Here is a 57,671-nt window from a genome sequence, read left to right as displayed (position 1 = left end):
TCAGGCCTACACGAATACATACGGCCCTTTGGAAGTTCTCGAAAAGGCATTTACCCAGGCTTTGACAGATCCGGAGGTGAAGGTGCTTTCCATTGCTACCCGTCCGGACTGTCTCTCTGTGGAAATTCTTGACCTCCTGGAGCGGCTCTCCCTGATCAAACCGGTCTGGATTGAGCTTGGCCTTCAGACGATTCATGAATCCACAGCCGAGTTTATCCGGAGAGGTTATCCTCTTCCGGTTTTTGAGGAGGCGTTGAAAAAACTCCGTGCCCTTGGTCTTTCTGTGATCGTCCATACGATTTTATATCTGCCCGGTGAATCCGAGGCTGATATGCTGGAAACAATAGAGTATCTGAACAGACAGGATATCCAGGGGATCAAGCTTCAGCTGCTCCACGTACTCAAGGATACCGATCTGTACGACTATTATCTGGAGCACCCATTTTTTCTTCCAACCATGGAAGAATATCTGGAATTTCTGGGGACCTGCCTGTGCTGTCTCAGACCTGATATTGTTATCCACCGTCTGACCGGGGACGGTCCGAAATCGTTGCTTGCCGCTCCCCTCTGGACCGGAAACAAGCGGCTGGTTCTCAATCAGATGGAAAAATCTTTCAGAGAAAGAGATATCTGGCAGGGCAAACACTATCACGCTCTTTAGAAAGGAGTATGCACTATGGCAGAAACATTCACACTCTATAAACTGATCATTTTGTACATGCTCAGCAAGGTGGATTTTCCTCTTGCAAACGCTCAGATTTCCGATTTTGTTCTTGGAAAAGGGTATACGACTTACTTTACCCTCCAAAAAGCGCTCTCCGAACTTACCGAGTCCGGTCTGATCCGGGAGGAGACAACACACAACCGTACGATGTACCATCTGACCGAGGAAGGAGCCGAATCAATCTGCTTTTTCGAGAATAAAATTTCAGATGCAATTAAAAAGGATATTGAAGACTTTTTTATCGAGAAGAAATTTTCGCTGAAAAATGAAGTGTCTGTGAAATCCGATTACTATCGGAACACAAATGGAGAATTCTCCGTACACTGCCAGGTGATCGAACACTCCATGCCTCTGATCGATCTGACAGTTACGGTCCCTTCTCACGAGGAGGCTGAAACCATGGCGGCGAACTGGGCCGCAAAGAATCAGGAAATCTACGCCTACATTATGACACATCTGCTGTAATTTGTATTGAAAAGAATAACCCCCGTGAGATTCCGGTTTGCAGCTCCAGAATTCTCACGGGGTTCTTTTTTGCATATAATATTCCGGATGAGGACATTCGCTTCTTTACTGTTTCCTGATATAGGAAAGCCAGTCTTTTAATTCTTTTTCTTTTCCCAGATCTCCCGGATGGTAGAATACACTTTCCTTGATTTCATCCGGAAGATACTGCTGGTCAACGTAGTGGTTCGGATAATCGTGTGCGTACCGGTAACCGATTCCATGTCCCAGCTGCTCGTGCCCTCCATAATGGGCATCCTGAAGATGCGCAGGAACCGTTGTCTTTTTGCTTTTCACACTTTCCATTGCCTCGGAAACCGCCCGCACTGCAGCGTTGCTCTTCGGGGCCGAAGCCACGTAAAGCACGGCCTGGGACAGAATAATCTGTGCCTCCGGCATCCCGATCCGCTCTACCGCCTGGGCTGCCGATACCGCCACGGTCAGTGCCATCGGGTCTGCGTTTCCCACATCCTCCGATGCGCAGATCATGATTCTGCGGGCAATAAACCGGATATCCTCTCCGGCATAAAGCATCTTTGCCAGATAGTACACCGCAGCGTCCGGGTCGGATCCCCGCATGCTTTTGATAAAGGCGGATATGGTATCATAATGGTTGTCCCCGTCCTTATCGTAACGGACTACTCTTTTCTGGATGCATTCTGATACAACATCCAGTGTCAGATGAATGAACCCGTCACTGCTTCTTTCGGTAGTCAAAACGGCAAGCTCCACCGCATTGAGCGCCAGTCTGGCATCGCCACCCGACATATCTGCCAGAAATGCGCTTGCATCCGGATCGATCCTGGCGTGATAGCTTCCCATTCCCTTCTTCTCATCGTAGACAGCCCGGTGAATCAGGCTTTCCACATCCTCCTTGGACAACGGCTTTAATTCAAAGACGGTGGACCGGGAAATCAGCGCCCGGTTTACTTCAAAATACGGATTCTCCGTCGTCGCCCCGATCAGAATCACCGTACCATCCTCCACAAACGGCAGGAGGTAATCCTGCTGTCCTTTGTTAAACCGGTGGATCTCATCGATAAACAGAATCGTCTTCTGCTGGTACATTCCCCTTGCCTTTTTTGCCTCTTCCACCACCGCTTCCATATCTTTTTTCCCTGCAACTGTCGCGTTGATCTGGCAGAATCTTGCGCTTGTTGCATTGGCGATGACTTTGGCAAGCGTCGTTTTTCCGGTCCCCGGCGGGCCGTAAAAAATGACGGAACTTAGCTTGTCCGCCTTGATTGCACGGTAAAGCAGCTTGTCCTTTCCGATGATATGCTGCTGTCCTGCCACTTCTTCCAGTGTCTCCGGCCTGAGCCTTGACGCAAGCGGCGACTCTGTCTCTTTTTGCTTTTCCCTTGCATATTCAAATAAATCCATCTCTATCTGTCTCCCTCCCGGTATCCGCTCAAATTACGGATCACTTCTCCGGCGATCATCAGCCCGGCCACAGGCGGAACAAAAGAAATACTGCCCGGAAGCGATCTTCTGGCCCCCTTTTCCTCTTCTGTCACCCGGTCGGAAATATCCACCGGCTTTTCTTTGGAATACAGTACCTTAAGGCTCTCCACATTCCTCTTTTTCAGCTCTTTTCGCATCACGCGGCACAGCGGGCATACGGATGTATTTCGGATATCATCAATCTCAAACATCTCCGGATGCAGCTTGTTTCCGGTTCCCATACTGCTGATCAGCGGAATCTGATGCTCTTTGGCATACTCTGCCACCGCAAGCTTTGCCGTCACGGTATCGATAGCATCCACAATATAATCCGGGCGGATTTCAAACACCTGTTCCAGATTTTCTTCCAGTACAAACTCCTCGTAAGTCATCACCTGAATCTCCGGTGAAATGTCGGCAATCTTTGCTTTCATGACTTTCGTTTTATACTGTCCGACCGTACTGTGAAGGGCAATGGACTGCCTGTTGATATTTGTCAGAGATACCTTGTCATGGTCCACGAGAATCAAATGTCCCACACCGCTTCTGGCCAGTGCCTCGATACAGTGAGACCCGACACCTCCTACCCCAAGCACGGTAACGCAGGAGTGTCTCAGCCTGTCCATTCCTTCTGTTCCTAATAATAATTCTGTCCTCGAAAATTCATGCAGCATCTTATTTCACTTTCCTTAATCCATAATCAGTTCATCGACTGTCACAAACCGGTATCCTTCCTCCTGCAGGGTATCTATGATCTGAAGTCCCGCCTCCACGGAAGTCCCGTAACAGTCATGTAATAAAATAATACCATTTTCTTCTGCCTGCGTCACTACCTTTCTTACGATTTCCCCGGTACTTTTCGTGCACCAGTCAAGAGGATCAATATCCCATTTTACCGGAATCAGATCGATTTCTTCCAAAGTTTCTTCTCTCCACGAGCCGTACGGAGGCCGGATAAAAGCAACCGTTTCCCCCGTGATATTTTCAATTACTTCATTTGTCTTTTCAATCTCCTTTCTTTCCGTCTCCTGATCTACTTTCGTCAGTTCCACATGATGGTACGTATGATTCCCGATCAGGTGTCCTTCTTTTTGCATCCTCCGGATCAGATCCGGATGTTCCTCCGCCTCCTGACCGATCACAAAAAAGCTTGCTCTGACTCCCCTCTCTTTCAAACCGTCCAGAAGTACAGGAGTAGATATACCGTCCGGGCCATCATCAAATGTAATGGCAATCCTCTTTTCCTCCTCTTTTTTCTTCACATCGCTGATGCTTTCGATCGTTTTCTTTGTGTTCTGCCACATTCCCGCCATGCAGACTGCCGCAATCAGGATGATCTCCGCTGTAAGTCTCCACTGTTTTCCGAATTCCTTCACGCTGTGCCCGCCTCATTCTTCTCTCCTGTAACTTTATTCACCGGGAGATACAGATAGAACCCGGAATCTGGAACAAATTTTTCCAGCCTCCGGGTTCTTCCCTTTTTTTGCAAAGTTTATTTTCTTTTTTTCTTTTTCTTCTTTTTCACACTGAACCCGAAAGTTCCGAGCTGCTTCCCAAGAGTTAAATACTCCCCATGGGAATAGGCAATCAGCCCTGTCTTGTTCAACTCGAACTTTCCATTTTCATTCATGTACTCACTGCTCACCTGAACGCCCGTTACATCCGCCAGAAACATATCATGTGTTCCAAGACGTATAATCTCTCTGACTTTACACTCAATATTCACCGGACATTCCTCAATTGCAGGCGCATACTGAAGGGACTCTGTCTTTTTTCTTGTGAGTTTCATCTCGTTCCATTTATCGACGTCTTTTCCGGAACGCACACCGCAGTAATCGGCCGCCTTTGCAAGCTGTTCCGTCGTAAGGTTGACAACAAACTCTCCGGTTTCCTCGATCATATGGTGGGAAAACCGGTTCGGCCGGACAGAAATATAGAGAATCGGCGGATCTGAACAGACCGTTCCCGTCCACGCCACCGTCAGGATATTGTCTGTTCCGTCTTTCCCTGCACAGCTTACCATCACTGCCGGGAGCGGGTACAGCATATTGCCTGGTTTAAAAATCACCTTGTCTGTCATATACTTCCTCCTACTGCTGCAGTTCGCTCACCAGTGTCGGGATCAACTGTTTCTTTCTGGATACGACACCGTTTAATACGATCTGATCTGTATCTTCCGGAAGCTCAAAAGCATCGATCACGGTCTGCTTTGCACTTCCTCCACAGCAGAGAAGCTCTGTAGACTGGTCTACAATATTCGTAAGCATAAAGAATACCATATCCAGTCCGCTTTCTTTCAGCACATCCGGCAGTTCCGGACATACCTTTTCCCGGATCTCCTGCAGTTCCTCGCTGCTCATGGAATTGATCTGTCCCACTCCGAACGTCAGCTCATTGACATGGAACTCCTTGAAATCCTGGAAACAGATCTCGGAAACAGATTTATTCGCAAGATTGCTTCCTGCTTTGAACATCTCTTTTGCGAACTCATCGATATTTATTCCAGCAATCTGAGCAAGCGTTCTCGCAGTCGCTTCATCCATCGGAGTGCAGGTCGGCGACTGGAACAACAGGGTATCGGAAATAATCGCTGCACAGAGAAGACCTGCTGTCTCTCTGGACGGAGTAATCTGGTTTTCCTGATACATCTGATAGATAATGGTCGCAGTACAGCCAAGCGGTTGGTTTCTAAAATAAACCGGACCCATCGTCTCCAGATTTCCGATTCTGTGGTGATCGATGATCTCAAGAATTTCCGCCTCTTCAATTCCGTCTACCGCCTGCGTCTTTTCGTTATGATCGACAAGAACGACCTGTTTGCGCCTCGGCTTTAACAGTCTCCGTCTGGAAATAAATCCGGTGAACCGTCCCTTTTTGTCAATAACCGGAAAATCACGGTATCTTTTCTTGGACATGACATCCCGTACTTCCTCCAGGTAATCATTCATATGGAACGTGCTCAAATGTTCTTTAGTCATAAAATATTTGACCGGAATACTTTGATTGATCAGACGGGCGGTCGTAAAGGTGTCATGCGGCGTACTGATAATCACTACATCTCTCTCGGATGCCAGCTTCCGGATCGTCTTCGATACTTCCGCTCCCTGGCAGATGACAAGGCAGCTTGCATCCATTTCTATCGCACAAAGCTGAGACTCGTACCTGTTTCCAACGATGACAAGATCGTCTTCATCGATAAAATTCTCCATCATATCCGGAGAGGAGGCTGCGATAACAACCTTTCCTTTCACGAAATATGCATGCTCGTTCCCTGTGACGATCTTCCCGTCCAGTGTATTCATAATGCTTCTGTACTGTGTCCGTGCGTCGGACAACAGATAACTGTCATAGAGCTCCATATAGGAATTGGCAATATCTCCAATCGTGATAATTCCTTCCAGCTTCTGCTCATTCAGAACCGGCAGCGTCCGAATACTGTTTTCCCGCATCATCGCCCAGGCCTCTTTGATCGACGCCTGGCTGGAAACTCCGTCAATCTTCCGGATATCCACATCTTTTAACTGCTGAAATACATTCTGAAGGAGCGCCGGCTCTTCCACATGAAAATAGTCAAGAACATATCTGGTCTCCTCCGAGACCTCTCCGGCTCTTTTTGCCACATAATTTTTTCCTGTAATCTGCTTTTTTAATTCTGCGTATGCAATGGCAGAACAGATGGAATCCGTATCCGGATTTTTATGTCCTACCACATATACCTTTCTGTCTTTCTGATTATCTGACATACTTTTTACATTTCCTCCCATATGCCGTACGTGCCGGCCAATCTTTTACTTGATATAAAAATAGAGTATCATCTTTTTGATTCCGCGCCAACTGTTTTTTCGGTTTTCATAAAAATATTCTTTCACTTTGCTTTCTCTAACAAAAAATCTATGATATACTTTCTAGAGAAAACACAAAAAGGGGTGCATCATCAATGAACGAAGAATTAGAAACAAAAACATCTGCCCTGGAACCGCAGGCAGAGTCCATGAAAGACTATGAAGACCAGTTTGATATCGCCGATCCATGGCATATCGTACAAAACTATATGGACAACCGTACAAACCTTACATTGAAAGTAGAAGGTGTGGTCAACGGCGGCGTGATCGTCAAGGTGGAAGGCCTTCGCGGTTTTGTCCCGGCATCCAGACTTTCTCTTTCCTATATCGAAGATTTGGAAAGCTATCTTCTGAAAGAAATCACCGTCCGCGTCATTGAGGCAGATCTGGAAGAACACCGCCTCATTCTTTCCGCCCGTGAGATTTTAAAAGAAGAAGAAGCCAGAGAGCGTGCCGAACGCATCTCAAAAATCCAGGTTGGAAGTGTTATGGAAGGCACCGTGGAATCCATTCAGTCCTACGGCGCGTTTGTCCGCTTTGACGATGGCCTCTCCGGACTTGTCCATGTATCCCAGATCTGCGAAAAACGGATCAAAACACCGGCCGATGTCCTGAAGACAGGGGACCGTGTCAATGTCAAAGTCATCGGAATCAAAGATGGAAAACTGAGCCTGAGTATCAAAGCTCTTTCCGAAGAAAAAGAAGAAGAGACAGAAGAACTGCATGTAGAGCTTCCAAAATCCGAAGAGATCGGAACAAATCTTGGAGATCTTTTCAAAAATATCAAATTGTAATTCCTCTTCAGACAGTTCTGGTTGAAACAGCCGGGGCGGATTCATGTCCGGACAGTCCGGAAGATATCCGCCCTCTTTCTTTCATCTCTTTCTCTTATAACCGTTCCAGATCCTGAATCCAGACAGCCGCCGAAGCATCGCTTGGCATCCTCCAGTCTCCCCTTGGAGACAGAGCCACCGTACCTACTTTCGGTCCATCCGGAAGGCAGGAACGCTTAAACTGCTGTGAGAAGAATCTCCAGTAGAATTTCTTCAGCCATTTCAGAATCGTCTCATCATCATAGACACTTTTAAATGCATGCTTTGCAATCCGGTAAATTTTGGACGGCTCATATCCAAAACGCAGCACATAATAAAGGTAAAAATCATGAAGCTCATACGGTCCCACCAGATCTTCTGTCTTCTGCGCAATCTGACCGTCCTCCGGCGGCAGAAGCTCCGGACTTACCGGTGTATCCAGCACATCCAGCAGAATCTTCTGAAGCTCTTCATCCCCGCAGGTGTCCGCATAGTACTGTACCAGATGGCGCACCAGCGTTTTCGGTACAGAGGCGTTGACACCGTACATGGACATGTGGTCTCCGTTATACGTCGCCCAGCCAAGAGCAAGCTCTGACATATCCCCCGTTCCGATGACAAGTCCTCCGTCTTTGTTGGCAAGATCCATCAGCACCTGTGTCCGTTCCCTTGCCTGACCGTTTTCATATGTCACACTGTGGTCATTCAGATCATGGCCGATATCGCGGAAATGTACAGTCACCGCTTCCCGGATCGGCACTTCCAGAAGAGAAGCACCAAGTCTGCATGACATCTGGCAGGCGTTTCTGTATGTCCGGTCTGTCGTCCCGAAGCAAGGCATGGTCACCGCCTTGATCCGGGATCTTGGAATTCCAATCATATCAAAAGCCTTTGCCGTCACAAGGAGCGCCAAAGTGGAGTCCAGTCCACCGGAAATGCCGACTACTGCTCCGGAAGCCTTTGTATGAACCAGTCTTTTTTTCAGCCCCATAGCCTGAATAGACAGAATCTCTTCGCATCTTGCGGCACGTTCCTTTTCATCCTGCGGAACGAATGGTGCCGGGGAAAAGGTTCTTGTAAGGGCCGTTTCCTCTTCTTTGACGGAAAACGGAACAACCGGCAGTGTCTTTTTTGCCGCAGAACGGAATGTCGTATTTTTCCGGCGCTCGGACAGCAGCCGCTTGATATCAATTTCGCTGTAGATTGTTTCATTCGCAAACCGCCGGGAAGCTTTCAGTATCGTCCCGTTTTCCGCAATCAGATTGTGTCCGCCGAACACAACATCCGTGGTGGACTCTCCTTCCCCTGCGTTGGCGTAAACATATCCCGCAATCAGTCTGGCTGACTGTCCTTTGATCAATTCCTCCCGGTAACGGTTCTTTCCGATTGTCTCATCACTCGCGGAGCAGTTCACAAGAATCACAGCTCCTTCCAGCGCCGCCTTGATGCTTGGCGGAACCGGGGACCACACATCCTCACAGATCTCCGCTGACAGGATCAGTCCCTCAGTCTCCATGGACTCAAAAAGGATCTGCGGACCGAATGGTATTTCTTCTCCTGCAAACCGGATCATTCTTACCTCTTCCGGTCCCGGAGTGAACTGACGCATTTCATAAAACTCTCCGTAATTCGGAAGGAACGTCTTTGTTGTAAATCCAAGAATCTTTCCCTTATTCAGGGCCGCTGCCGTGTTGTACAGCTCACCGTCCACCGCAAGAGGACATCCGACAAAAACAACCGATTCCAGTTCTTTTGTTTCTTCGGCAATCCTGCAAAGTCCTGCTTTTGCCTGTTCCAGAAGAATATCCTGGGTAAACAGATCACCGCAGGTATATCCGGTGATGCAAAGCTCCGGAAAGACAATGATCTTTGCGCCGTTTCCCGCTGCCTCTTTCATCTTTTTTATAATTTCTTCTGTATTAAATGCCGTATCTGCCACACGGATATCAGGTGTAGCCGCCGCCACTTTGATAAATCCCTGTTTCATGCCCCGTTCCTCTTTTCCTTTTTATTTTTTCTTTGCCTGTTTTAACAGAGCGGAAAGCTCGTCCACACTGAAGCTGTATGCAGTGTTACAGAAATGGCACTTCACTTCAATGTCTTTTCCTTCATCAATCATCTCTTTGATCTCTTTTTCCCCGATACTGATGATTGCCTTTTCAATCTTTGTCTTAGAACAGTCACAGTAGAACTGTGTCGGAAGGGTATCAGTAATCTCAATATCCATTCCTTTTAATACTTCCTGAAGCAGAGATTCCGGTGTATGTCCCTGTTCCAGAAGCGCAGTCACAGAATGGATGTTGCTGATATTTTCCTCCAGCTGTTCCAGCACTTTTTCTTCCACAAACGGCATTACCTGCACGATAAATCCTCCGGCACATTTCACCGTATTGTCTTTTTCCATCAGAACTCCCAGTCCTACCGAGGACGGTACCTGTTCGGAATTTGCAAAGTAATAAGTCAGATCGTCTCCGATTTCACCTGTCTGAAGGATCGTCTGTCCCACATACGGCTCTTTCAATCCCATATCTTTGATGACATTTAAAATGCCAAGTCCCAGTGCGCCACCTACATCCAGCTTGCCGTTCTTAGGCGGAAGCATCACATCCGGATTTTCCACATAGCCTTTGACATTGGCTTTGCTGTCTGCTGTCACAGTCAGCCCCTGGATCGGTCCATCACATTTGATCTGGATGGTCAGGATGTCCGTATCATTTTTCATCATGCTTCCCATCATGGCTCCGGCTGTCAGCAGTCTTCCAAGCGCAGCGGTCGCAACAGGGCTTGTATTGTGGTGCTGTCGTGCTGTCTCTACCATCTCTGTCGATGTCACCGCAAACGCACGGATCTGGCTGCCCGCCGCGGTTGCTCTTACTAAATAATCTTTCATTACTGATTCCTCATTTCTTTCTTTATTCGGCTCTGTTCTTTCCACATTCTCTTGCCACTACACAGATGCGGGTGCTTTCTTCGTCCGGCTGCTCTTTCGTAAAGCCGTCATACATCGCAACAAGTTCCATGCCGGCTTTCCTCAGACAGTCCGTCACTTCCCTGACCGTATAGCCTCTCTGAAAATGGGTTTCTTCAAACTTTCTGTACAGTTCTCCCTCACGTACAAAAATCGTCAGATCATACTCGTTGATCCGCTCCTGAGGGTCATAAAAATTCTCCCAGATAAAACTGCACTCGTCTCTGTTTTCCGCAATCGTTGTATCCCCCAGGATCTCCCTGTATTTATATTCTGTATTAAAATCAAACAAAAACAGTCCGCCCGGATCCAGATAGTTGTTCACCAGTGCAAACGTCTCTGCCAGCTCTTCGGGCTCCGTAATATAATTGACGGAATCACAGGCGCTTATGACTGCGCGGACCGTACCGTAGAGCTCAAACTCCCTCATATCCTGAAGAAGATAAAGGATATCATGTCCGGAAGCCGCTTTCTTCTCCGAAGCAATCTCCAGCATCTCTTCCGAATTATCCACTCCGATCATGTCATAGCCAAGCCCTGCCAGAAGCTCTGTCATGCTTCCGGTGCCGCATCCAAGATCCAGAACGAGCCCGTCCCGGATTCCGTTTTCTTTCAGAATCCCCGCATAATATTCTGTCCATTCTGCATATGGGACATTGTCCATAAATGTATCGTATACTTCCGCAAATCCTGTATATGCATCCATTTGATCATCTCCCGCCGACTATAAATCCGGCTTATTATAGCATGATTTCCATATTTTTTAAAGGGGAAATCAAAATCCCCCGGACATCTTGCCCGGAGGATCTGTTCCATTTTCCTTATTCAATTACATGAATCCATCCTTCCGGAGCCTCGATCCGCCCCATCTGGATTCCTGTCAATGTGTCATAGAGCTGTTTTGTCACCGGTCCCATCTCATCCATGCCGCTTGCAAAACAGATTTCTCTTCCGTGGTCTACAATCTTGCCCACCGGAGAAACAACGGCAGCTGTACCGCACAGTCCGCATTCCGCAAATTCCGGAACTTCTTCCAGAGTCACTTCCCGTTCTTCTGTCTCAAGCCCAAGATACTCTTTTGCCACGTAAAGGAGCGAGCGTCTTGTAATGGACGGAAGGATGGAGGATGATTTCGGTGTTACAACTTTTTTATCTTTTGTGATAAAGATAAAGTTGGCTCCGCCTGTCTCCTCTACCTTTGTTCTTGTAGCGGCGTCGAGATACATGTTTTCCGCATAGCCTTCTTCGTGTGCTGTCACAATTGCATGAAGGCTCATGGCGTAGTTCAGTCCTGCCTTGATATGGCCGGTTCCGTGCGGTGCCGCTCTGTCAAAATCAGAAACCTTGATCGTAATCGGCTTTGCTCCGCCTTTAAAATATGGTCCGACCGGAGTGGTTAAAATGCGGAACTGGTATTCAGCCGCCGGACTCACACCGATCACCGGACTGGAACCGAACATATAAGGCCGGATGTAAAGGGTTGCCCCGGAACCGAATGGAGGTACCCATGCGGCATTTGCTTTTACTGTCTGTGTAACCGCATCGATAAAGCGCTCTTTCGGAAATGCCGGCATTTCCAGTCTCTTTGCCGAATCAATCATTCTCTCAGCATTTAAGTCCGGACGGAATGTTACAATCTTTCCGTCTTCTGTTGTGTATGCCTTTAATCCTTCAAATACGGTCTGTGCATACTGGAACACACCCGCACACTCGTTGAGTACGATACTGGCATCGGATGTCAGACATCCATCGTCCCACGCACCGTCTTTAAAATTGGAAACATATCTTTTATCGGTCTGGATATACTTGAAACCCAGATTTGACCAGTCCAAATTTTTCTTTTCCATTTCCATCCACTCCAATCTTGTTTTCTTATTTTTCTAGTATAAGACTGTTTTGGAAAAAATTCAAGAGTGCGCTCTGTTTTTTTTGAATCCGTATGATTTTCCTGCTACCGCTCTGCCATACTGATTGCTTCAATTCCGACGCTTCCGCCCCGCACGACTTCCACATCCCGGAATTCTTCTTTCAAAAGCTTGACAACCGCATCATTTTTGGTGGCCGTCTGCAAAAATTCAAGCAGCATACTGTCTTTCCCGTAATCGATCACTTCTGCCTTGAAGGTCTCGGCAATCTGGAAAAGCTCTGTCTTTTCCTCCAGACTGCATTTTTTCACTTTGACATACAGGATCTCCTTCATGCAGACTGAAAGATCCGTAAAATCGATGACCTTGATCACTTCCACCATCCGGTTCAGCTGTTTTTTAATCTGTTCAAAAGTCTCCTCATCACAATGCGTTTCGATCGTCATTCTGGAAATCGTCGGGTCTTCTGTCCGTCCCACCGTCAGACTTTCCAGATTATAGCATTTTGCCGAAAACAACCCGGAAATCTTGGAAAGCACACCAATCTGATTTTCCACATAAAGAGAGATCCATCTTTTTTTCAACATTCCATTCATTTCCATTTCCTCCTTCTCTAGCAGTCCATCAGCATCTCATGGAGCGTACCGTTTGGCTTCACCATCGGGTAGACCACTTCTTCCGGATCGATGATGAATTCGATCAGTGTCGGTACCTTCGTCTCTTTTGAGGCTTCCAGAAGTGCCGCCTCGATATCCTCTTTCTTCTCCACACGCATTCCCTTTGCCCCGTAGCTTTCTGCAAGTTTCACAAAGTCCGGTGTATATTCCGGCAGCTTTTCATCCCCGCGGCGCAGAGCAGCCCCTGCAAGAAGATTGGTCATGGCGTAGCGTTTGCCGTAAAACAGCTTCTGCCACTGACGCACCATTCCAAGGTAGGTATTATTCAGAACACAGATAATAATCGGCAGCTCTTCGAGAACCGCTGTGGCAAATTCCTGAATATTCATCTGCATACCTCCATCACCGGAAATAACGATCACCGGTTTATCCGGATTGCCGATCTTTGCTCCGATTCCCCCCGGGAATCCATATCCCATCGTGCCAAGTCCTCCCGACATCAGAAGGCGTTTCTTCGGCGTAATCTCCGCATACTGTGCCGCGAACATCTGATGCTGTCCTACATCCGTTACAATGATTCCTTCATCAAAAACATGATTGATTCCCTCGATAATATCCTGCGGAAGCATGACATTTCCCCTCTTCTTCATCTGAAGCGGGTGTTCCTGCTCCCAGCCCTGAATTTTCTCCATCCACTCTTTTGTATCCTTCTCTTCCGCGTACTCCAGCATCTTTTCGATTGCTTCCTTTGCGTCCGCTACAATCGGCACATCCACATGGATATTCTTGGAGATGGACGCTGTATCAATATCGATATGTACAATCTTTGCGTTCGGCGCAAACGCGTGCAGCTTTCCTGTGATCCGGTCATTGAATCTTGTACCGATGGAAAACAGCACATCGCACTCTTCCACCGCCATATTGGCCGCGTAGGCTCCGTGCATACCAAGGTTTGCCACATAATACGGATGATTCGTCGGAACAGCGCCTCTTCCCATTACCGTTGTGACCACCGGAATTTTCGTCTTTTCCACCAGTCTTGTAAAGGCTTCATTGGCTTCCGCAATATTCACTCCGCCTCCTGCAAGAAACAGCGGTCTCTTCGCGTGGTTTAACAGCTTGACCGCGCGTTTTAACTGGCCGATGTGAACGCTGGTGTTTGGCTTATAGCCGCGGATATTGACCTCTGACGGATATTCCGGAGAGCCAAGCTCACCCATCACGTCTTTCGGAAGATCTACGAGAACAGGTCCCGGTTTCCCGCTTCTTGCGATGTAGAACGCTTCTTTTATAATTCTTCCCAGATCTTCTCTTCTATGTACCGTCACTCCGTATTTGGTGATGCTTCTTGTAATTCCTACAATGTCGACCTCCTGGAATGCGTCATTTCCAATCAGATGCCGCGCCACCTGTCCTGTAAAACATACAAGCGGCACACTGTCATAGTTTGCCGTGGCAAGACCGGTTACCAGGTTCGTCGCTCCGGGTCCGCTTGTTACAAGGCAGACCCCGACCTTGCCCGTTGATCTTGCGTAAGCATCCGCCTCGTGAACCAGCGCCTGCTCGTGTCTTGGGAGAATGATCTTGATATCTCCCTGTTTATAAAGCTCATCGCTGATATCAATCGTACATGCCCCCGGATAACCAAAGAGCGTATCCACACCTTCTTCTTTTAATGCTTTTACAAGAAGCTTGTTTCCACTGATTTTCCTCATGCCGTTTCCTCCTTTTCCTTCTCCTTGTCAAGGCTCTCTATTCTTCCCTGCATCTGTACGGAAATTTTATTCCCCAGGGCATCCGAAAAGACTTCCTGTAGAAAAAAACGCCCTAAGCCTTTGCTTAGGGCGAATAACTCCGTGATACCACCTAACTTCAGAATTTCTCTGCACTCAACCAGTACTTTCATACTGTTTCCCGATAACGCTGGAACAACGTCGGAGCCTAATCACATCTTACTTCCTGCATCGGATAAGACCTTTTCAGTCCGCTGTTCATGGGCCAGTTCCCACCCGCCGTCACGAAGACTTCCACCACCCGCCTTCTCTCTTTGCATCCGGCCGGGAGGTACTCCTCCCACTCACTACATTTCTCTGTCTCGTTAAAGTAATTATTGACATTATACGGGGTGGGGATATCTGTTGTCAAGCTTTTTCTCCGGCATCAGTCTTTTGTAGTTCTTTTTCTGTATCTTGTAAATATGTATTCCAGATCAAAATATGTCTGCTCGTCAGACTCTCCTTCCAGGATCCAGTCTTCCTCTTCATCCAGATTCGGGAAATATGTATCCGCGTCATAGGCATGGTCCGTCTTTGTCACATAAGCCTCGGTACAGTACGGGAGCATCATCCGGTAAACGCTCTCCCCTCCGATCACATAGATACTCTCATCCGGATACTGCTTCAGTTCCTCCAGAAGTTCCTCCAGACTGTGTACTACAACTGCTCCTTTTACCTGAAAATGCGCGTCTCTTGTAAGGACGATATTCGTTCTGTTCTTCAACGGCTGTCCGCCAGGAAAGCTTTCCAGGGTCTTTCTGCCCATAACAACCACGTTTCCTGTTGTTGTCTCCCGGAAAAACTTCATATCTGCCGGGATGCTGACAAGCAGCTTGTTTTTATTCCCGATAGCCCAGTTTTTGTCTACATTCACAATCAGATTCATCTGTGTGCCTCCTCTTCTTTATACCGCAATCGGAATATTTTTAATCTGCGGTCCTGTCGCATAATCATCCAGACGGACGTCATCCGGCGTAAAGTCATAGAAATCTTTTACATCCGGGTTCAGCCAGAATTTAGGCGCTTCGTGCTGCTCTCTTGAAATCAGCTCCTCCACAAGCGGAATGTGACGGTCATAAATGTGCGCGTCCGCGATCACATGAACAAACTCGCCCACCTGCATGTCACAAACCTGCGCCATCATATGCATCAGCACCGCATACTGACAGACATTCCAGTTGTTTGCCGCCAGCACGTCCTGGGAACGCTGGTTCAGGATTCCGTTCAGCACCAGTTTTTCACTGTCCGGACGCTTCGTCACGTTGAAGGTCATGCTGTATGCACACGGATACAGATTCATTTCATGCAGATCCTGATGAACATAGATGTTGGTCAGAATCCGCCTGCTGTACGGATTGTGCTTCAGATCATAGATAACACGGTCTACCTGATCCATCATTCCTTCCTTATACTGATGTTTCACTCCCATCTGATATCCGTACGCCTTTCCGATGGATCCGTCTTCATCTGCCCAGCTGTCCCAGATATGAGGTTTCAGGTCATGGATGTTGTTGGATTTGCGCTGCCAGATCCAGAGCATCTCATCGGTACAGCTCTTGATCCCTGTTTTCCGAAGGGTCAGTGCCGGAAATTCTTTCGCAAGATCATACCGGTTTACAACCGCAAACTTCTTGATCGTATAGGCAGGTGTTCCGTCTTCCCACTTTGGCCGCACCTTTTCTCCTTCTGTACTTGTGCCGTGATCGATAATGTCTCTGCACATGCTGACAAATACCTGATCCGCATAACTCATATTGCTACCTCCGTTTTTCTCCATTTTAATTTGATTTCATCAATGCAAATACTTTTGCTCTGGATAATGTCCGTACTACGAGATAAAACAGCACCGTCTCCACCGGCACCATCACCATCTGTTTCAGAAGTCTTGCCGGAAGCAGCGCCGCAAAGGAACTTCCGTACATGACAGTAAGCCAGTACGTGTTCAGACAGGTGTTGACCAGAACTGCGACAAGTACTTTCGCAAATACAATCCGCCCCACGGAAAGCGGCTTCCGGTACAGAACCATTCCATAGAGGATGCCGCCCGCCACGGCACTGATGGTAAATCCCGGGAAAAAGGCTCCCGTCGGCTTTACCAGATACTTCAGAATATCCGCCGCTCCCGCGACAATACCGCCCACAGACGGTCCAAACAGCATTGCTGCCAGTTCATTTGGCAGGAAGGAAAATCCGATCTTCAGAAAGTCCGTCACCTGCACGGTTCCAAAAAATCCCAGCACCACAGCAAGTGCCAGAAGCATCGCTATGACAACCATGGTATGGCTGTCTTTGAGTTCACGGGCTGATTCCCGGAACATGTCTCGTAGTTTCTTGCATTTTTCCATAAAAATATACCTCCTTTGCAGTAGTCCTTTTGCCACGCACAGCAGGTATATCAGTCTCTGTCTATGTGCAGCAGCGGGATGCGAAATATGTACCGCAAGAAATTTCTTTTCGTCCACCGGCAACTCCCCGTCCGAATGGCACTTAACGCACATATTTCTACTCTGCCTGTTCATTTCGTCTCTGATTATAGCACGAAGTCCTCTGATCGTAAAGAGATTTCTCAGTATGCCATTGCCTCCTCTCTCGTCATCCAGAAATGGATCCCATGAGTGGAGTCTTTCCACCGGTCTTCTGTAAAAGAGTCAGCGTATACCCACTCCCCTTTCCGGTAGACGAAGTTTTCATCCACCAGCGACCATGCCTCATCAAATTCCCTTGTGCCGTCAAAGTTTCTGATTGTCAGTACTTTTGCCTTATCACACCGGCATGTCGGACCTGTGGCCGAGCTCCGCTTTGCATCTGCCGGAACAAGGAGCTGTACAATCCGGTCATACACACATTTCTTGTATGCTACAAACGCTCCTTTCTCCGGGCAGCGCATAGGATACCCCACGGTTGTCTCATCCATGCGCGCCCCGGTCAGGTCTGCATTTTCCAGTGTTGAAAGCCGGATATCCGCACCCCGGAAGTCTGCATTTTTAAGACTGCATCCCCGAAGGTCCGCCCCTTGCAAATCTGCCCCGCAAAATTTTGCTCCTTCCAGATCACAGTCCCGGAATCTTGAATTAGAAAGCCTGCACCCTGTAAAGTCGGCATTCCGGAAACTGACGGCGGTAAAATCTCCCCATTCCAGGATTTTACCACTCAGATCGATTCCGTCCATCCGCCTTTCATTCCATACTGTTTTTGTACTGTTCTGCTCCATTTTGACACCCCCGGTTCTTTGTAAATTCTATTTAAAATTTTTTAAAAAAACATGTTGACATTTCTTTTCTTTTATAGTATCATACATTTTGTTCCGAGTGAACAAAAAACATTAAGCGACAGTGGCTCAGTTGGTAGAGTACGACCTTGCCAAGGTCGGGGTCGCGGGTTCGAGCCCCGTCTGTCGCTCTTCTTTTTTAAAATTTGATATTCATGCGACAGTGGCTCAGTTGGTAGAGTACAACCTTGCCAAGGTTGGGGTCGCGGGTTCGAGCCCCGTCTGTCGCTCTTAAAACACGATTCAAATGAATCGTGTTTTTTCTTTTCTCAGACAGCTGTATCCCCGAAACCTGTATGCCAGATACTCTCAGAACAAAGGACAAAATTTTCTGTTAATTGAAAAGGATGCTGCAGTTTCCCACAACACCCTTTTTCTTCTTTCTCACGAAATTACTCTTCTGTTTCCGCTTCCGCCTCTTCTTTTCTGATGACACCGATTCCCAGCTCTTCCAGCTGTTTTACTGCTACTTCAGACGGTGCCTCCAGCATCATGTCTGATGCATCTTTCACCTTCGGGAATGCAATGACATCACGGATGCTGTCTTCTTTCGCCATGAGCATGACAAGACGGTCCAGTCCGTAGGCAAGTCCTGCATGAGGCGGTACCCCGTACTTGAACGCATTCAGAAGGAATCCGAACTGCTCTTCGGCCTCTTCTTTTGTAAATCCGATCACTTCAAACATCTTTGTCTGGATGTCATTCTGGTGGATTCGGACACTTCCTCCGCCGAGCTCGGTTCCATTTAATACAATATCGTATGCTTTCGCGCGCACTCTTCCCGGATCACTGTCCAGATACTGAAGATCCTCCTCCATCGGCATGGTAAACGGATGGTGCATTGCCACGAAACGGTTCTCGTCTTCATTCCACTCAAGCAGCGGGAACTCTGTTACCCAGAGGAAATTGTACTGGCTCTTGTCCAGAAGATCCAGCTGTCTTGCAATTTCAAGACGGAGATTTCCAAGTACATCCCATACAATCTTATTCTTGTCAGCCGCAAAGAGCAGAAGGTCTCCCGGCTGTCCGTCCATTGCCTGGATCAGGGAAGCCATTTCCTCTTCTGTCATGAATTTTGCAAAGGAGGATTTCACGCTTCCATCTTCCTGAATCGCAATATATGCAAGTCCTTTTGCACCATATCCTTTTGCAAATTCTACAAGCTTATCAATCTTTTTACGCGGCATTGCACCCTGTTCTTTGGCATTGATTCCGCGGACGCTTCCGCCCTGCTCCAGAGCTCCGGTAAAGACGCCGAATCCGCAGTCCTTTACGATCTCGCTGACATTGACAAGCTCCATTCCGAAACGGGTGTCCGGCTTGTCGGAACCGTAGCGGTCCATTGCATCCTGCCATGTCATTCTCTGGATCGGAAGCTTTACATCCACATCCAGAACTTCTTTAAACAAATAAGCAAGGAGACGCTCGTTGACTTCCAGAACATCATCTACATCAACAAAGGAAAGCTCCATGTCGATCTGTGTAAATTCCGGCTGGCGGTCTGCACGGAGATCTTCGTCCCGGTAGCATCTTGCAAGCTGGAAATAGCGGTCGCATCCGGAGCACATCAGCAACTGCTTTAATGTCTGAGGAGACTGCGGCAGCGCATAAAAGCTTCCCGGATGTACACGACTTGGTACCAGATAGTCTCTTGCTCCTTCCGGTGTACTCTTTACCAGTGTTGGTGTCTCGATTTCAAGGAATCCTTCATCTGCCAGGAACTGTCTCGTCAGTGTGGCGATCTGGCTTCTCATGCGGAGATTCCGCTGCATATCCGGTCTTCTTAAGTCCAGGAACCGGTATTTCAGACGCAGTTCTTCCTTTGTCTTGCTGTCTTCCTCAATCGGGAACGGCGGAGTCTCGGACTCGGACAGGATCCGAAGCTCTTTCACACGTATCTCGATGGCCCCTGTAGCAAGATTTTCATTGACAGCTCCGGAACGTGCCTCCACGGTTCCTACTGCCGCAATGACAAACTCGCTTCTGAGCTTTCCTGCTTTTTCAAATCCTTCTTCATCGATACTTCCATTCTCAAATATCAACTGCAGGATCCCGGAGCGGTCTCTTAAGTCAACAAAGATAATACCGCCTTTATTTCTGTTCTTCTGCACCCACCCCATGACGGTGACGGTCTCACCGATATTCGCTGTGCCAAGTTCTGCGCAGCGGTGGGTTCTTTTCAGGCCTTTCATTGATTCTGCCATTTTCTCTTCCTCCATTTATTCTTGCTCTATTCTTCGCTCTTTGGCGCAAATTCCCGTACAAAGCACTCTGTCACATCCGTGTAGCCGTCCTGCGCAAGCTGCTCTTTCTGGAATTTCTTGTTTTTCTTCATATTGGAAACAAGAACCTGACATCCCTTTGCCCGTTCTTCTTTCGCAAGCTCCAGGATTCGGGTAATGCCTTCCGACGGCATTCCTTTTTCAATCAGGAATGCTTTCTTTTCCTTCCTGGTCGGAACCTGATAGCCGCTTTCTAAAAGCAGCAGGACAATCCGCTCGAATCCGATGGAAAATCCACATGCCGGCGTATCCTGTCCCGTAAACTTTCCGATCATCTTGTCGTAGCGTCCGCCTCCGCCTACTGATCCTCCGAACTCATCCATGGAGATCTCAAAAATCGTACCGGTGTAGTAGGACATTCCCCTGACAAGTGTCGGGTCAAAGCTCATCTTGAACTCCGCTTCTTTTACCGCTTCCACGCTGGAAATGATCGTCTCCAGGCCGTCTGCCACTTCCGGATCCAGAAATCCATCAAGCTTCTCTTTCAGGTAACGGATACCTTCCACATCACGTGTCACTTCCTTGAACAGTGTCAGGTAAGTCTCCACAACCTGTGCTTCATATCCCGCTTCTTTTAACTCGCTTTCCACACCTTCCAGACCGATCTTGTCCATCTTGTCCAGAATGATGAATACTTCGTCAAAGCTTTCCGGAGCAAATCCACTGAAAGCAGCCATTGCCTTTAAGATCTGTCTGTCATTGATCCGGATAGTAAAGTTCTTGAAATCCAGTTTTCCGAGGAGTGTACTTGTGGCAAGGATCAGCTCGATCTCCGCAAGATTGGACGGCTCGCCCAGGATGTCGATATCGCACTGCATGAACTGGCGGTATCTTCCTCTCTGCGGACGGTCTGCTCTCCACACATTTCCGATCTGCAGTGCCTTAAACGGAGACGGCAGTTCATTCGCGTGATTTGCATAATATCTGGAAAGCGGCAGTGTCAGATCGTAACGGAGTCCTCCGTCCACCAGATCCGCCTCTGTCTTTGCTGTCTCCAGATTCAGCTTCGCCCCTCTTTTTAAAATTTTGAAGATAAGCTGCTCATTTTCTCCTCCCTGTTTGCTGAGAAGATTATCAATGTGTTCCACACACGGAGTTTCAATCGAAGAAAATCCAAATGTGCGGTATGTCTCTTTGATCATCTGTATCACATAGTCACGGATTTCCATCTCTCTTGGGAGCATATCGTTCATTCCGGTGACCGGTTTTTTCTTTAACGCCATAGCCATTCTCCTTTTCGCTCTATCATCTCGTCAATCCGGGCAATGTACTCGTCCACATTTTTCACATTTTCAATGCGGATCAGATTTGTCATCTTTTTCTTTTTGCTGCCCGGCATCTCTACTTCCTCCGGGAGGACAATCTTCGTGGAAGCACCCGCTCCCGCCGCAATAATCGACTGTTTTTCCTCCATAATTAGTATATTGTAAATTCCCGCTTTGTCAACCTCTGCATATCCGACATTCTCAAAATTTCCGGCCATATTTTTCTGGCGGTACAGATAGTACGGGACAAGCCCCATCTCCTCCGCGCACCGGTACGCCGCATCGATCATGGCCGTCAGGTCTTCTGCCGAAAGCAGATGACCGGTAAAGCCTTCTCCGCTTCTCTGTTCCTGGCGCAGTCTCGATGCCCGCTTGATGGCAAGGGCATGCACCGTCAGACTGTCCGGGTGAAGCTCCCGGATCTGCCGCAGCGTATCTTCCATATCTTCCGGCGCCTCCCCAGGCAGTCCGGCAATCAGATCCATATTGATATTCTCAAAGCCGAGTTCCCTGGCCAGACGAAACGTCTGCACCACATCCTCCACTGTATGCCTTCTTCCTACCAGATCCAGTGTCTTCTGCTGCATGGTCTGAGGATTGACTGAAATCCGGCTGATTCCGTGGTTTCTTAAAACCTCCAGCTTCTCCCTTGTGATGCTGTCCGGCCGCCCGGCCTCCACGGTAAGCTCCAGAAGATGTTCATAGGAAAACTGCTGCTCCAGATGAGTCAGCAGACGGTCAAGCCGGGATGCACTAAGGGATGTCGGCGTCCCGCCTCCCAGATAGATCGTATTGAGTTTTTTCTCTTTGGAAACATCTGCAATATAGGAAAGCTCCCGGCAGAGCGCATCCAGGTAATCGTCCATCCGATCAAGATACTGCGCAATCGGGTAAGAAGTAAAGGAACAATATGCACAGGTTGTCGGGCAGAACGGGATTCCGATATAGAGACTGTATCCATTCTCGTAATCCAGTCTGGACAACAGCTCCTTTTCCCTTTTTGCAATTGCCAGTCCCAGTTCCGCCTTTTCTTCCGAGACAAAGTGCTCCTTTTCAATCCAGTTCAGAATCTCCTGATCCGGCACTCCTTCTTCTAATTTCTGCATGAACATTTTGGTCGGCCGCACCCCGGTGAGACTTCCCCACGGCAGTTTCTTTCCTGCCATTTTACTCAGTTTCTCATAAAGTGCACTTACTACCAGATGCTTTCTCCTGCTTCTGTCCATCTGCCCGATTTCACCTTTCTCTCCGGCCAGGCTGACACAAAAACAAGAATCACGGTCTGTCTCGATCCTGACCTGTGACTCTTGCTCTTCATTAACCTGCTGTTCGATTTCTTCGTCCGGATAAAAAGCTTTCAACAGATGATACGCGTCATATGTGTATAAAGTATCATTACATGTCAGCTTCATCATAGTCTCTCCCGCGTTTTATTTTCTCAAAAACGGATTGTATTTTTTCTCTTCGCCGATGGTGGTCGCATCCATATGACCAGGCAGGACTTTCGTCTCATCCGGAAGACAGAGGAGCTTTTCCTCAATCCCGCGTACCAGATCTGACATGCTTCCTCCCTCAAAATCCGTGCGTCCTACAGAATGGTGGAACAGAGTATCCCCGCTGAAGAGAATTCCCTCATCCGCCAGATAATAGCAGACTCCGCCCGGCGTATGGCCCGGCGTAAAAAACACCTGAATGTCAAAACCGGCGATGTGGAGCATTTCTCCGTCTTTTACATAGACCGCATCGGAAAACGTGTATCCGTTCGTATAGATATCGGACTGATTCCAGTGGGCATCCTGTAAAAGCGCCGCTTCCCTCTCCCCTGCGTAAACCGGCACATCATAGACCTTCCGGAAATCCTGGATTCCCATAATATGGTCAAAATGTCCGTGGGTCAGGAGAACAGCCTTCATGTCAAGGCCCTCCTCCTGAATAAAGTTCATCAGCTTTTTCGGACATGCTGCCGGATCGACCAGCACGGCCTCTTTTGTGTTTTCATCGTATAAAACGTAGGTATTTGTCCCGATAATGCCTGTTACAAATGTCTGAATCTTCATCTTTTTTTGCCCCGGCCTTTCTTTAGCCCGTCGTCCTTTCTATATCAATTACATTTTCAATCTGTCTGAGCTTGCCTACAAGGCGTCCCATCTCTTCTTTTCCTCTTACAACAAATCCCATCTCCACGGTAGATACGCCCTTCTTGCTTGTACGCACATTCATCGTCTTGATATCGATCTCCGCCTCGGTAAAGACTCTGGAAATCTCCATCAGCATACCCGGCTTATCTTCCACAAACATTTTGATTTCCGCAAAATATTTGCCTTCGGAAGTTTCCGCAGCATCGGCCTCCCATTCTACCGGAATGAGTCTTGCTCTCTCTCTCTCTGTCAGATGAAGGACATTGATACAGTCTGTCCTGTGAATCGTAAGACCCCTTCCTCTGGTTACAAATCCTACGATCTCATCGCCCGGAAGCGGATTACAGCATCTGGAAAAGCGCACCGCCATGTCATCGATTCCTTTGACAATGACACCGCTTTTCGATTTTGCGATGTGTACCACGTTCTTCGATGCCTCTGCTACCTTTTCAAGTACAGCCTCATCCGTAATCTCCTGTCTGTGGTCTTTGTTATATTCTTCTGCAAGACGGTTAACAATCTGACCTTCTTTCAGTCCGCCGTGTCCAATTGCCGCAAGGACGGAATCCCAGTCCTTGAAGCCGTATTTCTGCTGCACGATCTGCTGATATTTCGGTTTCATCAGATTACCCTGCTCATAGCCTTTGGCCTTGCAGTAGGAAATCAGCATTTCTTTTCCTTTGACAATATTTTCTTCTTTAAACTGCTTTTTGAACCACTGGTTGATCTTGTTCTTAGCCTGCGTGCTCTTGACAATGTTCAGCCAGTCTCGGCTCGGTCCCTTGGAATTCTGAGAAGTCAGAATCTCGATGCGGTCGCCGTTCTGAATCTTGTAGTCTACTTTGACAAGTTTTCCGTTGACTCTTGCACCGACCATTTTATTTCCAACCGCACTGTGGATCGCGTATGCAAAATCGATCGGCGTGGAACCGTTCGGAAGATTTTTAACATCTCCGTTCGGGGTGAAGCAGTACACATCTTCCGCGAACAGATCCAGGTCTCCTTTGATCAGATTCAAAAACTCCCGGTTATCCGACATGTCTTTCTGCCAGTCGAGGATCTGGCGGAGCCAGCTTAACTTTTCTTCTTCCTGAGCCTTGATATTCTTCTTTCCGTCATTGGACTCTTTGTATTTCCAGTGGGCTGCGATTCCGTATTCGGCCGTCTTGTGCATCTCCTTTGTACGGATCTGAATCTCAAACGGCTGTCCGACGGAACTCATCAGCGTCGTGTGAAGTGACTGATACATATTCGGCTTCGGCATGGCAATGTAATCTTTAAACCTGCCAGGTACCGGTGTATACATCTCATGGATCACGCCGAGGGCCGCGTAACAGTCTTTCACCGTGTCAACAATAATCCGTACTGCAAAAAGATCGTAAATCTGGTCTACCGTCTTATCCTGATTAACCATCTTTTTGTAGATACTGAAGAAATGCTTGACTCTTCCATTGACTTCCGCCCTGATATGGGCATTTTCCATATGCTGTGAGACTTCCCTTACAATCTGAGCCACAAACTCTTCCCGCTCGGTCTTTCTCTCATTAATCTGCTGCACCAGGTCATAGAAAATCTCCGGATGGAGATACTTAAGCGCAAGGTCATCCAGCTCTGTCTTCACTTTGGAAATACCGAGTCTCTGGGCGATCGGAGAATAGATGTCCATCGTCTCTTTCGCTTTTTCCTTCTGCTTCTCCGGCTTCATAAACTGCAGCGTGCGCATATTATGAAGGCGGTCGGCAAGCTTGATAATGATGACACGGATATCCTTTGCCATGGCGAGAAACATCTTTCTTAAATTCTCCGCCTGCATTTCAAGCTTATCCGAAGAGTAGGAAAGCTGTCCCAGCTTTGTAACACCATCCACAAGAAGCGCTACTTCCTCTCCGAATTCTTTTTCAATATCCTCTTTTGTAACCTCGGTATCTTCTACCACATCATGCAGAATGCCGGCCGCAATCGTTTCCTTGTCCATCTCAAGCTGTGCCAGAATAATGCCTACCCAAAGAGGATGAATGATATATGCCTCTCCGGATTTTCGGAACTGATTTGCATGGGCCTTGCTCGCCAGCTGATATGCTTTTTCAATCAGCGAAACATCTGCTGACGGGTGATATTTATGGATATGCCCGATCAGATAACGGTACAGCTCATCCGGGTCCTGATAGTCCTCAGGCTCTTTTACAGCATGGCCGTCCACAATCCGCATCCCCTGGCGGACTTCTGTCGTAACTTCTTCCGGTCTGATTTTTTCTGCCATATCATTCCCCTCCTTTACCTGTTTCTTCACTGCTTTACTCTCAAATATTATGTCGTTTTTTGGAATATATCCTTTAGTATATCATTATTTCCAGAATGTGTAAAGCAGAGCATTCTACAGGTTTTTCGCGTAATCCTGCCTTTTTTCTTATCAGTATTACCGATAATCGAGAATTGTAATCTGAAGCGTCCTTCTTCCCATGTAATCGTTGATTCCCGGATAGTAAGTAACATCCATCAAAATCGGATTTCCTCTTCCATATAAAAGATGGTCTTTTGCATCCGGTCCGTACTTTTGTGACAGACAGGAAAAGAAGGTCTCCAGATCACCAAAAAAGATGGCATCCATAGTGGTGTGGTCCGCATCTTCTACTTCCAGTTTCAACACATTTTGATTCTTTCCGATAACCCGTCCCCGACGAAAAAGCAGCTTTCTCAGGGCAAACACCGGTTTCGTATTTCCTTTTCCAAACGGCTCCAGAAGAGAAAGTTCCTGCACAAAATCCTCGGTAATCTCACACAGAGGAAGCTGCATGTCGATCACAACTTTCTCCGTCAAGTCTTCTTCCGTCATTGTCGTATTTTCGTTCAGTTTTTTCCGAAGAGACAGAATTTTTTCTTCCGGGAGCGAAAGCCCCGCTGCCAGACGATGTCCGCCGAAACGTGTCAGAAGATCTTTGCATCTGCTCAGCTCATCGTACATATGGTAGGTTTCAATCGACCGCCCGGAGCCTTTTGCTCCTTCTTCTGCCTTTGTCAGGACAAACACCGGTTTGTAGTACCGCTCCCGCAGACGTCCTGCCACAATTCCCGCTATGCTTTCATGACATTTTGGCAGATACACCACAAGTACTTTATCCTCCTTTAATCCGGTTGTCTCCACCTGGACCACCGCCTCTTTCACTGCTTCCTCTGTCAGATTCTTCCGGCTGTCATTGAGAGCTTTCAGATCTCCCGCCAGAAGATCCGCTTCTTTTTTTGTCTTTGCGCACAGAAGCTCCAGTGCCCGTCTGGCTGTATCCAGACGCCCCCCGGCATTGATGCACGGTCCGATCACAAAGCCGATATGATAGGCAGACAGTCGGTCCGTATGGACTCCGGTACATTCCATCAGCGCGGCAAGTCCCGGATTTTTCGTTCTCTTCAGCATTTCCAGCCCCTGTTTTACAAAAATCCGGTTTTCGTCGGTCAGATCCATAACGTCTCCTACCGTCGCGATGGCTACATTTTCCATCAGATAATCCACATCTTCCGGATCTCTTCCCATGGCATTGTAAAGTGCCTCGACCAGCTTGTAGGCCACAGCTGCTCCACACAGTCCTTTGAACGGGTACAGGCAGTCCTCTCTTTTGATATCCACCACCGCGTCGGCAGGCGGAATCAGGTAGCCGCGTGTACCGTCTTCGTATTCTTCATACGGCACTTCATGATGGTCTGTTACAACGACAGCCATTCCCATACTTTTCCCATACGCGATCTCTTCGCGCGCTGCGATTCCGTTGTCACATGTCACAATTGTATCAATATTGTCATCCAGCGCACGGTCAATCAGATCAATATTTAACCCGTATCCGTCCCTGACACGATCCGGGATGTCATAATCCACTTCTGCGCCCAGTCCTTTCAACCCCTCCAGAAGAATATATGTAGCATTGACTCCGTCAATGTCATAATCTCCGATAATGCGGATACTCTGTTTCTCCACAATCTTTTCCTTCAGAAGATCCACCGCCTTATCCATATCTTTCATAAGCATTCCATCATACAGATCCGCGATGGTTCCATTCAGATAACGGTCAAAAGCCTCCTCTCCGATAATATCCCGGTTGCGGATCAGCGCCGCTGTTCTCGGCCGGATCCCAAACCGTTTCCCCAGCTCTGTAAAATTTCCTCCCTTTCTAAGCAGTACCCAGTTTTTCATCGATTGTATTCCTCCAAAAAAGCAAAAGGATGCCGCAAGATCCATACTTTCCATCCTGCTGCATCCTTTTCATGTTTTATTTCTTCTTTCCGGTTCTTGTCTTCATAACGTACCAGAGTGCTCCCGTGATACATACGGAAGAATATGCACCGCACACGATACCGACCATCAGAGGCAGTGCAAATTCTCTGACTGATGTGACACCAAAAACAAAGAGCGCAAACACCATAATAAACGTCGTCAGAGAAGTATAGATGCTTCTTGTCAGCGTCATTGTGATACATCTGTTTACAAGTTCGGCAAGTGGTTCTTTCTTCCTCCGCGCTTTCAGCTCCTCCCGGATCCGGTCAAATATTACAATGGTTGCATTGATCGAATATCCTACAATTGTCAGCATGCACGCAATAAAGGTACTTCCGACTGTAATACGGGATACGGCGTAAAAGGCAAGCACGACGAGGACGTCATGAATCAGGGCCGTCACCGCGCTTGTGGCAAACCGGATGTCCTTAAACCGGAACCAGATATAAAGAAGCATGCAGACTGTGGAGATAATCACCGCAACGACCGCATCCTGCCTCATCTCCGCACTGATCGTAGAACTGATGCTGGAATAGGTAATGTCCGAATCCGACACCTGGAACTCATCAGCCAGTGCCTGATTTAATGCCTCCCTCTGGTCAAGATCAAGGGCTTTCGTCCGGATGACAATCTCAGTGCTTCCTTTTACCTTCTGTGTCTGTACTTCCGAGTCTCCGGATGCTTTCTCAACCACCGGAACAATCCGGGATTCAATTTGCGAAATCGAATAATCTTTCTGAAAATCCACTGTCGTGGATGTTCCTCCCCGGAATTCCAGACTGTAGGCCAGCATACCGTTTTCTTTCACATGATGATATCCCATCACGGCAAATCCGGCAAGGATCACAAGCAGGGAAGCAGCAAAGCAGATCTTTCTCTTTCCAAGGAAGTCTACCGGTTTTCTTTCCTTCATTTTCTTTGCATAGAACTTCTCGTTCCGGATTCCCACCGCATAGAACGAATTGATGATCATCCGTGTAATTACCAGCGCGGTAAACATGGAAACGACGATGCCAAGAGCCAGTGTCTGCGCAAATCCTTTGACCGTTCCCGATCCCCGAAACCAGAGTACCGCTGCTGCAATCAGCGTCGTGACATTTCCGTCAATGATTGCGGAAAGTGCCTTGTGAAATCCGCTCTTCAGCGCGTTCTGCACACTCTTTCCGGACGCGATTTCTTCCCTCACCCTTGCAAAGATAATGACGTTTGCATCCACAGCCATTCCAATGGACAAAATGATTCCGGCAATTCCCGGAAGGGAAAGAGTGATGTCAAATGCGTTCAACAGCACCAGCACCAGTCCGGTATAGATCAGAAGTGCAAGCCCTGCAGCAAGTCCCGGAAGCAGATAAACAGCAATCATAAAAAGGATGACTGCCGCAAGTCCGACTGCTCCTGCCAGAAGACTTGTACTGATTGCCTCCCCGCCAAGCTGGGCTCCCTGCACCTGTGAGTTGAGCTCTTCCAGTTCCAGGGAAAGACCGCCGATCCGGATTGCGGAAGCAAGCTCTTCGGCTTCTTCATAACTTGCCATTCCGTCAATATAAGCGGTATCCACAGTAATAGCTTCATTCACAGTCGGGGAGCTGATTACCTCGCCGTCATAGATAATGGAAATTTCCTTTCCGACATTCTTCTCTGTCGCCTCGGTAAACTTTTCTTTTCCCTGCTCATTTAACTGAAGCTCTACCGTATATTCATTTGCTCCTGTTGTCTGGTTCTGACCGCTCATCGCCTTTGCGGTTTTAATGTCGCTTCCTGTCAGAACCGTCTCGCCATCTGCTGTCTGAAATTCCAGCGATCCCGGCTGTCCAAGCTCTTCCAGAATCTCATTGGCATCCGACACTCCCGGAATGGAAATGCTGATACGATTGTCTCCCTCCTGGTATACATTCGCTTCCGTACTGTATGCTTCTACTCTCTTCTGCAGTTTGTAGATGGTGTCCCGCATCTCTTCCGGCGACGGGTTTTCCTCTTTTGCCTGATAGGTAATGCTGACCCCGCCGGCCAGATCCAGCCCGAGTTTGATGTTTTCCATGGCACCGCTTTGGGAACGGCCCCATCCGATGGCTGTCGTATATACCAGCAGTCCGATTATAAGGACTGTCACAATCAATCCTGCGATCCCTCTGCTTTTCTTCACACTTTACATCCCCTTCTCTAAGCTTCTTCGCTCTCTCCGGAGTTGTCCGCCAGCGCCGCTTTGATCATGATGGCGCATTCCACACGTTTTCTTTCCATCTCACATCCGATGTCATATGCATCATTCAGATTTCCCTCAAAATGGTATGCATTCGCCATACATCCGCCGCTGCAGTAGAACTTCGCAAAGCAGTTTTTACATTTTTCTTTTGAGTAGACATTACAGCACCGGAATGCGTCCGCAATCTCAGGCTTTGTAATACCCTCATCTACATTTCCCATCAGGAAATCCTCATCTCCTACAAACTGATGACAAGGATAGAGGTCTCCCCACGGTGTTACAGCCAGATATTCGGTTCCCGAACCGCATCCTGACAACCGTTTCGCAAGGCACGGTCCGCCTTCCAGGTCGATCATAAAATGGAAGAAATTAAATCCATTTCCTTCTTTTTCTCTCTGAATCATATATTTTGCGAGTTTATCATACTCCTCAAAAATCTGAGGCAGGTCTTCCTCCCTGATTGCGTACGGGTCTGTATCATCACCGACAACCGGCTCGATGGACATCTGCTGAAATCCGAGATCTACAAAATGGCGCACATCCTCTGAAAAATCCAGGTTCTGTCTCGTAAATGTACCGCGCACATAGTATTTCTCCTGGTTTCTGCTCTCGGCAAGTTTCTGGAACTTTGGAACAATCAGATCGTAGCTTCCTTTTCCATTCCGGAACGGACGCATCCGGTCATTGACTTCCCTTCTTCCGTCCAGGCTCAGCACGACATTGTCCATCTCCTTGTTGATAAACTCCTGAATTTCATCATTCAGCAGTACGCCGTTCGTCGTAACAGTAAAACGGAAATGTTTATCGTGAATCTTCTCCTGCTCTCTTCCATATGCCACAAGATCTTTGACAACCTGCCAGTTCATCAGCGGCTCCCCGCCGAAGAAGTCTACTTCCAGGTTTCTTCTGCTTCCGGAATTTGCGATCAGGAAATCCAGCGCCTTTTTCCCTACTTCATAGGACATCATCGCACGTCTTCCATGATATTCGCCCTCCTCGGCAAAACAGTATTTGCACGCCAGATTGCAGTCATGGGCAATATGGAGACAGAGCGCCTTTACTACTGTCTTTCTTTTCATGACATCCTGTATACAGGACTCATGAGTATCCGGTGCGAAGAGCTGTCCTGCCTCCGCTAGTTCAGCGAGATCATCGAGCACCTCGTCAATCTCCTGCGGATTATATTTCTCCTGATACTGTTTTTTGATTTTTTCCTTTGTCTCACCCTCCCGGATGGTATCGGCTGTCTGCTCCGGATTCATCGCGGTCAGTGCTGCGATCAGATCGTATCCCATCTGATCTACGACATGAACACATCCGCTGTTAACATCCAGAACGATATTATATCCATTATTCTGGTACTGATGGATCACTTTGTGTACCCCTTTCTCTTTTTTTCTGTAGACATCAAGAGACAGCGACCAAATAGCCGCTGTCCTGTAATTTCACTTATAAGTCCTGTCTGCCTATTTCTTCTGTTCGCAGGTCTGGTTTCCTACTGTGCAGGAAGTCTTGCATGCTGACTGGCAGGATGTCTGGCATTCTCCGCATCCGCCTTTTTTCATTGTGTTGTTTAAAGTCTGTGTATTTAATGTTTTAATGTGTTTCATCCTGATTTCCTCCTTATGCATTTTGCTAGAAATTATTATATCATAGGCGGTTTCTTTTTTAAAGCCTTTTTTTCGTTTACGACAGCATTCCGCCAAGCATTCCTCCTGCCGCGCACAGTATCAGCGTTGTCACAATCTGCATCGTATCGCCCTGAAGGGTGTGATATACACCAACGGACACCAGTACCAGAAGCAGAAAATATAGCATTCCAAGAATCAGTCCCCAGATAAATTTCCGTACTTTCTGCAGCTTCCCGATCAGAAAACCTCCCGCAAACGCGGACACAACATAGATACCGGTAATTCCTGCCGTCACTTTTCCTTTATCCAGATTCAGCTTATAAAGCAGCACCGCCAGCACCAGAAGCAGGATTCCCGTAACGATGTAGGATACCAGAAGTGCCTGAAAGATCCGCATGACCCCCGATTTTTGTCCTTTTACTCTCATCGCATCCCCCTTGTCCCGTTTTTCTAAGACTATTGTATGATGCGGATTTTCTCTTTATGACTACGTTTCCATCTGACTCCCAAGAAATGCAGCCGCGCACTGAGCCAGTTTCTGACAGATTTCTTCGGAAATGCCTTTTTGCCGCTCCGGTCTGACAAAAAGAACTGATCCGATCACATCGCCTCCTGCCAGCACCGGACAGACAAAAATTTCTCCATAGTCCACCATCTTTTCTTTCAGAAAATTGATACCGGATCCCCCGCTGCGGCTTATGGATACCGCTCTCCGTTCTTCCAGAAGACAGACAAACTCCTCTGATACCTCCTGTTCTGCTACATCCTTTCTCCCTGCTCCGGAAGCAGCAATCACCTTTTCCATATCCGTAATGCAGGAAAGCATTCCCGATGCCTGCGCCAGACTCTCTGCATAGTTCTGCGCAAATGTATATATTTCTCCAAGCGGAGAATACTTCTTCAGAATAACCTCGCCGTCCTGGCCCGTAAAGATTTCCAGCGGAGTCCCCTCGCGGATTCCCAGTGTTCTGCGTATTTCTTTTGGAACAACCACCCTTCCAAGATCGTCGATTCTTCGCACAATTCCCGTCGCTTTCATTTCTGTAAAGTTCCCTCCATTTCACAAATCAGCCGCCTTTTTCCGGCTTTCACATAAGGCTAGTATCTGCAAAAGGAAAATTTTTATTCTGTTTGCACTTTTTCTTAAGAGATAGTAAAATAGAGAAAAACGTTTAGGAGGTCCATAAGGCTATGAGTAAAATCGATGATGTAAGAAAAGAAATGGTCGCTGCCATGAAGGCCGGTGACAAGGCAAGAAAAGAAACTCTGTCTTCTCTTCTTGCCGCTCTGAAAAATAAAGCAATCGACAAGCGGGAAGATCTGACTGAGGAAGAGGAAGTACAGGTTGTCTTAAAGGAGATCAAACAGACAAAAGAGACTCTGGATATGACCCCGGAAGACCGTACCGAAATCATTGAAGAATGCCGGGCACGGATCGCGGTTCTTGAAGAATTTGCCCCGAAGATGATGGGGGAAGAGGAGATCAGATCTGTCATCGCCTCTGTTCTCTCTGATATGGGTCTGGATCATCCGACTGCAAAAGACAAGGGAAAGATCATGAAAGAGCTGATGCCGAAGGTCAAAGGAAAAGCCGATGGCAAACTTGTAAACGAACTTGTCAGCACATTTTTTGAATAAAAGACAAAAATGAAGCAGCCTATTCGGCTGCTTCTTCTGTATTATCTGTATTTTCGGAATCAGTGGATTCTCCACTGTCTGTGCTGTCGGAAGTATCTTCTCCCTCTGCACTGTCAGAAGTATCTTCTCCATCTGTGTTTTCTGAAGAGCCTTCTGTACTGCCGCTGTCTTCTGAGCTGTCCTCCGTCTTCAGGGCAACCCCCTGACCGTTAAAGTCGATCTTTTCCCAGACATCCTTGTTTTCCTTGATGTCAGTGTCTTCTTTCCAGCCATCAAGGATCTCATTGTATCGCTCAGACTCACGTTCGGAGATGATCTCCTGTTTCTTGCTGTCCGTTGCGCTCTGATCAAATGTGGATGTCACCTTTGCCACATAGTATCCGGTATCTGTCTCTATCACATCAGTTACCTGGCCTGCTTCCAGTTTGTCCGCCGCCTGAATGAGCTCCTCATTCGGGGATGTCGTACTGGAGTCAAACGTCAGATCCACTGCTGATTTCTCCTGATCCTCTGCGGCCTGACTGAAATCTGTGCCGCTGTTCACCGCGTTCAAAAATGTTTCCGCCTTCGCTTTTGCCTCTTCCTTTGTATCTGAAGTATTTTCGGAATCACTTTCTTCGGATTCCTCCGTATCCGAGTAGGTAAATGCTACATACTGCAGCGCTTTCTGGGCGGCCTCCTCATCGGAAACATTCCGGTCCACATCTTTTAGCATCTCAGTCTGTACTTTCTGCTGGATTGTAAAGAGTTCCAGAACCTTCTGCACCGTCTCCTTGTCGCCGGAAATCACATCCCGGACCTCCGCATCGTTTGCCTCTACAAACTGGTCCGCAGCATCTTCAATCGACTTCTTTTCTTCGTCTGTCAGTGAAACGCTATAATCGCCGGCATGCTCGTTAACCAGATAGAGTTCCTCCAGCGACTGCATGATCGTCTCCTTGGCCGACTCTTCATAAGTCGTTCCTTCCTCAACCTCGGTTGTCCACATGTTTTCTCCCAGCATAGAGCTGTAATAAGTCTCATACATTGCCTGCTGATATCTTGCAAAGAAATTTGCCACATTTCCTTTAATTTCTGTATCTCCCACGGTCGCAACGACATCGCTGTCTTCAATCGTCTGCTGTCCGCAGCCTGTCATTGCTCCTGCTGCCACAGCGGCAGTCAAAAGGACTACTGCCAAACGCTTTTTCATACTGTCAAAAGCCTCCTTCGTATTTCTAACTACCCTATTATATCCGGTTTTTCCTGGACAATCAATGTTTTTATATCATTTAACAGATTTTTCACGACTTCCAGAATATCCGGGTCCTTTTCCTTCCGGTTCCGCTTTTTCTGCTCATAGAGAAAATACGGCGGCGTATCATTCTTAAAAACAAGTTCTCCTTTCCTGCGCTCCAGAAGTTTCGGTATCTCCTCGCCACGTACCTTCGCCCGCTCATACATGGTGATCTTCAGCGTCTGCCCTTTCTGCTCAATCGAAGTCACATACACGGAATGTGCAAAGGCTTTCAGCCTTGCAATCAGGATCAGCTTCTGTACCTTTTTCGGAATGTCTCCGAACCGGTCAATCAGCTCTTCCATCATATCATCCATCTCTTCTTCGGTCTCAATCAGCGCGATCCGTTTGTAGATATCCAGCTTCTGATATTCATCCGGAATATAGGAAGCCGGAATAAAGGCATCCACATTCAGATCCACCGTTGTTGTAAAGCTTGCGGCTTCTTCCTGGGAAGTGCCCTGTTTCATGTTTTTGACCGCTTCATTGAGCATCTTACAGTAGAGGTCATACCCGACTGCCTCCATATGACCGTGCTGTGCTTCTCCAAGCAGATTTCCTGCTCCCCGGATTTCCAGATCCCGCATGGCAATCTTGAATCCAGATCCAAGATCCGTAAACTCCCGGATCGCGGCAAGCCGCTTTTCCGCAACCTCTCTGAGCAGACGGTCTCTCCGGTAGAGAAGAAAGGCATAGGCCATCCGGTTGGAACGCCCGACTCTTCCTCGCAGCTGGTATAGCTGGGAGAGCCCCAGTTTGTCCGCATCATGGATAATCATCGTATTGGCATTGGAAATATCAAGCCCGGTTTCAATAATAGTCGTGGAAACAAGCACATCGATATCCCCGTTGATAAAGTCATACATGATCCGCTCCAGCTGATGTTCCCTCATCTGCCCGTGAGCGTAGGCAACATTTGCCTCCGGAACAAGGCTCTGGACTCTGGCCGTGATCTCCGCAATATCCTTGACTTTATTATAGACATAGTACACCTGCCCCTGTCTGGACAACTCTCTTACAATTGCCTCCCTTACCATCTCATCCTGATATTCCATGACATAGGTCTGGATCGGCATCCGGTCCATCGGAGCCTCTTCCAGCACACTCATATCCCGGATTCCAATCAGGCTCATATGAAGAGTTCTTGGAATCGGAGTAGCTGTCAATGTCAGGACATCCACATTTTCCCGCAGTTTTTTGATCTTTTCCTTGTGCTGCACTCCAAACCTCTGCTCCTCGTCGATCACAAGAAGTCCCAGATCTTTGAAGCAGACGTCCTGACTCAAAATCCGGTGGGTTCCCACCAGAATATCCACCTGACCTTTTTTCAGGTCTTCCAGCGTCTTTTTCTGCTGGGAAGGGGTACGGAAACGGCACATCAGATCCACCCGAACCGGGAAGTCTTTCATCCGCTGAACAAGGGTGTTATAATGCTGCTGCGCCAGAATGGTGGTCGGTACAAGAAATGCCACCTGCTTATTCTCCTGCACCGCTTTAAAGGCCGCCCGGATCGCCACCTCGGTTTTTCCAAAGCCAACATCTCCGCAGATCAGACGGTCCATGATCTTGTGGCTTTCCATATCCTTTTTTGTCTCTTCGATGGCCGCTGCCTGATCGTCTGTCTCCTCAAACGGAAACATCTCCTCAAATTCTTTCTGCCACACCGTATCCGGCTCATAGGCATAGCCTTCCTTTTCCTGCCGTGCGGCATAGAGCTCCACCAGATCTCTCGCGATCACCTGTACCGCTTTACGGACTCTTGTCTTGGTACGCTCCCAGTCCTGTCCGCCCAGACGGTTGAGTTTCGGTTTCTTTGCATCCGCCGATGCGTATTTCTGGATCAGATCCATCTGGGTAGCCGGGATGTAGAGATTTCCGCCTCCTGCATAGGAAATCTTCATGTAATCCTTCTCAATCCGGTCTATCTCAATTTTCTCGATTCCCTGATAAATTCCAAGCCCATGATTCTCATGAACTACATAGTCCCCCGGCTTTAAGTCGGTAAAACTCTGGATCTTTTCCCCTTCGTAAATCCTTCTTCGTTTCTTTTTCTTCTTTTTCCCGAAAATATCGGTCTCCGAAATCACGGTAAACTTCAGCATCGGGTACTCATACCCAACTGCCACATGACCGTAGGACACAAGAATTTCTCCCGGTTTTACCAGTCTTTCGGGATCTTCATCATAAAAACTGTTCAGATCATAGTCCCTGAGATCTTCCGCAAGCCTTCTTGCCCTTGTCCGGGAACCCGAAAGCAGAATCACCCGGTACCCGTTTCGCTTCAGCCTTTTTAAGTCTCTCGTCAGCACCTCAAAACTGCTGTTATACGGGTTCACGTTTTTAGCCAGAATGCTGTATACATCCCGGACCAGAAATTCTTTTACTTTGCCCTCCAGTGCTGTAAATCCGATACTGTGATACTGATTGATCAAACCTGCAATCTCGTGGACCGGAAAGATCCTGATGTCTTTTTCTCCTTCCGGAAGCTTTTCTTCTTCCTCTCTTCGCTCCCTGGCCTGCCGGACTTCCTCCTCGATGACTTCTCCACGTTCGTAGAGTCTTGACGGCTCATCCAGAAACAAAAGCGTCTCTTCCGGACGGAAATAGCGCAGAAAAGAGACCTCCTCCTGCTCATCCGCCTCATCCCAGGCCGGATACACCGTGATCTCCTCCCTGTTTTCTATGGATCTTTGTGTCTGGGCATCGAAGGTACGGATCGAATCAATCTCATCGTCCCAGAATTCAATCCTCACCGGCATCTCCTCTGTCAAAGGAAAGATATCGACAATTCCTCCACGCACCGCAAACTGCCCCGGCCCTTCAATCTGTACTTCCCTGTCATATCCCATTGCGGATAACCTTTGAACAAGTTCTTCCAGATCTGACGTCTCCCCTGTGCGGACAGAAAAAACTTCCTCATCGATCTTCAACGGTGGACGTACCCCGTCCATCAACGCGCCGATCGTTGTAATAACCGTTACATTTTCCTCTTCTTTCAGTGCGCGGAATACTTCCATCCGCTGCTTGACCAGATATTTTCCTCTGATATCCGCCCGATAAAAGAGGAAGTCCTTCGCCGGATAGAACAGGACTTCCCCATCCAGAAACTGATATTCTTCAAGAACTTCCTTTGCCTTTTCTTCATCTGCAAGAATATAAAGAATCCTCCGGCCGTCTCCAGAAAGAGCATACGCAAGATGGCTTTTCTGCGAACCGGTACTTCCGGCAATCTGAATCATCCCTTTTCCCCGGTATTTTGTCTTCTGAATCGTCTCGAATTCCGCAAGCTCCAAAAGAGGTTCCGTAAAAGCCTTCATTGTGTTCTCCTCCTTCCATCAGCCTTTCCGGTTAAACTGATTCATCGCTTCGTCAATTTCTCCAAGTCCGGCCATTCTGACGGCCTGTACTGCCTTTTCATATGCCACTTCCATCTTCTCTTTCTCTTCCTTTGAGAAATGGCCCAGTACATAATCCGCCAGATCATAGCCCTTCGGCTTCTCCCCGACACCGACCTTCACACGCATGAATACATCGTGCCCAAGGTGGGCGATAATATTTTTAATTCCGTTATGTCCGCCGGCGCTCCCCTTTTTCCGGATCCTGAGCTGACCCACATCCAGACTGATATCATCATATATAACAATCAGCTCCGTGGCCTCATCCACCTTATAATAGTCCACCAGCTCCCGGATACTTTCCCCGCTTAGATTCATAAAGGTCTGGGGTTTTGCGAGAATCACTTTTACGCCGTCGATAACCCCTTTTCCGATCAGCGCCCGGTGTTTTCTTGTATCAACTGCTATATGGTATTCTTTCGAAATTCGGTCTATGACATCAAAACCGACGTTGTGCCGTGTGTCTTCATACTTTGATCCCGGATTTCCTAATCCTGCGATAATAAACATGCATCTCTACCTCTCTTTTTCGTATTTTTCTATTCTACCGCAAAAAGCCGCGTTTGGCAACGCCGCATAATTTTTTCCGACGTCACATATATTTATAAAGACATAATCCCGTGGTGCTGCAGGATTCATCATTACTGAAAGGAGGTCTTTTCACTTATGAGTTCCAAAACCAGAATCGTCGTTTTTCACATGAAGGAAATTATCTATACCGCCATTTTTGCAGCCCTTGGCATTCTTCTTGTGCTTCTGCTTCTTTTTATGTTCCTTCCGGATCATTCCGGAAAAAAGCAGACGTCCAAAGAATACACTCCCGGCATCTACACAGCCAGCATGACATTGAATAACACGCCGCTGGAAGTGGAAGTTTCGGTCGACAAAAATCATATCAACTCTATCCGTTTTTCCAATCTGGATGAAAGCGTGGAAACCATGTATCCTCTTGTTCAGCCGGCCATGGAAGAAATTGCCGGACAGATCATCGAAACGCAGTCGGCAGATCAGATCAAATCCGGAGAGGACGATTCCTATACTTCCAACCTGATTCTTGATACCATCCAAAAAGCGCTGAAAAAAGCCGAGGCAGACTGATATGCTGCCCCGGCTTTCCCTTATCCTTCTACAACCAGATACTTCCCTTCCGGAAGCACAAACACTTCGGACGCATCTTCGATTTCCTGCAGTGTCATTCCATCCACATCCGCTCCGGACTCTTCCAGATATTCTTTTACCTCTTCGAGCGAATCCAGCACAACTGCCATGCAGTCCTCGAGGAAAGCTTCCGCCTCTTCCGGTGTCTCAGCGACCGGTTCATCAAAAAGCTGTGACTGATCTCTTAAAAACACTTCGATACATTCTTCACTAAATCCGTTCATTCTTTCCCTCCTCACCTTTGGTATTATTTACGATCACGGTCAGTTCTTCCGGATGATCAATAATCACATCCGCCCCTGTTTCCTTCAGGATTTCTCTTGACCGGAATCCCCAGCTGACACCGACCGTCATTACCCCGGCATTGTTTCCGGTGCACATGTCCACATCGGAATCCCCGATATAGACACATTCTTCCCGGCTGATCCCTGCCATCTCCATAATCGCAAAGACAGCTGCCGGGTCCGGTTTCCTCGGAATCTCTTCCTTTTGTCCCTGTACATAGTCAAATATTGCATCTCCAAAAAAAGTATGGACCACATCCTTTGTCTGTCCGTCCGGCTTATTGGAAAGAACAGCCAGATAAATCCCTCTTTCCTTGAGTGCCTTTAACATCTTTTCAATTCCGTCATACGGCTTTACATGATACGTACAGTTTTCTGCAAATACCCTGCCGTAAATCTCCATGGCTTCCTCAATACGCACAAGATCTTCATCTCCGCACGCCTTTAATGTCCTCTCCATGAGCTTTCTTGCGCCGCTTCCTACAAACTCCCGGCACTGTTCCAGGGTAATCACCGGCAGCCCCATCCGCTCCAGAGTCAGATTTACCGAGCGTGTCATGGACTCCAATGTATCTGTCAATGTTCCATCCAGATCAAAAATACAAGCCTTATACATTTTCTTTGCCTCATTCTTTTCTTAGTACTTTCTACACGTATAGCATAATATATGCCTGCCAAAATTTCAACAAAAAAAGAACGCCCGGCAGGCGTTCTTTTTCCTTAGTCCAGATACTGCCGCATCAGACGGAGCGCATTTTTTTCCAGTCTGCTCACCTGAGCCTGGGAGATATTTACTTCTCTGGCCACCTCCATCTGGGTTTTCCCTTCGAAAAAACGGAGACGGATAATATATTTTTCTCTTTCATTCAGGTGTTCCATCGCCGCCTGCAAAGACAGATCTTCAATCCACCTCTCCTCTTTGTTCTTTTTATCACTGATCTGATCCATCACATACAGTGCATCTCCGCTGTCATTATAAACCGGCTCATTCAAGCTGACCGGAGCCTGGATTGCATCCAGCGCAAATACGATATCCTCTTTTGCAATTCCGATCTCTTCGGAAATCTCCTGAACGGTCGGTTCTCTTAAATTCTTTTTGACATAATTTTCTTTCGCATAGATCGCCTTGTATGCTGTGTCCCGCAGCGACCGGCTGACGCGGATGGAATTGTTGTCCCGCATGTATCTTCGGATTTCTCCGATAATCATCGGCACCGCATAAGTAGAGAACCGGACGTCCAGCTCCGTATTAAAATTATTAACCGCTTTGATCAGGCCGATACAGCCGATCTGAAAGAGATCATCCGGATTTTCATTGCTTCCCGCGAACCTCTTGATCACGCTGAGCACCAGTCTTAAATTTCCCTTGATGTATTTTTCTTTTGCCTCTTCGTCTCCTTCTTTGATCCGGGCAAACAGTTCCTCTTTTTCTTCCTCTTTCAAAAGCGGAAGTTTTGCAGTATTCACTCCGCATATTTCTACTTTGTTCAATGCCATCGTACATCCTCCTGTCACGGCAACTCTGCCTTTCTAACAGAAATCATGCACATCCCGGCATCCTCTTATTCAGTATGGAAAAAAATAAAAAAACTTTTAGTCCTTGACAATTCGGCTCTTCTTAACAGGTACTAATCATTTCTGTCCCATTTGTCAGCAAGATTCAAAATCTGACTTTCCAGCTTCGCGAGATCTTTATTGGAAAGCCCTTCGTTTTTCATAACAACATCCAGCAGATGTTTTGCCGCGGAAACCGCACGGCCAAACACCTGATTTGCGCGGATTCTGGCCGGTTTCTCGGAAGACTTCTTCGGCACTCTGACTCCCTCGCTTAAGATTTCATCCTCTATCAGATCCACACATGCTCCGGAGTACGGCGCAAACGCTTCGTATCCGAGTGTCTCTTTGATGGATGCGGCAAATTCATCCGTCACCTGGTCTTCCCCGTGTACGACAAACACATGCTTCAACGGCGTTTCAAAAGCGGAAAGCCAGTTCAGCAGCCCGTTTTTATCCGCATGCCCGCTGATTCCCTGAAGTGTACAGATTCTGGCATTGACTTCTACATTTTCTCCGAACAGCTTGACACACTCCGCTCCTTCTATCAGTTTGCGTCCCAGCGTTCCCGCTGCCTGATAGCCGACAAAAAGAACCGTGCACTCTTTTCTCCACAGATTATGTTTCAGATGATGCCGGATCCGTCCCGCCTCGCACATACCGGAAGCAGAAAGGATAATCTTCGGCTTTTCGTCAAAGTTGATCTGTTTGGATTCTTCGCTTGTTGTCGTCAGTTTCAATCCGGAAAACCGGAGTGGATTGATTCCTTTATTCACGAGCTCCATTGCTTCTTCATCGAAACATCCCAGCATATTTTTATTAAACACATTGGTTGCCTCAATGGCCAGTGGACTGTCCACGTACACTTCAAAGTCCGGATACTCCGGAAGGAGATTTTTTTCCTTGATCTCCCGGATAAAATAAAGCAGTTCCTGTGTTCTTCCTACCGCAAAGGACGGTACAACAACATTTCCGCCTTTTGCAAATGTTTCCCGTATCACTTTCGTGAAATCGCCCACATAGTCCGGAATTCCCGCACCATGTGTCCGGTTTCCGTATGTAGATTCAATGACCACATAATCTGCTGCTTTAACCGTCGATGGATCCTTGATAATCGGCTGATTGATATTTCCTACATCGCCGGAAAATACGATCTTTCTCGTTTCTCCGTCTTCTGTGATCCACACCTCAATGCATGCGGAGCCGAGAAGATGTCCCACATCGCTGAACCGGACTTCAATCCCGTCACAAAGTACAATCTTCTGTCCGTAGTCACATGGTGAAAACAATGCCGCCGCATCCACCGCGTCCTGCATCGTGTATAGAGGCTCATAGAATGGTGCGCCGCTTCTTCTGGCCTTACGGTTTCTCCATTCCGCCTCGAATTCCTGGATATGCGCACTGTCACGAAGCATAATGCTGCACAGATCCGCAGTCGCAAAGGTCGATACAATATCTCCCTGAAATCCGTTCTTGACAAGGAGTGGCAGATTACCGGAATGGTCAATGTGTGCATGGGTCAGGAGTACATAGTCTATCTCGGACGCCGACACCGGGATTTCCTGATTTTCGTACAGATCCGGCCCCTGTTCCATCCCGCAGTCTACCAGAATATGTTTATTGCACGCTTCCAGAAGATGGCAGCTTCCCGTCACTTCATGTGCCGCACCTATAAATCTTAGTTTCATAACATCGCCCCTTTTCCTGTGGTATCGTATGTAGATATTGTATCACTTTTTATCAGTTTCTTCTCCCTTTTTCTGAATTTTTATTCCAGTTTTGTAATTTCTTTTTTCAGACGTATCATAATCTTTTTTTCCAGTCTGGATATGTAAGACTGTGAGATTCCAAGCACGTCCGCCACTTCTTTTTGTGTCATTTCCTCTCCGTCCGGAGTTCCCAGCCCGAACCGCATATTTACGATTCTGCGCTCTCTGACAGAAAGTCTCCCCACGGCCCGGATCAGCATGTTTTTCTCCGCTTCCGTTTCCATATCCTTGTAGATTGTATCTTCTTCTGTTCCGAGAATATCAGAAAGCAGCAGTTCATTTCCGTCCCAGTCTACATTGAGCGGCTCATCTATGGAAACCTCCAGTCTTGTCTTGCTGTTGCGTCTGAGATACATCAGAATCTCATTCTCAATACATCTGGATGCATACGTCGCAAGCTTGATATTTTTATCCGGATTAAATGTATTGATCGCCTTGATCAGGCCGATTGTACCGATCGAAATCAGATCCTCCACTCCGACTCCTGTATTGTCGAATTTTTTTGCGATATAAACAACAAGCCGCAGATTATGCTCGATGAGCTGCTTTCTTGCGTCCTCATGCTGTTCCGTACAGAGCTGTTCAATCGCCTTTGCCTCTTCTTCCACTTCCAGTGGCGGCGGAAGAATATCTGAACCTCCTATGTAATACACTTCCTGCTTTTCCGGAAAAAGCCATGTCCGGAAAGCCGGAAAAATTTTCTGTCCGAATGTGTTCGGCACCGTAATGTTCATAATCATTTACATCCCCTCCTAAAAATATCCGGATTTACAAGTATCCGGTATGTTCCGTCTGTTGAAATCCTGGTATCCGATATCCCGATCCAGATATCACAGATCTGCTTTTTCTCTTTCCTCGGCAGATATAGACTGTCAAACTGTACCAGAAGCAGTCTGGCATGCTCATTTCCGACAGACCGAAAACCGATATAGCGCCTTTTCTGCGTGCTCTCCATAAGGCTTTCGACCGCCTCTCTTTCCACGATACAGACCGGCTGTCCGGTAAGCGGATCCGTCAGGCTGTTTCCCGTATCAATCAGTCCTTTCAGCCGTACCTTCCTCCCGGACTGTTCCACCAGAAGTTCGCAGGTATATTGATTCTGCCTTTGCATCTGACGCCAGAATGCCCACACCGCCTGCATCAGTTCATAGCTGACAACGGCAAACAGAAAAAAAAGACTTCCTGTACGAATATATTGCCCGAAAAAGCTAAAAATACCGCCCAACAGAAATCCGCCCCCGTAAAGCATAAAAAAAGCTTTCACAAACTCCCTCATGCCGTGTACGGGAATTGCCGCTTTGAGCATAACCGTATTCACCGCTACATGGTATAGCAGCAGTTTCACAAAGCCGGGAACCGGGAGCATTATCGTAAGACAGGTCAGCAAAGAGCCCAGAACCGCTCCCGGAAGCACCCGTCTTCTCCGGAAATCACCGGCCAGCATCCTGCACACCGCTGCTAAAAGCAGATAATCCATCATAAAATTGACGAGGAAGAATACATCCATGTAGATTTCATAATACATGCTTCACCCTCTTTTCTCCTGTCGCTGCTAAATCGATTCAGTATACGAACAAATAGTATTATAAAAAAAAGGAACTTGAAATTTTGTCAGAAACTGACAGAGAAACTTGTTTTCTTTCGACATGCAAACATAGAAAAAAGGTATGGAAACTCTCGCCTCCATACCTTCTGATTATCTTAATTCACTTTTTATTTTTTAAAGAAATCCGGAATCTTGATAGTCTGCTCTTTTACTCTTCCCGTTCCTGCAGAGTAGGATGGTGTGGAAGACTGAGCAGTTGTGCTGCTTTCCGGTGCTGCAGATGTCCTCGGCTGCTGCGGCATTCTTGTCACTCTCCCCATATCTGATTTAAGAGAGGATGTATCCTGAGTCTCGGCAAATACAGATCCTGCCGATCTGGCTGTTCCGATTTTGGATTTCAGCTTGGATGCTGTACTTTCCTTGCTGTTATGTAAACCCGTCGCGATGACCGTCACTGTTGCTTCATCAGACTTGGATTCATCATACATAGCACCGAAGATGATGTTTGCATCTTCTCCTGCAAGCTCCTGAACATGCTCTGCTGCGTCGCTTGCATCCATAAGAGTGATATCACCGGAAATATTGATGATGACATGAGATGCTCCTGAGATTGTTGTCTCAAGCAGCGGACTGGATACAGCCTGTTTTACAGCCTCCAGCGCCTTGTCATCTCCTCTTCCGTGTCCGATTCCGATATGGGCGATACCCTTGTCGATCATAACTGTCTGAATGTCGGCAAAGTCAAGGTTGATCAGGGATGGTACATTGATCAGGTCTGTGATTCCCTGAATACCCTGCTGAAGCACTTCGTCTGCCTTTTTCAGTGCATCCGGCATCGTTGTTCTTCTGTCGACAATCTCAAGAAGCTTATCATTCGGAATGACAATCAGTGTGTCTACATTTTCTTTTAATTTTTCAATGCCGGCAAGTGCATTATTCATACGGGCTCTGGATTCAAAACGGAAAGGCTTTGTAACAACGCCGACTGTCAGGGATCCCTGCTCTTTTGCGATACGTGCTACAACCGGTGTTGCACCTGTACCTGTACCGCCGCCCATTCCGCATGTAACAAATACCATGTCTGCGCCTTTGAGTGCTGCCGCGATCTCATCTGCGCTTTCTTCTGCTGCTTTTTCTCCAACTTCCGGCTTTGCTCCTGCTCCAAGTCCTTTTGTGAGCTTGTCTCCGATCTGCATCAGTGTAGGGGCCTTGCAGAATGAGAGAGCCTGTTTGTCTGTGTTGATGGCGATAAATTCTACTCCAGCAATCTGCTCATCTATCATGCGGTTGACAGCATTATTACCGCCTCCACCTACACCAACGACGATAATTTTTGCTGCTGCTTCTGATTCATTTGTCTTAATTTCTAACAAGAGTGTCTCCTCCTTTGTTATGCTTTATTATTTATACACCCTACTAGTTCATGTATTCTGCCATATATACTATATAATATAGTCTTTCTTTCTAAATTTCAATAGAATTTTTCCTATTTTTCGATTTTTTTACGCCAGATTCCTATGGTACTTTCAGGTATTTGATCCCTCTGTTGTTTCACTTTTTTCAAAGCGGATCGTCTCCGTCAGCTCTCCATAATGTTCCAGATGGAGCGTCCCGCTCTGTCCTTCCAGCTTCTCAAGAATAGCCGGAAGCTGTGCCGCCTTCTCCTGCGGATCCCCGCTTCCAAGTTCCGCGCAGATGTTCCCGAAATACAGTGTCAGATTTTCTCCATCGCATACAATCCGGTCCGGGCTGACCCCGCTTCTTCCAAGAATTTCCTGGATCCGGACAATATATTCAAATACGGAAGAATCCTGAACGGTAAGTTTCTTTCCTTTTTCGGCTTTCGAAACATCAAGCCCCTCTACAAGACTGAGACCGTCTCTCTGGCTATCCGTAACCCCGAGAACCATGCCTTCGTTGTCAAAATAGACATATTCCTCATCCCGTCTGGCATACCCGGCCGGACTTTTTTCCTTCACATCCACCCGGATCGTCCAGGGATTCACCATATGAAATTCCATACTTTCGACAGTCGGCGGCTCCGGATAGTCTCCCAGTTTTGTGCTTAAAAGCAGAACCAGAGAATTCCCATCCCCTCCCTGTTCACGGATGTACCGGCTTACTTCGCTGTCTGTAAGAAAATCGTTCCCCCTCACCCGGATATCTCTGAGCTGGAACAAAAGAAGAAACACGATGATGCCGGCAATGACAGCTGCCCCTGTTCCCAGTCTTGTCAGAATCTGCCTTCGCCTGGTACGCTTGATCCTCTTTCTCTTCTCATCCCTTTGCACAATCTGATCATTCATGGATGTGCCTCCTGTATTTTTCCTATCATTAACGCTTTTATTTTACCAACTGGCAACGCTGAATACAAGCCCCATTTCCACGAGAAGGAAAACAACAGATGTTCCCCCATAACTGATAAAAGGAAGGGTAATTCCGGTATTGGGAATTGTATTAGTTACAACGGCTATATTCAAAATCACCTGAATCATCATATGCCCCATGGCTCCTGCCGCAATCAGTGCCCCGAAAAGATCCGGTGCGTGAGATGCGATCACAAAGAAGCGCCAGATCAAAAGGAAGAACAGCAGAATAACAAGAACCGCTCCCACAAGCCCCAGTTCCTCACATATAATAGAGAAAATCATATCGTTCTGCGCCTCCGGGACAAAACCCAGCTTCTGGATACTGCTTCCAAGTCCTTTCCCGAACAGTCCTCCTGATCCGATGGCGTAAAGCCCCTGAAGGGTCTGATATCCTTTCTCATACTTCTCCGGATTCTGCCAGATCGCGATCCGCTCCAGACGGTAACTTTCCAGGCCGAGAAAGACTGCCATAAAGCCGGTCCCTGTCACCGCCATCCAGATGAACTGGCCATATTTGGGACTGGCCGTAAAAATCAGGATCACGGCGATTCCAAGAATGATTACTGCCGTGCTTAAGTTGCTTGCTCCTACAAGACCCACAACCGGCAGAGCGAAAAGCATGATCCGAAACAAGATGGAAAGCTTTCCGATCTTCTTTGCATTTCTTGTCACAAGCCATGCCAGAAACACGATCAGAGCAACTTTGACGTACTCTGACGGCTGAAAAGAAAATGGTCCCAAAGACAGCCATCTTTTGGAACCATTGTATTCATCGCCAAACAGCATGACGGCGATGCAGAGCACAATCGCCAGAATATATCCTGGTACAGCAAGCTTCGCCCAGACATGATAATCGGTCTTTGCCACTGCGTACATCCCGGCAATGCCAAGCGTTGTAGCAAATATCTGTTTTTTTAAATAATAGAAAGAATCTCCAAATTTTATCCTTCCATTATAGGAACTGGTACTGTACAGGATCACCAATCCCGTTATCACAAGTAAAAAAACGATCACCAGAAGGACTTTGTCAATTCCTCCGGACTCCGGTTTTTCCGCCTGCTTCAATCTATCCTCTCCTTACAGCGATTTTACCAACTCTTTGAATTTCTCTCCACGTTCTTCATAACTTCCGAACATATCCCAGCTTGCACATGCAGGAGATAACAGTACCGCATCTCCCTCTTTTGCCTCACGGCTTGCAAGTGTCACCGCCTCTTCCAGTGTATCCGCAAACATATACGCTGTAAAGCCGCACTTTCTGGCCGTCTCGGCGATCTTCTTTTTTGTTTCGCCGATCAGAATCAGCTTTTTCACTTTTCCGTGGAAACTCTCAATCCACTCATCGTATTCCGACTGCTTATCAAAGCCTCCTCCGATCAGGACCGTAGGACGGTTCATCGCAGTGATTCCCCGGATTGCAGCATCCGGATTCGTTCCCTTGGAATCATTGTAATAAGCTACGCCGTTCTTTTCCGTCACGTACTCGATCCGGTGTTCCACTCCTGAAAATCTTCGGATAACATCCCGGATCGTATCCATCGGGACGCCGTAAAGTGCCGCCATGGCGACAGCTGCCATCACATTTTCATAATTGTGTGTGCCAAGGAGCTGAAGCTCGTTTGTTTTGCACACCCGTACCTCATCCGGATTCCGGAAGATAATCTCCCCGTCCTTTAAGAAAATTCCCGTTTCCAGTTCTCGTTTACTGCTGAAGAAAAATGGAGTCGCATTCGTCTTTTCTCCAAACTCTCTGAGGACTTCATCCTCATAATTCAGTACACAGAACTCTTCTTTTGTCTGATTTTCTGTAATTGCCTCTTTGGCCTTGATGTAGTTTTCCATTGTATGGTGACGGTTCAGATGATCCGGTGTGATATTCAGGATCGCGCTGATTTTCGGAGCAAACCGGTGGATCGTCTCCAGCTGGAAACTGCTGATTTCCGCAACTGTCACACTGGCCGGTGTCATCTTCAATGCTTCCAGCGTATACGGATTTCCTATATTGCCCACAACGAAAACTTCCGGTTTGTATGCTTTCATAATCTCTCCAAGGAGTGTTGTCGTCGTCGTTTTTCCATTCGTTCCGGTAATCGCCAGCACATCTCCTTTTCCAAAGCAGCTTGCAAGTTCCACTTCTCCCCAGACAGGAATTCCGGCCTTTTCCATATCCTGCACAACCGGAAGATCAGTCGGGACTCCCGGGCTCAGCACAAGCATCCCAATCTCATCCACTCTCTCGTACGGAAATGCTCCGATTACAATCTCTGCTCTGCATCCTTCCGGAAGACGGCCTGCCACTTCCTCTCTGCTCAGCTTTTCATTTCCGTCATACAAAATCGTCTCAACACCTTCGTGCTCAAGCAGTGTTACAGCGCCGATTCCGCTTTTTCCCGAGCCAAACACAAGTACCTTTTTTCCATTACCGTCAAACATCTTCTTCCCGTCCTTTCTTATCTTACAGTGCCAGCAACGCAATCAGACATAAAATCGCCGTTATAATTGAGAATACTGCCACAATCCTTGTCTCCGACCACCCGCAAAGTTCAAAATGATGGTGGATCGGGGCCATTTTAAAGATTCTTTTTCCGCCTGTCTTTTTAAAGTATGTGACCTGAATCATGACGGAAGCCACTTCAACAAGATAAATCAGGCCGACAATAATAATGAAAATCGGCATCTGAAGCATATAAGCCGTGGATGCCACAAATCCCCCAAGTGCCAGCGAACCCGTATCTCCCATAAAAACACTGGCCGGATAGACATTAAACAGCAAAAATCCCATCAGAGCTCCTACTACCGCGCAGGTGACCGGTTCGATCCCGCTCTTTGTTCCCACTGCGACAACCGTAAAAAAGGTAGCAACCAGCACCGTCACGCTGGAGGCAAGACCGTCCAGTCCGTCTGTAAAATTGACACCGTTTACCGTACCAATCACCGCTACAAACAAAAGCGGAATGGCAAGCCATCCAATGTTCCAGTATTTTCCCCCGGAAAACGGGATCAAAAGTGTAAGCGGTGTATTGGTGACATTGACAAGATAATAGGCAAATACTGCCGTAACTACAATCTGAAGTGCGAATTTCTGTTTCGGATACAGCCCGTCGGAACGCTTCATCACTACTTTCAAATAATCATCCAGAAAACCGATCAGTCCAAATCCAAGCGTTACAAACAGAATCGGAATGATCTTCGGATAATCTTTCACATAAAAAAGGGATGTAATGACAATCGAAGCCAGTATCATGACTCCTCCCATCGTCGGTGTGCCCGCCTTCTGAAGGTGGGACTCCACTCCCTCCACACGTTCTGTCTGCTTCATCTTCATTTTTCGTAAAATTGGAATCACGATCGGCCCCATAATCACACTCAGCACAAATGATATAAGAACCGGAATTACAAATGTATAATCCATATCTGCACCTCTTCATCCTTTGGTTTCTAAACAGGCCTTATGCCTGCGTTCAATTATAACGTATTTGCCCTGTCTTTGCAAGCTTACCGCCTGCGCTCACTCTTCTTTTTCAATTCCCAGATACGGAAGCACATCATCGAAAATCTCCCTCACGACCGGAGCTGCGATCGTTCCGCCATAATAGATTCCCTGGGGATCGTAAATGACACACATTCCCAGAACCTGCGGATCCTCGGCAGGAGCAAAACCGATAAAGGAAGAGATGTATTTATTGGCACTTCTTGGAAGCGTCTGAGATGTCGCTGTTTTCCCTCCGATGCTGTATCCTTCGATATAGGCATTTTTCCCGGAGCCTTCTGACACGACACTTTCCAGAATTTTCTGCATGGTCTTCGATGTTTCTTCCGAAACAATCCGTTTTCCCTGCTTATCGGAAAATGTCTTGATCGTCCTCCCTCTCTCACCGTCCTGTACCGATACCGCAAAGTGCGGTGTCACACGTTTTCCCCCGTTAATGAGCGAACTGACTGTCGCTGCCATCTGAACCGGCGTTACCTGGAACGACTGGCCAAAAGTCATGGTGGCAAGTTCCACCTCCCCGATATCTTCCAGCCGGTGCATGATTGTTCCTGCCTCTCCCGGGAGATCCACCCCGGTTTTTTCCATCAGGCCGAACTGCTCGAAATAATCGCAGAACCGCTCCGCTCCCAGTCTGAGCCCGATCTCCATAAAAACCGGATTACAGGAATTCTGCACTCCTTCCACGAATGTCTCCGCCCCGTGTCCTCCTACTTTGTGGCACCGGATTCTCCGATCCTCTACAATCTTATATCCAGGGCACACAAATGTATCATCCAGATCGACTACCCCTTCTTCCAGGCAGGCGCTGGAGGTGATGATCTTAAAGGTGGATCCCGGTTCATAGGTATCATTGATACACCCGTTTCTCCACATCTGATTCAGAAGTTCCTGCTTTTCTTCCTCCGAGGAAGCAGATACGCCTTCCGGCAGTTCAAACGGCTCATTCAGATTAAATTCCGGCCAGTTGACCATCGCATAGATCTCCCCGTTTTGCGGGTTCATCAGGATGATGGCCACTTTATCCGCCTGTTTTTCCTCCATCACCTTCTGTGCCATCTGCTGTGCGTATTTCTGGATATTATAATCAATGCTGATCTGAAGCGTATTTCCCGCTGACGGTTCAATCCGGTCTTCCGCTATACCTTCCAGTTCCACTCCTCTGGCATCTGTTGTCGAGAGAATTTTCCCGTTTTCTCCTTTCAGATAGTCTTCATATTTTACTTCCAGCCCGATGATTCCCTGGTTGTCTCCTCCGGTAAATCCAAGCACCTTGCTCGCCAGTTCTTCATATGGATAATACCGTTTAAAGTCTTCATCCACTTTGACCCCCGCCAGGTTCATCTCCCGGATCTTGTCTCCGGTCTCCTTTTCCACATTGGTCTTAATCCGTTCCATGGAGGATACCTTCTCCACCTTTTTCCGCACCTCGCTTTCCTCCAGTTCCAGAGTGCTGCTTAGCGCCCTGATTACTGCCTCGGGTTCTTCAATCTGACTGTGTATCACGGAAACCGTGCAGACAGTCTTGTTGGTAGCCAGCACCTTGCCGTTTCTGTCTACAATTTCCCCTCTTGCCGCTTTGATCTCCCGTTCTCTCTCATGAAGATCTTCCGCCTTTTTCTGATAATATTCCGCGTCCAAAATCATCAGATAGCAGAGCCTCCCGATCAGTCCAAGAATCATGACAGTGGCGGCAAGAAAGACAATCAGTATCTTCTTTTTATTATAGGTTTTGTTTTTCATCAAAAAACCTCACAGAAGTGATTGATATAACTTATTAATCCTTCTGTGAGGTTATTCTTTTTATTCTGTTTTTGTGATATTCAGATATGGAAATGCTTCTTCCATAATATCTGCTGCAAGGCCCGTTGCGAGATAACTTGCTGCCTGCTGCGCAAGATTCGGTTCGTCCACAATTACGTAGATCATGACCTCCGGATTTTCCTGCGGCGCATAGCCGATAAAGGAGTTCAGATTCTTTCCTTCACTTCTTGGCAGTTTTTCCGCTGTTCCCGTCTTTCCACCAATTGCATATCCTTCTACCTGGGCCGATGTTCCGCTTCCTTCCTGCACAACTCCATACATGTAGTCTTTCAGAATGTCACAGGTCTCCTGAGAAACCGTTTTTCTCGCCAGTACCGGTGTTTTTGTCTCCACTACATCTCCGTTGGCATTGCGGATCTCTTTGACAAGATACGGCTCATAATAGTTCCCGCCATTGATCAGTGAACAAAATCCGGCCGCAAGCTGTGTCATTGTCACATTAAAGTTCTGACCAAACGAGTTGGTTCCAAGGTCAATCGGCTGCATGTTGTCAGCCGAATAAAGAAGATTTGATGTATCTCCCTCTCCCGGAAGATCAATTCCGGTATATTCTCCAAACCCGAACAGATGCTGGTACCGGCAGAAATCGTCCGCACCAAGCACTTCAGCAATCTGCATCATACCAACATTGCATGAATTTTCCAAAACCTGCTTTAATGTTTCTGTCCCATGTCCGTTTGTTGCAATACAGGAAACCGGATTTGCCACTCCCTCATAGGAATAAGAGCCGGTACAGACATACGTTTCATTTCCTGTCAGTTTTCCCGTCTCAAATCCTGCCGCCATTGTAAATGGTTTCATTGTAGATCCCGGCTCAAACGTGTCACTGACACAGAAGTTTCTCCAGAGCGCATTCAGAGTATCCAGACGTTCCTCATCCGTCATTGCCTCCTGCTCCTCCGTGGTATAGTACTCTGACAGATCCCTTGGATTATTCAGATCAAAATTCGGGTAACTCGCCTCAGCCAGAATGGCTCCCGTATTCGGATCCATGACGATGACGGCTGTATTTTTTGTCCCTTCTCCTTCATGGTCATTGTCCCGCAGACGCTCGTTCAATGCGAGAATATGTTTTTCGACGATCGCCTGGAGATTGGCGTCAATTGTTGTAACAATCGAATTGCCGTCCGTCGGGCTCTGTATTACACTTTCCGAACTTGATCCGGATGACAGATATCCGGTCCTCTTTCCGTCCGTTCCGTTTAATTCGCTGTTATAATATGCCTCCAGCCCGATCGTCCCAACATTTCCGGATGAGGTAAATCCGATCACATCGCTTGCCAGCGTTCCATAAGGATAAGTTCTTACATACGAATCTTCCAGTGTCACACACACAATATCGGCATTCTGATCCATCTGGCTCTGAAAGTCTCTTCCTGTCTCATAATCCACATTGGATTTCAGTATGACATATCTGCTGTCCGCCTGATCCTGCAGAATCTCCCGGAGCTCCGGCTCATCCAGTCCAAATGCACTTACAAGTGCCTCCACTGTAGCATTGATCCGTTTGTTCTGATATGTCGTTTTTGTTTCCAGAAGCCCTGCCACATCCAGAATCACATTGTAGGAGCGTTCACTTGTCGCAAGCGCCGTACCATTCGTATCCAGAATATCACCCCGTTTAAACGGGATCGTCTGACTTCCGCTTCGCATCTGGCTCATCACCTGTTTTTGGTATTCGTCTCCTTTTGTGAGATTTAAAGCCGCTGCCCTGCCTGTCAAAAAAACAAAAGCCAGTACGATTGCCGTAAACACTCCTACCAGCTTTATCTTCATTTTCTTTGGAAATTTTTTTGGAAAATGTCGGAATTCATTTCTTTTTTTTCTTTTTATCATGTAATTCCCCTTGTCAATATGCTGTTATTTATCCGATGCTTCCCCATCCTCCGGAATACTTTCATACTGTCTGATTTCATGAGTGCCTGCACTCTGATATTTCACGATCTGAGACGAATCCGCGTAGACCATTCCAAGTTCTTCAGCCCTTTCCCGGATTTCCTCCAGATTGACAGAGTTGGCAATATAGTTGTATTCCGATGTATTTTTTTCTTTCAGGCTGGTGATTTCCGTGCGAAGGCTTTCAATCTTTCTTGTCTGCTTATCCAGATCCGCCCGGACTCCCACATAATGGAAACAGACAAATAATGCCGCTGCCACTGCCCCGGCCAGAAATGTCACATATCCAAAGCCGAGTTTCATCGCTCTGCGCTGATTTTTCCTTGTCTGAGGACTCACCTGCTTTTCTTCTTCGTAACCATCTGTATTCTGCTCCGCCTGTGTCTGTCTGACCCGGACAAGATTATCATACATATAGATGTCATTTCCCTGTTTTCTTTTCTTTCCTGCTGCCATACACGTTCCTTCTTTCTGTGTCTGGTATTTCCGTATTCCATCCCGTATCAGACATGTTCAAAAATACGGAGCTTTGCACTTTTTGATCTGCTGTTTTCCTCGGTTTCTGTTTCCCCCGGAAGGATCGGCTTTCTGGTGATGACCTTTCCTTTTGACTTCTTCCCGCATACACATACCGGAAAATGACTTGGACATGTACACGGATTTTCATTCCGTCGGAATGCTTCCTTTACAATCCGGTCTTCCAGTGAGTGGAAAGTGATAATACAGATCCTTCCTCCTGAATTTAATAAATCAATCATCTCATCCAAAGATTCCTTCAAAACTGTCAGTTCCTGATTCAGCTCAATCCGGATCGCCTGAAACGTCCTCTTGGCCGGATGTCCTGACATCTTCTGAAACTTCATTGGAATCGATGCTTTTATAATCTCTGTAAGCTCGCCAGTGGTTGTAATAGGACCTTTTTCCCTCGCCTGAACAATATGCTTTGCAATATTCTTCGCAAATTTGTCTTCTCCATAGTCCCGGATAATCCGAAAAAGGTCCATCTCACTGTATCCATTGACAATATCGGCAGCCGTCTTTGTCTGCCTCGTATCCATCCGCATATCGAGCGGTGCATCTTTTGTGTATGAGAATCCACGCTCTGCCGTATCCAGCTGGTAGGACGATACGCCCAGATCGAGGACAATCCCATCCACCTTGTCAATGCCTAATTCCCGGAGCCGCAGCTTCATATCACAATAATTGCTCCTTACTATTGTAACCTTCTCCCCGAAACTGCGAAGCCTGATTCCTGCCGCTTCAATCGCGGCGGCATCCTGGTCTATTCCGATAAAACTCCCCTTGTCGTTTAACCGCTTACACACTTCAAAAGCATGTCCGCCTCCACCAAGCGTTCCATCTACGTAAATGCCGTCTGGCTTGATGTTCAGACCATTTACGACCTCTTCCAGCAATACTGATTTGTGTTCAAATGCCATGGCGTTCTCCTCCATCATATGATCTTAAATACTAAGGCCCAGATCTTCCATGTCACTTGCGATATCATCGATATCCGCTTCCACTTCTTCACTATGTGCATCCCAGGCTTTCTTGTCCCAGATTTCAATCTTGTCAAGGACACCTGCCAGAACTACTTCCTTTTCCAGTCCGGCATATGCTCTCAGGGCAGAAGAGATAAGTACTCGACCTTGTTTGTCAAGTTCACCATCGACAGCGCTTCCAAGAAAGAAACGTTTGAAGTCTCTGGCTTTTTTGTTTGTAAGTGGTAATTCCCGGAGTTTTTCCTCAAAGGCACTCCATTCGTCGTCCGGATACACAAATAAACAGCCGTCCATTCCCTTTGTTATCACGAAATGTTCTCCCAGACTTTCGCGAAACTTGGAAGGGATGATCAGGCGGCCTTTTGCATCAATACTATGATTGAATTCTCCGTTCAACATACAATCACCTTCTTCCAAAATGGGGATGGCCTCCACCATTTTGTACCACTTCTCTCCACTTTCTACCACTTGAAACCATTGTAAACCACACACCCTGCTTTTTCAAGTGTTTTTTCCAAAATGATTCTTAATAATTTCTTACAGGTTTTCACGTCTGTTAAGAGTCCTGCGGGCTTTTCCCGGAACAAAATAAAAGACAGTATGGATGAAACCATACTGCCTTTTCGCCTTTCATTACATAGGATCTTATTCCGTTTCTTCTGTGCCGCTCAGGCCATTAAGATATTCCTCAAACGCGGAATAATCAGCTGTCACACTTGCTCTCGGTCTGCTCTTTTCAATCTTCTGATATCCGGAAAATCCGATCCAGACAACAATCAGTACAATAATCACTGCCGCCAGAGCCGTCTTCAGACGGAACAGAAGCTTTTTCTTTTTCTCTTCCTTTTTTCTTTTTTCCCTGTTATTTTTATAAGAATCTGCTTTTGTCAGGCTCATATCTGTTACTCCTTTTGCACTCAACTGGTATACATGATAACACATTCACCATGCAAATACAAGTTTTGAATCCTGATTTCACATTTCTTACACAATCTCCGTCTGCATTATACGGCAATGATCACACCGCCATCATTGGCATACATACTGCTGACTCCTCTTGTATCGAGCACAATGACCTCTTTAAGCGGAATCCTCTTCTGGAGCATTTCCTTTACAAGCTCTGCCCGTGCCGGACAGTTGCAATGCGCAATACCGAGAATCTTTTCCTCCGGTTGGACAATCTCCTCCACCACGCGGTCCACCATTTTAACAAGTGCTTTGTTAATGCCTCTGGCCTGCCCATGCTGGATAATGATGCCCTGCTTTGTCGCCCCCATAACAGGCTTGATATTCAGCACCGATGCCGCCAGCGCTTTCAATCCGGTGAGTCTTCCGTTTTTTCTGAGGGTTTCCAGTGACTCCAGAACAAAATACGTATTCTGTCCGTCGATGTATGTCTCTACCGCATCGATAACCTCCTGAAAGGTCATCCCCTGCTCTTCACATTCCATAATCTTTTTTGCTATCAGCGTCTCTCCTACCGATGCAGACCGTGAGTTAAATACATAGATGTCTTTTTCGCCATACTCTTCCAGGAACAGGTTCTTTCCCAGCACAGCACTGTTGAAAGAGCCGCTCAGCTCTGCGGAAAGTGTCACCACATAAACCCGTTCGGCTTCTCCCTGAAATGCTTTCATATAGGACTCCGGAGATGGACAGGATGACTTTGGACATTCACTGCATTTTGCTACCCGCTCCAGAAAATCCGCCTGATCAAATGTCTCATCATCTACGACAAGATGTCCTCCGACATTCAATATCAGCGGAGCTGTAAAAATCTTTCCCGAATTTTTCATCTCAGGTGTCAGTTCTCCGCAGCTGTCTACAATCACTTTATAACTCATTTTTATTCCTCCCACATTCCATGGTGTGATTTTTGCATCTATAATATGTAGTTTTCAATACTACTTTATTCATCATAACACAAACCCGTGGGAAAGAAAAGATATTTTATCTGCGTATTTTAATTTTTCCCGATACATTCAGGACAATCCCCATTTCAATCATCAAAAACAACGCCGAAGTTCCTCCGTAACTGATAAACGGAAGCGTGATGCCGGTCGTTGGAATCACATTCAGAACAACAGCGACATTCAGAATAACCTGAATCGCGATGTGCGCGAACACCCCAGTCACAATAAGAGATCCGTAAAGATCCGGCGCATTCTGTGCAATAAACATCAGCCGGTAAAGAAGCATGCCAAACAATACCAGAACGACAATCAGGCCGAAGACTCCCAGTTCCTCGCAGATGATGGAAAGAATCATATCATTCTGCGGCTCCGGAATGACCATTTTCTGGGCGCTGTTTCCAAGACCTTTTCCAAAAAAGCCTCCGCTTCCGATTGCCAGAAGTCCCTGCATCGTCTGAA

The 57,671-nt window shown here is 47.3% G+C and carries 53 protein-coding genes, 2 tRNA genes, 1 riboswitch and 1 other annotated feature (2 of these 57 cut by a window edge); of the genes, 7 read left to right on the top strand and 48 right to left on the bottom strand.

Annotation, left to right across the window (positions count from 1 at the left end; translation table 11 throughout):
* Both B5G11_RS06460 and B5G11_RS06455 read left to right on the top strand, forming a co-directional pair.
* Positions 1–661 carry the 3' portion of a TIGR01212 family radical SAM protein gene (locus tag B5G11_RS06460; protein WP_087252576.1) on the top strand. The gene continues 278 nt to the left of window position 1, outside the view, so only the last 661 of its 939 coding nucleotides appear in the window; its start codon lies off the left edge, out of view; it ends in the stop codon at positions 659–661.
* A gap of 15 nt (positions 662–676) precedes the next feature.
* On the top strand, positions 677–1,189 hold the full coding sequence (locus tag B5G11_RS06455; protein WP_087168289.1) for a DUF4364 family protein: 513 nt from the start codon (positions 677–679) through the stop codon (positions 1,187–1,189).
* 105 nt (positions 1,190–1,294) lie between these two features.
* Here the strand turns inward: B5G11_RS06455 and B5G11_RS06450 are convergent, their stop codons facing one another.
* The 5 genes from B5G11_RS06450 to B5G11_RS06430 form a co-directional block, all read right to left on the bottom strand.
* Entirely contained in the window at positions 1,295–2,611 is a 1,317-nt protein-coding gene (locus B5G11_RS06450; RefSeq protein WP_087252575.1) for a replication-associated recombination protein A, read from the bottom strand.
* Between the two features lie 2 nt (positions 2,612–2,613).
* Positions 2,614–3,345: a tRNA threonylcarbamoyladenosine dehydratase gene (locus tag B5G11_RS06445; protein WP_087168291.1), complete on the bottom strand. Its 732-nt coding sequence runs from the start codon at positions 3,343–3,345 to the stop codon at positions 2,614–2,616.
* Between the two features lie 15 nt (positions 3,346–3,360).
* Positions 3,361–4,047: a polysaccharide deacetylase family protein gene (locus B5G11_RS06440; protein ID WP_242958952.1), complete on the bottom strand. Its 687-nt coding sequence runs from the start codon at positions 4,045–4,047 to the stop codon at positions 3,361–3,363.
* A gap of 116 nt (positions 4,048–4,163) precedes the next feature.
* The gene (locus B5G11_RS06435; protein WP_087252574.1) at positions 4,164–4,751 is read right to left on the bottom strand and encodes a flavin reductase family protein; all 588 of its coding nucleotides are present in this window, start codon (positions 4,749–4,751) and stop codon (positions 4,164–4,166) included.
* Positions 4,752–4,761: 10 nt separating this feature from the next.
* Positions 4,762–6,414, bottom strand: coding sequence for a putative manganese-dependent inorganic diphosphatase (locus B5G11_RS06430; protein ID WP_087252573.1), 1,653 nt, complete (start codon positions 6,412–6,414; stop codon positions 4,762–4,764).
* Between the two features lie 194 nt (positions 6,415–6,608).
* Between B5G11_RS06430 and B5G11_RS06425 the strand changes: the two genes are divergently transcribed.
* On the top strand, positions 6,609–7,307 hold the full coding sequence (locus B5G11_RS06425; protein WP_087252572.1) for a S1 RNA-binding domain-containing protein: 699 nt from the start codon (positions 6,609–6,611) through the stop codon (positions 7,305–7,307).
* Between the two features lie 94 nt (positions 7,308–7,401).
* On the opposite strand, the gene B5G11_RS06420 is transcribed toward B5G11_RS06425, so the two are convergent.
* The 10 genes from B5G11_RS06420 to B5G11_RS06365 all read right to left on the bottom strand — a co-directional run bounded on the left by B5G11_RS06420 (position 7,402) and on the right by B5G11_RS06365 (position 17,761).
* Positions 7,402–9,312, bottom strand: coding sequence for an NAD(+) synthase (locus B5G11_RS06420; protein WP_087252571.1), 1,911 nt, complete (start codon positions 9,310–9,312; stop codon positions 7,402–7,404).
* 21 nt (positions 9,313–9,333) lie between these two features.
* Positions 9,334–10,215, bottom strand: a complete 882-nt coding sequence (hslO, locus tag B5G11_RS06415) for an Hsp33 family molecular chaperone HslO (RefSeq protein WP_087168296.1) — start codon at positions 10,213–10,215, stop codon at positions 9,334–9,336.
* A 22-nt stretch (positions 10,216–10,237) separates the two neighbouring features.
* Positions 10,238–10,999 (bottom strand): class I SAM-dependent methyltransferase, encoded by a 762-nt coding sequence (locus tag B5G11_RS06410; RefSeq protein ID WP_087252570.1) that lies wholly within the window; start codon positions 10,997–10,999, stop codon positions 10,238–10,240.
* A 115-nt stretch (positions 11,000–11,114) separates the two neighbouring features.
* Positions 11,115–12,155 (bottom strand): branched-chain amino acid aminotransferase, encoded by a 1,041-nt coding sequence (locus tag B5G11_RS06405; RefSeq protein ID WP_330616786.1) that lies wholly within the window; start codon positions 12,153–12,155, stop codon positions 11,115–11,117.
* An 89-nt stretch (positions 12,156–12,244) separates the two neighbouring features.
* Entirely contained in the window at positions 12,245–12,754 is a 510-nt protein-coding gene (ilvN, locus tag B5G11_RS06400; RefSeq protein WP_087168299.1) for an acetolactate synthase small subunit, read from the bottom strand.
* Positions 12,755–12,771: 17 nt separating this feature from the next.
* Positions 12,772–14,490 (bottom strand): biosynthetic-type acetolactate synthase large subunit, encoded by a 1,719-nt coding sequence (ilvB, locus tag B5G11_RS06395; RefSeq protein ID WP_087168300.1) that lies wholly within the window; start codon positions 14,488–14,490, stop codon positions 12,772–12,774.
* A gap of 122 nt (positions 14,491–14,612) precedes the next feature.
* Positions 14,613–14,865, bottom strand: a binding site (T-box leader).
* Positions 14,866–14,935: 70 nt separating this feature from the next.
* The gene (locus B5G11_RS06380) at positions 14,936–15,436 is read right to left on the bottom strand and encodes a dihydrofolate reductase (protein ID WP_087252569.1); all 501 of its coding nucleotides are present in this window, start codon (positions 15,434–15,436) and stop codon (positions 14,936–14,938) included.
* A gap of 18 nt (positions 15,437–15,454) precedes the next feature.
* Positions 15,455–16,303, bottom strand: coding sequence for a thymidylate synthase (gene thyA, locus B5G11_RS06375; protein WP_087168304.1), 849 nt, complete (start codon positions 16,301–16,303; stop codon positions 15,455–15,457).
* A gap of 25 nt (positions 16,304–16,328) precedes the next feature.
* Positions 16,329–16,895 carry a folate family ECF transporter S component gene (locus B5G11_RS06370; protein WP_207651995.1) on the bottom strand — a complete coding sequence of 189 codons (567 nt, stop codon included), beginning with the start codon at positions 16,893–16,895 and terminating at the stop codon, positions 16,329–16,331.
* A 69-nt stretch (positions 16,896–16,964) separates the two neighbouring features.
* Positions 16,965–17,062: riboswitch (THF riboswitch) on the bottom strand.
* Positions 17,063–17,116: 54 nt separating this feature from the next.
* The gene (locus tag B5G11_RS06365; protein WP_087252568.1) at positions 17,117–17,761 is read right to left on the bottom strand and encodes a pentapeptide repeat-containing protein; all 645 of its coding nucleotides are present in this window, start codon (positions 17,759–17,761) and stop codon (positions 17,117–17,119) included.
* A gap of 115 nt (positions 17,762–17,876) precedes the next feature.
* Between B5G11_RS06365 and B5G11_RS06360 the strand changes: the two genes are divergently transcribed.
* Positions 17,877–17,949 (top strand) — tRNA-Gly (locus tag B5G11_RS06360).
* A 26-nt stretch (positions 17,950–17,975) separates the two neighbouring features.
* Positions 17,976–18,048: transfer RNA gene (locus B5G11_RS06355), tRNA-Gly, on the top strand.
* A gap of 162 nt (positions 18,049–18,210) precedes the next feature.
* Here the strand turns inward: B5G11_RS06355 and aspS are convergent.
* From aspS to B5G11_RS06300, 11 genes are all read right to left on the bottom strand, one after another.
* Entirely contained in the window at positions 18,211–20,022 is a 1,812-nt protein-coding gene (gene aspS / locus B5G11_RS06350; RefSeq protein WP_087252631.1) for an aspartate--tRNA ligase, read from the bottom strand.
* Positions 20,023–20,048: 26 nt separating this feature from the next.
* Complete coding sequence (hisS, locus tag B5G11_RS06345; RefSeq protein ID WP_087168307.1) at positions 20,049–21,323, bottom strand: histidine--tRNA ligase; 1,275 nt, start codon at positions 21,321–21,323, stop codon at positions 20,049–20,051.
* Positions 21,314–22,777 (bottom strand): coproporphyrinogen dehydrogenase HemZ, encoded by a 1,464-nt coding sequence (hemZ, locus tag B5G11_RS06340; protein WP_330616787.1) that lies wholly within the window; start codon positions 22,775–22,777, stop codon positions 21,314–21,316. The genes hisS and hemZ overlap by 10 nt, the downstream gene beginning before the upstream one ends.
* A gap of 18 nt (positions 22,778–22,795) precedes the next feature.
* Positions 22,796–23,422 carry an MBL fold metallo-hydrolase gene (locus B5G11_RS06335; RefSeq protein WP_087168309.1) on the bottom strand — a complete coding sequence of 209 codons (627 nt, stop codon included), beginning with the start codon at positions 23,420–23,422 and terminating at the stop codon, positions 22,796–22,798.
* Positions 23,423–23,444: 22 nt separating this feature from the next.
* Positions 23,445–25,712, bottom strand: coding sequence for a bifunctional (p)ppGpp synthetase/guanosine-3',5'-bis(diphosphate) 3'-pyrophosphohydrolase (locus B5G11_RS06330; RefSeq protein ID WP_343215478.1), 2,268 nt, complete (start codon positions 25,710–25,712; stop codon positions 23,445–23,447).
* A 207-nt stretch (positions 25,713–25,919) separates the two neighbouring features.
* Positions 25,920–27,737, bottom strand: a complete 1,818-nt coding sequence (gene recJ / locus B5G11_RS06325; RefSeq protein ID WP_343215475.1) for a single-stranded-DNA-specific exonuclease RecJ — start codon at positions 27,735–27,737, stop codon at positions 25,920–25,922.
* A 22-nt stretch (positions 27,738–27,759) separates the two neighbouring features.
* Positions 27,760–29,907: a protein translocase subunit SecD gene (gene secD / locus B5G11_RS06320; RefSeq protein WP_087252566.1), complete on the bottom strand. Its 2,148-nt coding sequence runs from the start codon at positions 29,905–29,907 to the stop codon at positions 27,760–27,762.
* 17 nt (positions 29,908–29,924) lie between these two features.
* The gene (gene scfB, locus B5G11_RS06315) at positions 29,925–31,340 is read right to left on the bottom strand and encodes a thioether cross-link-forming SCIFF peptide maturase (RefSeq protein ID WP_087252565.1); all 1,416 of its coding nucleotides are present in this window, start codon (positions 31,338–31,340) and stop codon (positions 29,925–29,927) included.
* A gap of 93 nt (positions 31,341–31,433) precedes the next feature.
* Positions 31,434–31,577: a six-cysteine ranthipeptide SCIFF gene (gene scfA, locus B5G11_RS06310; RefSeq protein WP_008976445.1), complete on the bottom strand. Its 144-nt coding sequence runs from the start codon at positions 31,575–31,577 to the stop codon at positions 31,434–31,436.
* A 76-nt stretch (positions 31,578–31,653) separates the two neighbouring features.
* The gene (locus tag B5G11_RS06305) at positions 31,654–32,025 is read right to left on the bottom strand and encodes a TIGR04086 family membrane protein (protein ID WP_087168312.1); all 372 of its coding nucleotides are present in this window, start codon (positions 32,023–32,025) and stop codon (positions 31,654–31,656) included.
* A gap of 60 nt (positions 32,026–32,085) precedes the next feature.
* A complete protein-coding gene (locus tag B5G11_RS06300) occupies positions 32,086–32,637 on the bottom strand; it encodes a stage V sporulation T C-terminal domain-containing protein (RefSeq protein ID WP_087252564.1) in 552 nt (183 codons plus the stop codon).
* 152 nt (positions 32,638–32,789) lie between these two features.
* Between B5G11_RS06300 and B5G11_RS06295 the strand changes: the two genes are divergently transcribed.
* Positions 32,790–33,236, top strand: coding sequence for a GatB/YqeY domain-containing protein (locus B5G11_RS06295; RefSeq protein ID WP_087252563.1), 447 nt, complete (start codon positions 32,790–32,792; stop codon positions 33,234–33,236).
* Between the two features lie 19 nt (positions 33,237–33,255).
* On the opposite strand, the gene B5G11_RS06290 is transcribed toward B5G11_RS06295, so the two are convergent.
* The 3 genes from B5G11_RS06290 to pth are packed head-to-tail and all read right to left on the bottom strand — an operon-like array spanning position 33,256 to position 38,417.
* A complete protein-coding gene (locus B5G11_RS06290) occupies positions 33,256–34,428 on the bottom strand; it encodes a peptidyl-prolyl cis-trans isomerase (protein ID WP_087252562.1) in 1,173 nt (390 codons plus the stop codon).
* 29 nt (positions 34,429–34,457) lie between these two features.
* On the bottom strand, positions 34,458–37,829 hold the full coding sequence (gene mfd / locus B5G11_RS06285) for a transcription-repair coupling factor (RefSeq protein ID WP_087252561.1): 3,372 nt from the start codon (positions 37,827–37,829) through the stop codon (positions 34,458–34,460).
* A gap of 18 nt (positions 37,830–37,847) precedes the next feature.
* Entirely contained in the window at positions 37,848–38,417 is a 570-nt protein-coding gene (gene pth / locus B5G11_RS06280; protein ID WP_087168317.1) for an aminoacyl-tRNA hydrolase, read from the bottom strand.
* 156 nt (positions 38,418–38,573) lie between these two features.
* Here pth and B5G11_RS06275 point away from each other — a divergent pair, with 156 nt between their 5' ends.
* A complete protein-coding gene (locus B5G11_RS06275; RefSeq protein WP_087168318.1) occupies positions 38,574–39,005 on the top strand; it encodes a hypothetical protein in 432 nt (143 codons plus the stop codon).
* Between the two features lie 20 nt (positions 39,006–39,025).
* On the opposite strand, the gene B5G11_RS06270 is transcribed toward B5G11_RS06275, so the two are convergent.
* The 19 genes from B5G11_RS06270 to B5G11_RS06180 all read right to left on the bottom strand — a co-directional run.
* On the bottom strand, positions 39,026–39,289 hold the full coding sequence (locus B5G11_RS06270; RefSeq protein ID WP_087168319.1) for a glyoxalase: 264 nt from the start codon (positions 39,287–39,289) through the stop codon (positions 39,026–39,028).
* Positions 39,276–39,965: an HAD family hydrolase gene (locus B5G11_RS06265; RefSeq protein WP_087168320.1), complete on the bottom strand. Its 690-nt coding sequence runs from the start codon at positions 39,963–39,965 to the stop codon at positions 39,276–39,278. The genes B5G11_RS06270 and B5G11_RS06265 overlap by 14 nt, the downstream gene beginning before the upstream one ends.
* 104 nt (positions 39,966–40,069) lie before the next feature.
* Positions 40,070–40,846 carry an RNA polymerase sporulation sigma factor SigG gene (gene sigG, locus B5G11_RS06260; protein WP_087168321.1) on the bottom strand — a complete coding sequence of 259 codons (777 nt, stop codon included), beginning with the start codon at positions 40,844–40,846 and terminating at the stop codon, positions 40,070–40,072.
* 131 nt (positions 40,847–40,977) lie between these two features.
* Complete coding sequence (locus B5G11_RS06255; protein WP_087168322.1) at positions 40,978–42,591, bottom strand: MBL fold metallo-hydrolase; 1,614 nt, start codon at positions 42,589–42,591, stop codon at positions 40,978–40,980.
* A gap of 80 nt (positions 42,592–42,671) precedes the next feature.
* Entirely contained in the window at positions 42,672–43,412 is a 741-nt protein-coding gene (gene sigE, locus B5G11_RS06250) for an RNA polymerase sporulation sigma factor SigE (protein WP_087252560.1), read from the bottom strand.
* Positions 43,409–44,197, bottom strand: a complete 789-nt coding sequence (locus B5G11_RS06245) for a sigma-E processing peptidase SpoIIGA (RefSeq protein WP_087252559.1) — start codon at positions 44,195–44,197, stop codon at positions 43,409–43,411. The genes sigE and B5G11_RS06245 overlap by 4 nt, the downstream gene beginning before the upstream one ends.
* Before the next feature lie 188 nt (positions 44,198–44,385).
* Positions 44,386–45,591 (bottom strand): cell division protein FtsZ, encoded by a 1,206-nt coding sequence (gene ftsZ, locus B5G11_RS06240; RefSeq protein ID WP_087252558.1) that lies wholly within the window; start codon positions 45,589–45,591, stop codon positions 44,386–44,388.
* A 153-nt stretch (positions 45,592–45,744) separates the two neighbouring features.
* A complete protein-coding gene (locus B5G11_RS06235) occupies positions 45,745–46,524 on the bottom strand; it encodes a hypothetical protein (RefSeq protein ID WP_087252557.1) in 780 nt (259 codons plus the stop codon).
* A 42-nt stretch (positions 46,525–46,566) separates the two neighbouring features.
* Positions 46,567–47,652: a putative peptidoglycan glycosyltransferase FtsW gene (locus B5G11_RS06230; RefSeq protein WP_242958950.1), complete on the bottom strand. Its 1,086-nt coding sequence runs from the start codon at positions 47,650–47,652 to the stop codon at positions 46,567–46,569.
* A gap of 12 nt (positions 47,653–47,664) precedes the next feature.
* Positions 47,665–49,020, bottom strand: a complete 1,356-nt coding sequence (murD, locus tag B5G11_RS06225) for a UDP-N-acetylmuramoyl-L-alanine--D-glutamate ligase (RefSeq protein WP_087168327.1) — start codon at positions 49,018–49,020, stop codon at positions 47,665–47,667.
* 22 nt (positions 49,021–49,042) lie between these two features.
* The gene (gene mraY, locus B5G11_RS06220) at positions 49,043–49,999 is read right to left on the bottom strand and encodes a phospho-N-acetylmuramoyl-pentapeptide-transferase (protein WP_087168328.1); all 957 of its coding nucleotides are present in this window, start codon (positions 49,997–49,999) and stop codon (positions 49,043–49,045) included.
* A 96-nt stretch (positions 50,000–50,095) separates the two neighbouring features.
* Entirely contained in the window at positions 50,096–51,820 is a 1,725-nt protein-coding gene (locus B5G11_RS06215; RefSeq protein ID WP_087252556.1) for a penicillin-binding transpeptidase domain-containing protein, read from the bottom strand.
* Positions 51,821–51,880: 60 nt separating this feature from the next.
* Positions 51,881–53,677, bottom strand: coding sequence for a penicillin-binding protein 2 (locus B5G11_RS06210; protein WP_242958949.1), 1,797 nt, complete (start codon positions 53,675–53,677; stop codon positions 51,881–51,883).
* An 84-nt stretch (positions 53,678–53,761) separates the two neighbouring features.
* Positions 53,762–54,253 (bottom strand): LapA family protein, encoded by a 492-nt coding sequence (locus B5G11_RS06205; protein WP_087168331.1) that lies wholly within the window; start codon positions 54,251–54,253, stop codon positions 53,762–53,764.
* Between the two features lie 47 nt (positions 54,254–54,300).
* Positions 54,301–55,236, bottom strand: a complete 936-nt coding sequence (gene rsmH, locus B5G11_RS06200) for a 16S rRNA (cytosine(1402)-N(4))-methyltransferase RsmH (protein WP_087252554.1) — start codon at positions 55,234–55,236, stop codon at positions 54,301–54,303.
* Positions 55,237–55,260: 24 nt separating this feature from the next.
* Complete coding sequence (mraZ, locus tag B5G11_RS06195; protein ID WP_087168376.1) at positions 55,261–55,698, bottom strand: division/cell wall cluster transcriptional repressor MraZ; 438 nt, start codon at positions 55,696–55,698, stop codon at positions 55,261–55,263.
* A gap of 246 nt (positions 55,699–55,944) precedes the next feature.
* Complete coding sequence (locus B5G11_RS06190; protein WP_087252553.1) at positions 55,945–56,196, bottom strand: hypothetical protein; 252 nt, start codon at positions 56,194–56,196, stop codon at positions 55,945–55,947.
* Positions 56,197–56,303: 107 nt separating this feature from the next.
* The gene (locus tag B5G11_RS06185) at positions 56,304–57,143 is read right to left on the bottom strand and encodes a DegV family protein (RefSeq protein WP_087252552.1); all 840 of its coding nucleotides are present in this window, start codon (positions 57,141–57,143) and stop codon (positions 56,304–56,306) included.
* A gap of 106 nt (positions 57,144–57,249) precedes the next feature.
* On the bottom strand, positions 57,250–57,671 hold the 3' portion of the coding sequence (locus B5G11_RS06180) for a putative peptidoglycan glycosyltransferase FtsW (RefSeq protein WP_087252551.1). It continues 766 nt past the right edge of the window; the window shows 422 of its 1,188 coding nt (coding positions 767–1,188); its start codon lies off the right edge, out of view — the gene reads right to left on this strand; it ends in the stop codon at positions 57,250–57,252.

The organism is Drancourtella sp. An57, from assembly GCF_002161525.1.
Taxonomy (GTDB): domain Bacteria; phylum Bacillota; class Clostridia; order Lachnospirales; family Lachnospiraceae; genus Sellimonas; species Sellimonas catena.
The sequence above is the reverse complement of the archived record's forward strand: the minus strand, read 5'-3'. Positions and strand labels throughout refer to the sequence as shown.

What these genes read in the sequence shown, in the direction of transcription:
- B5G11_RS06455 (WP_087168289.1), top strand. Translation starts at nt 677, where the DNA reads ATGGCAGAAACATTCACACTCTATAAACTGATCATTTTGTACATGCTC.
- B5G11_RS06450 (WP_087252575.1), bottom strand. Translation starts at nt 2,611, where the DNA reads ATGGATTTATTTGAATATGCAAGGGAAAAGCAAAAAGAGACAGAGTCG.
- B5G11_RS06445 (WP_087168291.1), bottom strand. Translation starts at nt 3,345, where the DNA reads ATGCTGCATGAATTTTCGAGGACAGAATTATTATTAGGAACAGAAGGA.
- B5G11_RS06435 (WP_087252574.1), bottom strand. Translation starts at nt 4,751, where the DNA reads ATGACAGACAAGGTGATTTTTAAACCAGGCAATATGCTGTACCCGCTC.
- B5G11_RS06430 (WP_087252573.1), bottom strand. Translation starts at nt 6,414, where the DNA reads ATGTCAGATAATCAGAAAGACAGAAAGGTATATGTGGTAGGACATAAA.
- B5G11_RS06425 (WP_087252572.1), top strand. Translation starts at nt 6,609, where the DNA reads ATGAACGAAGAATTAGAAACAAAAACATCTGCCCTGGAACCGCAGGCA.
- B5G11_RS06420 (WP_087252571.1), bottom strand. Translation starts at nt 9,312, where the DNA reads ATGAAACAGGGATTTATCAAAGTGGCGGCGGCTACACCTGATATCCGT.
- hslO (WP_087168296.1), bottom strand. Translation starts at nt 10,215, where the DNA reads ATGAAAGATTATTTAGTAAGAGCAACCGCGGCGGGCAGCCAGATCCGT.
- B5G11_RS06410 (WP_087252570.1), bottom strand. Translation starts at nt 10,999, where the DNA reads ATGGATGCATATACAGGATTTGCGGAAGTATACGATACATTTATGGAC.
- ilvN (WP_087168299.1), bottom strand. Translation starts at nt 12,754, where the DNA reads ATGAATGGAATGTTGAAAAAAAGATGGATCTCTCTTTATGTGGAAAAT.
- ilvB (WP_087168300.1), bottom strand. Translation starts at nt 14,490, where the DNA reads ATGAGGAAAATCAGTGGAAACAAGCTTCTTGTAAAAGCATTAAAAGAA.
- B5G11_RS06380 (WP_087252569.1), bottom strand. Translation starts at nt 15,436, where the DNA reads ATGAATCTGATTGTGAATGTAGACAAAAACTGGGCTATCGGGAATAAA.
- thyA (WP_087168304.1), bottom strand. Translation starts at nt 16,303, where the DNA reads ATGAGTTATGCGGATCAGGTATTTGTCAGCATGTGCAGAGACATTATC.
- B5G11_RS06370 (WP_207651995.1), bottom strand. Translation starts at nt 16,895, where the DNA reads ATGGAAAAATGCAAGAAACTACGAGACATGTTCCGGGAATCAGCCCGT.
- B5G11_RS06365 (WP_087252568.1), bottom strand. Translation starts at nt 17,761, where the DNA reads ATGGAGCAGAACAGTACAAAAACAGTATGGAATGAAAGGCGGATGGAC.
- aspS (WP_087252631.1), bottom strand. Translation starts at nt 20,022, where the DNA reads ATGGCAGAATCAATGAAAGGCCTGAAAAGAACCCACCGCTGCGCAGAA.
- hisS (WP_087168307.1), bottom strand. Translation starts at nt 21,323, where the DNA reads ATGGCGTTAAAGAAAAAACCGGTCACCGGAATGAACGATATGCTCCCA.
- hemZ (WP_330616787.1), bottom strand. Translation starts at nt 22,777, where the DNA reads ATGAAGCTGACATGTAATGATACTTTATACACATATGACGCGTATCAT.
- B5G11_RS06335 (WP_087168309.1), bottom strand. Translation starts at nt 23,422, where the DNA reads ATGAAGATTCAGACATTTGTAACAGGCATTATCGGGACAAATACCTAC.
- B5G11_RS06330 (WP_343215478.1), bottom strand. Translation starts at nt 25,712, where the DNA reads ATGCGGATTGTGGACGGCCATGCTGTAAAAGAGCCTGAGGACTATCAG.
- recJ (WP_343215475.1), bottom strand. Translation starts at nt 27,737, where the DNA reads ATGGAAAGTATGGATCTTGCGGCATCCTTTTGCTTTTTTGGAGGAATA.
- scfA (WP_008976445.1), bottom strand. Translation starts at nt 31,577, where the DNA reads ATGAAACACATTAAAACATTAAATACACAGACTTTAAACAACACAATG.
- B5G11_RS06305 (WP_087168312.1), bottom strand. Translation starts at nt 32,025, where the DNA reads ATGAGAGTAAAAGGACAAAAATCGGGGGTCATGCGGATCTTTCAGGCA.
- B5G11_RS06300 (WP_087252564.1), bottom strand. Translation starts at nt 32,637, where the DNA reads ATGAAAGCGACGGGAATTGTGCGAAGAATCGACGATCTTGGAAGGGTG.
- B5G11_RS06295 (WP_087252563.1), top strand. Translation starts at nt 32,790, where the DNA reads ATGAGTAAAATCGATGATGTAAGAAAAGAAATGGTCGCTGCCATGAAG.
- B5G11_RS06290 (WP_087252562.1), bottom strand. Translation starts at nt 34,428, where the DNA reads ATGAAAAAGCGTTTGGCAGTAGTCCTTTTGACTGCCGCTGTGGCAGCA.
- mfd (WP_087252561.1), bottom strand. Translation starts at nt 37,829, where the DNA reads ATGAAGGCTTTTACGGAACCTCTTTTGGAGCTTGCGGAATTCGAGACG.
- pth (WP_087168317.1), bottom strand. Translation starts at nt 38,417, where the DNA reads ATGTTTATTATCGCAGGATTAGGAAATCCGGGATCAAAGTATGAAGAC.
- B5G11_RS06275 (WP_087168318.1), top strand. Translation starts at nt 38,574, where the DNA reads ATGAGTTCCAAAACCAGAATCGTCGTTTTTCACATGAAGGAAATTATC.
- B5G11_RS06270 (WP_087168319.1), bottom strand. Translation starts at nt 39,289, where the DNA reads ATGAACGGATTTAGTGAAGAATGTATCGAAGTGTTTTTAAGAGATCAG.
- B5G11_RS06265 (WP_087168320.1), bottom strand. Translation starts at nt 39,965, where the DNA reads ATGTATAAGGCTTGTATTTTTGATCTGGATGGAACATTGACAGATACA.
- sigG (WP_087168321.1), bottom strand. Translation starts at nt 40,846, where the DNA reads ATGGCATTGAACAAAGTAGAAATATGCGGAGTGAATACTGCAAAACTT.
- B5G11_RS06255 (WP_087168322.1), bottom strand. Translation starts at nt 42,591, where the DNA reads ATGAAACTAAGATTTATAGGTGCGGCACATGAAGTGACGGGAAGCTGC.
- sigE (WP_087252560.1), bottom strand. Translation starts at nt 43,412, where the DNA reads ATGATTATGAACATTACGGTGCCGAACACATTCGGACAGAAAATTTTT.
- B5G11_RS06245 (WP_087252559.1), bottom strand. Translation starts at nt 44,197, where the DNA reads ATGTATTATGAAATCTACATGGATGTATTCTTCCTCGTCAATTTTATG.
- B5G11_RS06235 (WP_087252557.1), bottom strand. Translation starts at nt 46,524, where the DNA reads ATGAATGATCAGATTGTGCAAAGGGATGAGAAGAGAAAGAGGATCAAG.
- murD (WP_087168327.1), bottom strand. Translation starts at nt 49,020, where the DNA reads ATGTTTGACGGTAATGGAAAAAAGGTACTTGTGTTTGGCTCGGGAAAA.
- mraY (WP_087168328.1), bottom strand. Translation starts at nt 49,999, where the DNA reads ATGGATTATACATTTGTAATTCCGGTTCTTATATCATTTGTGCTGAGT.
- B5G11_RS06215 (WP_087252556.1), bottom strand. Translation starts at nt 51,820, where the DNA reads ATGAAAAACAAAACCTATAATAAAAAGAAGATACTGATTGTCTTTCTT.
- B5G11_RS06210 (WP_242958949.1), bottom strand. Translation starts at nt 53,677, where the DNA reads ATGAAGATAAAGCTGGTAGGAGTGTTTACGGCAATCGTACTGGCTTTT.
- B5G11_RS06205 (WP_087168331.1), bottom strand. Translation starts at nt 54,253, where the DNA reads ATGGCAGCAGGAAAGAAAAGAAAACAGGGAAATGACATCTATATGTAT.
- rsmH (WP_087252554.1), bottom strand. Translation starts at nt 55,236, where the DNA reads ATGGCATTTGAACACAAATCAGTATTGCTGGAAGAGGTCGTAAATGGT.
- mraZ (WP_087168376.1), bottom strand. Translation starts at nt 55,698, where the DNA reads ATGTTGAACGGAGAATTCAATCATAGTATTGATGCAAAAGGCCGCCTG.
- B5G11_RS06190 (WP_087252553.1), bottom strand. Translation starts at nt 56,196, where the DNA reads ATGAGCCTGACAAAAGCAGATTCTTATAAAAATAACAGGGAAAAAAGA.
- B5G11_RS06185 (WP_087252552.1), bottom strand. Translation starts at nt 57,143, where the DNA reads ATGAGTTATAAAGTGATTGTAGACAGCTGCGGAGAACTGACACCTGAG.